The organism is Microbulbifer celer, from assembly GCF_020991125.1.
In the GTDB taxonomy this organism is placed as follows: Bacteria; Pseudomonadota; Gammaproteobacteria; order Pseudomonadales; family Cellvibrionaceae; genus Microbulbifer; species Microbulbifer celer.
Genome location: NZ_CP087715.1, coordinates 957,501 through 1,015,171, shown reverse-complemented (window position 1 = coordinate 1,015,171; position 57,671 = coordinate 957,501). Strand labels below are relative to the sequence as shown.

General features: G+C 54.9%; 50 protein-coding genes, 1 tRNA gene and 2 rRNA genes (1 of these 53 only partly in view). 9 read left to right on the top strand and 44 right to left on the bottom strand.

The window, feature by feature from the left end:
• The 14 genes from LPW13_RS04045 to LPW13_RS03980 form a co-directional block, all read right to left on the bottom strand.
• Positions 1–385, bottom strand: the 5' portion of a protein-coding gene (locus tag LPW13_RS04045; RefSeq protein ID WP_230438158.1) for a hypothetical protein. The gene continues 182 nt to the left of window position 1, outside the view; 385 of the gene's 567 nt are visible here — the first part of the coding sequence; the start codon lies at positions 383–385; its stop codon lies off the left edge, out of view.
• A gap of 127 nt (positions 386–512) precedes the next feature.
• On the bottom strand, positions 513–755 hold the full coding sequence (locus LPW13_RS04040; RefSeq protein WP_230438157.1) for a hypothetical protein: 243 nt from the start codon (positions 753–755) through the stop codon (positions 513–515).
• Between the two features lie 102 nt (positions 756–857).
• Positions 858–1,928, bottom strand: coding sequence for a hypothetical protein (locus tag LPW13_RS04035; protein ID WP_230438156.1), 1,071 nt, complete (start codon positions 1,926–1,928; stop codon positions 858–860).
• A gap of 114 nt (positions 1,929–2,042) precedes the next feature.
• The gene (locus LPW13_RS04030; protein WP_230438155.1) at positions 2,043–3,851 is read right to left on the bottom strand and encodes an AAA family ATPase; all 1,809 of its coding nucleotides are present in this window, start codon (positions 3,849–3,851) and stop codon (positions 2,043–2,045) included.
• Positions 3,852–3,966: 115 nt separating this feature from the next.
• On the bottom strand, positions 3,967–4,371 hold the full coding sequence (locus LPW13_RS04025; RefSeq protein ID WP_230438154.1) for a hypothetical protein: 405 nt from the start codon (positions 4,369–4,371) through the stop codon (positions 3,967–3,969).
• Between the two features lie 539 nt (positions 4,372–4,910).
• On the bottom strand, positions 4,911–5,270 hold the full coding sequence (locus tag LPW13_RS04020) for a hypothetical protein (RefSeq protein WP_230438153.1): 360 nt from the start codon (positions 5,268–5,270) through the stop codon (positions 4,911–4,913).
• A gap of 150 nt (positions 5,271–5,420) precedes the next feature.
• Positions 5,421–5,675: a hypothetical protein gene (locus tag LPW13_RS04015; protein WP_230438152.1), complete on the bottom strand. Its 255-nt coding sequence runs from the start codon at positions 5,673–5,675 to the stop codon at positions 5,421–5,423.
• 112 nt (positions 5,676–5,787) lie between these two features.
• Entirely contained in the window at positions 5,788–6,063 is a 276-nt protein-coding gene (locus LPW13_RS04010; protein WP_230438151.1) for an NTF2 fold immunity protein, read from the bottom strand.
• Between the two features lie 507 nt (positions 6,064–6,570).
• Positions 6,571–6,948, bottom strand: a complete 378-nt coding sequence (locus tag LPW13_RS04005; protein WP_230438147.1) for a nuclear transport factor 2 family protein — start codon at positions 6,946–6,948, stop codon at positions 6,571–6,573.
• Positions 6,949–8,199: 1,251 nt separating this feature from the next.
• The gene (locus LPW13_RS04000) at positions 8,200–8,490 is read right to left on the bottom strand and encodes a hypothetical protein (protein ID WP_230438150.1); all 291 of its coding nucleotides are present in this window, start codon (positions 8,488–8,490) and stop codon (positions 8,200–8,202) included.
• A gap of 137 nt (positions 8,491–8,627) precedes the next feature.
• On the bottom strand, positions 8,628–8,978 hold the full coding sequence (locus LPW13_RS03995) for a hypothetical protein (RefSeq protein ID WP_230438149.1): 351 nt from the start codon (positions 8,976–8,978) through the stop codon (positions 8,628–8,630).
• A 146-nt stretch (positions 8,979–9,124) separates the two neighbouring features.
• A complete protein-coding gene (locus tag LPW13_RS03990) occupies positions 9,125–9,394 on the bottom strand; it encodes a hypothetical protein (RefSeq protein ID WP_230438148.1) in 270 nt (89 codons plus the stop codon).
• Positions 9,395–9,535: 141 nt separating this feature from the next.
• On the bottom strand, positions 9,536–9,913 hold the full coding sequence (locus tag LPW13_RS03985) for a nuclear transport factor 2 family protein (protein ID WP_230438147.1): 378 nt from the start codon (positions 9,911–9,913) through the stop codon (positions 9,536–9,538).
• A 2,389-nt stretch (positions 9,914–12,302) separates the two neighbouring features.
• Positions 12,303–12,773, bottom strand: coding sequence for a hypothetical protein (locus tag LPW13_RS03980; RefSeq protein ID WP_230435278.1), 471 nt, complete (start codon positions 12,771–12,773; stop codon positions 12,303–12,305).
• 341 nt (positions 12,774–13,114) lie between these two features.
• Here LPW13_RS03980 and LPW13_RS03975 point away from each other — a divergent pair, with 341 nt between their 5' ends.
• The gene (locus LPW13_RS03975; protein WP_230438146.1) at positions 13,115–14,095 is read left to right on the top strand and encodes an integron integrase; all 981 of its coding nucleotides are present in this window, start codon (positions 13,115–13,117) and stop codon (positions 14,093–14,095) included.
• A 52-nt stretch (positions 14,096–14,147) separates the two neighbouring features.
• On the opposite strand, the gene groL is transcribed toward LPW13_RS03975, so the two are convergent.
• The 3 genes from groL to LPW13_RS03960 form a co-directional block, all read right to left on the bottom strand.
• On the bottom strand, positions 14,148–15,788 hold the full coding sequence (groL, locus tag LPW13_RS03970; protein ID WP_230438145.1) for a chaperonin GroEL: 1,641 nt from the start codon (positions 15,786–15,788) through the stop codon (positions 14,148–14,150).
• 44 nt (positions 15,789–15,832) lie between these two features.
• Positions 15,833–16,126: a co-chaperone GroES gene (locus tag LPW13_RS03965; protein ID WP_230438144.1), complete on the bottom strand. Its 294-nt coding sequence runs from the start codon at positions 16,124–16,126 to the stop codon at positions 15,833–15,835.
• A gap of 221 nt (positions 16,127–16,347) precedes the next feature.
• Positions 16,348–16,827: an FxsA family protein gene (locus LPW13_RS03960; protein ID WP_230438143.1), complete on the bottom strand. Its 480-nt coding sequence runs from the start codon at positions 16,825–16,827 to the stop codon at positions 16,348–16,350.
• 291 nt (positions 16,828–17,118) lie between these two features.
• Between LPW13_RS03960 and cfa the strand changes: the two genes are divergently transcribed.
• On the top strand, positions 17,119–18,315 hold the full coding sequence (cfa, locus tag LPW13_RS03955) for a cyclopropane fatty acyl phospholipid synthase (protein ID WP_230438142.1): 1,197 nt from the start codon (positions 17,119–17,121) through the stop codon (positions 18,313–18,315).
• A 24-nt stretch (positions 18,316–18,339) separates the two neighbouring features.
• On the opposite strand, the gene LPW13_RS03950 is transcribed toward cfa, so the two are convergent.
• Complete coding sequence (locus tag LPW13_RS03950; RefSeq protein ID WP_230438141.1) at positions 18,340–19,101, bottom strand: SDR family oxidoreductase; 762 nt, start codon at positions 19,099–19,101, stop codon at positions 18,340–18,342.
• 22 nt (positions 19,102–19,123) lie between these two features.
• Positions 19,124–20,155 carry a DUF481 domain-containing protein gene (locus tag LPW13_RS03945; protein WP_230438140.1) on the bottom strand — a complete coding sequence of 344 codons (1,032 nt, stop codon included), beginning with the start codon at positions 20,153–20,155 and terminating at the stop codon, positions 19,124–19,126.
• 37 nt (positions 20,156–20,192) lie between these two features.
• Here LPW13_RS03945 and LPW13_RS03940 point away from each other — a divergent pair, with 37 nt between their 5' ends.
• A complete protein-coding gene (locus LPW13_RS03940) occupies positions 20,193–20,534 on the top strand; it encodes an MGMT family protein (protein ID WP_230438139.1) in 342 nt (113 codons plus the stop codon).
• Positions 20,535–20,581: 47 nt separating this feature from the next.
• Here LPW13_RS03940 and LPW13_RS03935 read toward each other — a convergent pair whose 3' ends face one another.
• From LPW13_RS03935 to LPW13_RS03915, 5 genes are all read right to left on the bottom strand, one after another.
• Complete coding sequence (locus tag LPW13_RS03935) at positions 20,582–21,940, bottom strand: AmpG family muropeptide MFS transporter (protein ID WP_230438138.1); 1,359 nt, start codon at positions 21,938–21,940, stop codon at positions 20,582–20,584.
• Between the two features lie 316 nt (positions 21,941–22,256).
• Positions 22,257–23,297, bottom strand: a complete 1,041-nt coding sequence (locus LPW13_RS03930) for a threonine ammonia-lyase (RefSeq protein WP_230438137.1) — start codon at positions 23,295–23,297, stop codon at positions 22,257–22,259.
• A 45-nt stretch (positions 23,298–23,342) separates the two neighbouring features.
• Entirely contained in the window at positions 23,343–24,311 is a 969-nt protein-coding gene (locus LPW13_RS03925; protein ID WP_230438136.1) for a transcriptional regulator, read from the bottom strand.
• 42 nt (positions 24,312–24,353) lie between these two features.
• On the bottom strand, positions 24,354–24,929 hold the full coding sequence (gene ampD / locus LPW13_RS03920; RefSeq protein WP_230438135.1) for a 1,6-anhydro-N-acetylmuramyl-L-alanine amidase AmpD: 576 nt from the start codon (positions 24,927–24,929) through the stop codon (positions 24,354–24,356).
• Between the two features lie 120 nt (positions 24,930–25,049).
• Positions 25,050–27,377: a DUF1631 domain-containing protein gene (locus tag LPW13_RS03915; protein ID WP_230438134.1), complete on the bottom strand. Its 2,328-nt coding sequence runs from the start codon at positions 27,375–27,377 to the stop codon at positions 25,050–25,052.
• Between the two features lie 376 nt (positions 27,378–27,753).
• On the opposite strand from LPW13_RS03915, the gene nadC reads away from it, so the two are divergent.
• Complete coding sequence (nadC, locus tag LPW13_RS03910; RefSeq protein ID WP_230438133.1) at positions 27,754–28,620, top strand: carboxylating nicotinate-nucleotide diphosphorylase; 867 nt, start codon at positions 27,754–27,756, stop codon at positions 28,618–28,620.
• A 5-nt stretch (positions 28,621–28,625) separates the two neighbouring features.
• On the opposite strand, the gene LPW13_RS03905 is transcribed toward nadC, so the two are convergent.
• From LPW13_RS03905 to LPW13_RS03840, 14 genes are all read right to left on the bottom strand, one after another.
• Positions 28,626–29,696, bottom strand: a complete 1,071-nt coding sequence (locus LPW13_RS03905; protein ID WP_230438132.1) for a glycosyltransferase family 2 protein — start codon at positions 29,694–29,696, stop codon at positions 28,626–28,628.
• The gene (locus tag LPW13_RS03900) at positions 29,684–30,130 is read right to left on the bottom strand and encodes a GtrA family protein (RefSeq protein WP_230438131.1); all 447 of its coding nucleotides are present in this window, start codon (positions 30,128–30,130) and stop codon (positions 29,684–29,686) included. Before LPW13_RS03900 ends, LPW13_RS03905 begins: the two co-directional genes overlap by 13 nt.
• Complete coding sequence (locus tag LPW13_RS03895) at positions 30,093–31,574, bottom strand: hypothetical protein (RefSeq protein ID WP_230438130.1); 1,482 nt, start codon at positions 31,572–31,574, stop codon at positions 30,093–30,095. The genes LPW13_RS03900 and LPW13_RS03895 overlap by 38 nt, the downstream gene beginning before the upstream one ends.
• A gap of 30 nt (positions 31,575–31,604) precedes the next feature.
• Positions 31,605–33,029, bottom strand: coding sequence for an isoprenylcysteine carboxylmethyltransferase family protein (locus LPW13_RS03890; RefSeq protein WP_230438129.1), 1,425 nt, complete (start codon positions 33,027–33,029; stop codon positions 31,605–31,607).
• 212 nt (positions 33,030–33,241) lie between these two features.
• Positions 33,242–34,114 (bottom strand): sulfite exporter TauE/SafE family protein, encoded by an 873-nt coding sequence (locus LPW13_RS03885; protein WP_230438128.1) that lies wholly within the window; start codon positions 34,112–34,114, stop codon positions 33,242–33,244.
• The gene (gene ccoS, locus LPW13_RS03880) at positions 34,115–34,333 is read right to left on the bottom strand and encodes a cbb3-type cytochrome oxidase assembly protein CcoS (protein ID WP_230438127.1); all 219 of its coding nucleotides are present in this window, start codon (positions 34,331–34,333) and stop codon (positions 34,115–34,117) included.
• Between the two features lie 18 nt (positions 34,334–34,351).
• On the bottom strand, positions 34,352–36,937 hold the full coding sequence (locus LPW13_RS03875) for a heavy metal translocating P-type ATPase (RefSeq protein WP_230438126.1): 2,586 nt from the start codon (positions 36,935–36,937) through the stop codon (positions 34,352–34,354).
• Positions 36,934–37,488 carry a FixH family protein gene (locus tag LPW13_RS03870; protein WP_230438125.1) on the bottom strand — a complete coding sequence of 185 codons (555 nt, stop codon included), beginning with the start codon at positions 37,486–37,488 and terminating at the stop codon, positions 36,934–36,936. Before LPW13_RS03870 ends, LPW13_RS03875 begins: the two co-directional genes overlap by 4 nt.
• Positions 37,489–37,512: 24 nt before the next feature.
• A complete protein-coding gene (gene ccoG / locus LPW13_RS03865; protein WP_230438124.1) occupies positions 37,513–38,928 on the bottom strand; it encodes a cytochrome c oxidase accessory protein CcoG in 1,416 nt (471 codons plus the stop codon).
• A 160-nt stretch (positions 38,929–39,088) separates the two neighbouring features.
• A complete protein-coding gene (gene ccoP, locus LPW13_RS03860) occupies positions 39,089–39,997 on the bottom strand; it encodes a cytochrome-c oxidase, cbb3-type subunit III (protein WP_230438123.1) in 909 nt (302 codons plus the stop codon).
• Entirely contained in the window at positions 39,994–40,218 is a 225-nt protein-coding gene (locus tag LPW13_RS03855) for a cbb3-type cytochrome oxidase subunit 3 (protein WP_230438122.1), read from the bottom strand. The genes ccoP and LPW13_RS03855 overlap by 4 nt, the downstream gene beginning before the upstream one ends.
• A gap of 13 nt (positions 40,219–40,231) precedes the next feature.
• Positions 40,232–40,849: a cytochrome-c oxidase, cbb3-type subunit II gene (ccoO, locus tag LPW13_RS03850; protein WP_230438121.1), complete on the bottom strand. Its 618-nt coding sequence runs from the start codon at positions 40,847–40,849 to the stop codon at positions 40,232–40,234.
• A gap of 12 nt (positions 40,850–40,861) precedes the next feature.
• Positions 40,862–42,328: a cytochrome-c oxidase, cbb3-type subunit I gene (gene ccoN, locus LPW13_RS03845; RefSeq protein ID WP_230438120.1), complete on the bottom strand. Its 1,467-nt coding sequence runs from the start codon at positions 42,326–42,328 to the stop codon at positions 40,862–40,864.
• Positions 42,329–42,472: 144 nt separating this feature from the next.
• Positions 42,473–43,693 (bottom strand): argininosuccinate synthase, encoded by a 1,221-nt coding sequence (locus LPW13_RS03840; protein ID WP_230438119.1) that lies wholly within the window; start codon positions 43,691–43,693, stop codon positions 42,473–42,475.
• Positions 43,694–44,039: 346 nt separating this feature from the next.
• Here LPW13_RS03840 and pyrC point away from each other — a divergent pair, with 346 nt between their 5' ends.
• The 4 genes from pyrC (at position 44,040) to LPW13_RS03820 (ending at position 48,203) form a co-directional block, all read left to right on the top strand.
• Positions 44,040–45,086, top strand: a complete 1,047-nt coding sequence (gene pyrC / locus LPW13_RS03835) for a dihydroorotase (RefSeq protein ID WP_230438118.1) — start codon at positions 44,040–44,042, stop codon at positions 45,084–45,086.
• Positions 45,087–45,144: 58 nt separating this feature from the next.
• Positions 45,145–45,846: a ribonuclease T gene (gene rnt, locus LPW13_RS03830; protein WP_230438117.1), complete on the top strand. Its 702-nt coding sequence runs from the start codon at positions 45,145–45,147 to the stop codon at positions 45,844–45,846.
• Positions 45,847–45,942: 96 nt separating this feature from the next.
• Positions 45,943–47,853, top strand: coding sequence for an extracellular catalytic domain type 1 short-chain-length polyhydroxyalkanoate depolymerase (locus LPW13_RS03825; protein ID WP_230438116.1), 1,911 nt, complete (start codon positions 45,943–45,945; stop codon positions 47,851–47,853).
• A gap of 149 nt (positions 47,854–48,002) precedes the next feature.
• A complete protein-coding gene (locus LPW13_RS03820) occupies positions 48,003–48,203 on the top strand; it encodes a hypothetical protein (protein WP_230438115.1) in 201 nt (66 codons plus the stop codon).
• A gap of 241 nt (positions 48,204–48,444) precedes the next feature.
• On the opposite strand, the gene secF is transcribed toward LPW13_RS03820, so the two are convergent.
• The 4 genes from secF to queA all read right to left on the bottom strand — a co-directional run bounded on the left by secF (position 48,445) and on the right by queA (position 53,719).
• On the bottom strand, positions 48,445–49,446 hold the full coding sequence (gene secF, locus LPW13_RS03815; RefSeq protein ID WP_230438114.1) for a protein translocase subunit SecF: 1,002 nt from the start codon (positions 49,444–49,446) through the stop codon (positions 48,445–48,447).
• Positions 49,447–49,456: 10 nt separating this feature from the next.
• Complete coding sequence (secD, locus tag LPW13_RS03810; protein ID WP_230438113.1) at positions 49,457–51,325, bottom strand: protein translocase subunit SecD; 1,869 nt, start codon at positions 51,323–51,325, stop codon at positions 49,457–49,459.
• 173 nt (positions 51,326–51,498) lie between these two features.
• Entirely contained in the window at positions 51,499–52,614 is a 1,116-nt protein-coding gene (tgt, locus tag LPW13_RS03805; protein ID WP_452308113.1) for a tRNA guanosine(34) transglycosylase Tgt, read from the bottom strand.
• Between the two features lie 49 nt (positions 52,615–52,663).
• Positions 52,664–53,719 carry a tRNA preQ1(34) S-adenosylmethionine ribosyltransferase-isomerase QueA gene (gene queA / locus LPW13_RS03800; protein ID WP_230438111.1) on the bottom strand — a complete coding sequence of 352 codons (1,056 nt, stop codon included), beginning with the start codon at positions 53,717–53,719 and terminating at the stop codon, positions 52,664–52,666.
• A 138-nt stretch (positions 53,720–53,857) separates the two neighbouring features.
• Here queA and LPW13_RS03795 point away from each other — a divergent pair.
• A tRNA-Leu gene (locus LPW13_RS03795) sits at positions 53,858–53,944 on the top strand.
• A gap of 333 nt (positions 53,945–54,277) precedes the next feature.
• Here the strand turns inward: LPW13_RS03795 and rrf are convergent.
• Positions 54,278–54,393, bottom strand: a 5S ribosomal RNA gene (gene rrf, locus LPW13_RS03790).
• A gap of 234 nt (positions 54,394–54,627) precedes the next feature.
• Positions 54,628–57,509 (bottom strand): 23S ribosomal RNA (locus tag LPW13_RS03785).
• Between the last annotated feature and the right edge of the window lie 162 nt (positions 57,510–57,671).

The following is a 57,671-nucleotide window of genomic DNA, read 5'->3' as shown; positions in this document are numbered from 1 at the left end:
ATGTTGGGCTTCCATTATCATCGCCATAGAAAAGAGCTAAATCGTGTGTAATCTCTTTTTCTGGTGATTTAAACTGAGGTACGAATAAAAGTGCCGAAGGGCCGCCTTGTCTATCATCAGAAATATCATCAAGATACCAGCCAAACCACGGCTCAAAAAACCAAATTCCCTCATAGGACTTGCCATATAAATTTACTACGCTTGTAGTGAAAGTAGGCTGAAACTCACTTTGGCGCCTTATGAAATCACATGCACCTAGCAGATACATCATTTCGAGCTTTGAATCACACCGAGATAATACTTCCAGTGCATCCGGCCCTAGCTCAGGAATCCAATCAATTTTAAGTAGATCCCTACATATGTACTTTACATCATTAATTTTCATGGACTCTCCTTTTTGCTAACGCCCAGCGCAGGCGCAGCCAGCGCGGAGCACATTATGTGTTAATGTTTGAGCGCCAGCGAGTAACACAAAAGGTGCGTAGCGTTGGCTGTCGCTCTGCCGCTGTTTGTTAAGCATTGGGCACGCTAGAAGCTACCTGATACGCAAAATAGCCCAAAGCTACCACTAGAATCCAGAATATAACACTTACAAAAACTACCCAGAACCCGCTTGGCTCCTGCCCCTGCTTTGTGAAGGGTTTGCACAGTAGTTGGCCGGGTATCTGAAACATTACTTCAGCCGCTGTAGTGAAAATAATTTCAAAGATAAAGCGACCGAGAACTCGAAAAAAACCACCAACTATTTCTTCCATGAAAAAACCTAAATACTCAAGATGCTTAACGCCCGCATTTGCGGCTGGTTTGGAGCGCAGCGGAAAACCAGTCCGACAACATGCGTTTGTTATATGCTTTCTTCAAGACTTTGCCGCCTTTATCAATTTTCCTATTTGATCCATGCCGTCAAATGTTGATGGAAGGCTCCCATCATCATTTACTATTCCTGAAAATACGACATTCTCAAACTTATCTAAAGAGTTTGCATCCTTTTTCTTTATTTCGCTCGAATAATCTGAGTAGTTTTGAATAAATCGACAAAGCGTTTTTCTAAGATCTATCTGCAGAAGCTGTGATTTCACCGACTTATAATTAAACAAAAGAACTCGAAAGTAATATACGGAAATTGCAACCAAGGACACCGTTGGAAAAATTGAAACCAAAAGCCCGTCCTTAACAGCGGCAATATTATCTAGGTGCATGTAAACAAAGATCAGCTCTGCAACTATTGGGGATACTATCAGAACCGATAAGACCCGGAGCCAAAACAATATCCCATCTCGCTCTTCTTTCTTTTCAGTCGAAAGCTCATCGAAACCTTGATACAAACCAACAAAATTGAACGCATTTTCATATTCTGACAAGGATTCTTTAAGTGAATTAACCCTAGCTTCTCTTTTCGACAGGTCAGAGTCCCAATCATTTTTTAGCTTTTCTGCTTTAGCAGAAACCGCATTGAAATTTTTCAAGCTATCTATAGCGTCGCTATTGGCTATAGCCTTGAAAATATTAATTGGCATATCACGAATCGCATATTCGATTTTTTCTTTTGCGTTGTGTTCAAATGAATCAACGTTGTTAAAAACAAATCGTCTGGCTGCTTCAAACTCCATAGCCAAATCGTTTTTCATGGAAAGGTATAGCTCGAACAGAAAGCGAAAGCACATCGAACAAATATCATCCAACCTTTCCTTGGAGAGCTCTTTTTCTTCATCAGCCAGACGATTAACGAATTGATCGCCAATCCATTGAATGTTTATCTGACAAAGTTCATCCCATTGTTCGGGCTTATTTTCCATTGAGCTTATTACTAACCGAATCAGGCTATTCCTTTGTTTTTCAAAATCGTCCGCAGGAGCCAAGCCATCGACCTTATGTTTGAACTTAGCGAGAACCGTTTTGCTTTGATTCGTATTAAAGAGTTCTGCCATGTGGCTCCCTATTTATGATGCATGTAACGTCGCCATAACCGGCAGCCGGAGCGCAGCGTAGGCTGTCCGGCGCCGCAAGGCGCGAAGTTCATGGCCTTGTTACGCGCTGCTACGTTAGACCAAGCTGAGGAAGTCAGTAAACATTTCTGTGAATTCATATTTTTCTTGGCCATTTTCAGTGTACTTTTCAACTTCTCTAATTTGTTCTGTGGTCATTAATGTCCAGTAGTTTTCTAGGACGTTAGATTTTCGCGTGCCTTTTTCCCTTGCAATAAGATCTTTCGCATCATCGGTATCATTAAAAGAGAATGTGCTTCCTGCGGGCAACTGAAGACAATCAAGATGAATATAGTTTTCAGGTTCTCGCTTATTTGTTAAGTAGGCTTTTATCCCGTCTTGGTGTAACTCGGCTTGTTTATCAACATTCTGCTGGTGCTCGATTGTCCCTAGATCAGAATCAAGTAGCACGCAGTATGGAATGTTGAACTGGGCGGCCAGCTGTAAAGTCCTCCAATGTTTGATGTTTCCACACCCTCCAATGGGTACAATAGCAATTCTTTTATCCTCAAAAGTTTCAGGGATATGACCGCCATCTTTTAACTTTTCAGCAGTATGGTTAACGAAAGTAATGTCTCCTTTACCCTCGACTAACAGCATAGCAGTGGCATTTTTCGGAATAGGGTCTGCTAGAATCCCTAAGGTATCTGCAATTTTCTCAAAAACCTGATCTGTGCCCATCTCAACAGTCCTGTCATGGCCATCTTTTTCAATGAACCTTAAACTTTCAAGAGGAAGCAAGCCGGCCAAAGCTGGGGTATGTGTCGTCAATAATATTTGGCTATTTGGAGTGTTCGATAGCTCTATAAAGGCTTGAATTAACATCTCCTGATGATCAGGGTGCTGCGATGTTTCAGGCTCTTCAAAAGCGAATATTATTTTATTTCCATTTCTTTCTTCACGCATTCTTTCAGCTTCAGCACGAAAGAAATTGAGCAAAATAAGCCTTCTAACTCCACTACCTCTTTTGTTAACGGAGATGTTGTTTTCTGACTTAATAGAAAGTTTGAACTGTGAGTCAAATTTGGGCTCGGATTTAAACTCAGGAATTAATTGATCCGCCAATTCTGGTGACATTTCATGGAGCTTTTGTAGAGTTCTGTCGGCAGTATCTATAGCTCTACGCCTAACCTCTTGCTTTATATGCTCAATTTCGGCTGTTAAATCCGAAAGCGCTTGTTTTACCGCAATTTGCATTGGGTCGGTTACTTCTTTGTCATCGTCCTTGCTTTTCCGGTCAGACTGAAAAAGAGCAAAGAGAGGCAAGTAATTTACAATTGCATCAAAGACCTTCTTCGTATCCTCTTTATCTACAAGTAGCTCGGTATTCGTTAATTCCAGGCCGTCGAAGTTATCTCTTATAGCCTGCCGAATAGATGAATTAATGGTTCCATTATAATTTTCTTCAGGAACGCCAATCTCATTGGCTCTCGTAATTAATTGTGGTCGCTTAAGTGTCAGCAGATCATTTGCGTTAGCCACAGATGGATGATTGCAAATGATGTAGACTTTGGCAGAAGGATTTGCCGCGGTAGCGGCAAATACCTTTTTAATTTCCAATTTCCCATCACCATTCAATAAGTACTCATCTGCGAGCGTTGTCGGATGAGCGGCATCAATAATTAGCTCGTCTGGCAGCTCGGAAAAGATACAGGAAATTTCTATCTTGTTATTATCTGCATCAATATTGAGGTCGTCTTTTTCGCATTTAACTAATTTATTATTGAAAAATATTTCTAGCGCTTCAAAAACTGACGATTTCCCCGCATCATTTTTACCAATAAATGCGGTTAAGTTTGATATTGGGATAGTCCTTTCCGTTTTATAACCACGAAAGTTCTTTAGTGTAATAGATTCCAGTTTCATGGATATTCCTTATGGCGCGTAACGCCCGGCTCACCGAGCAAATTTTTGATGGCGGCTTTTGTGCGCATTTTTGCACAAAAGGTGACAGCGGAAATTTGTCCGGTGCAGCCGTTTGTTATGAGTTGTACCGGATGACCGCATGACCAAACCCACCTTTACCATCGTAACCAGCCCAAACACTTCCCCAAGGGAATGTGCCAACGTTGTACCCTATTTGGGCCAGCCACTCTTCTGTATGTTTTGCTCTTAGCTTTTCCTTTTTCTCACTGAAGTAATCCCAGCTACCACCGTATAGCTCAGGGCTTGATAGAGATACATTTATATCTCTAAGCAAACCCTCAAAAAATGAGAAGCCAAAGACTACATTAACATCATTAATCTCTATAGCAGGCAACCAGTACCAAGTGTAACCATTTCCAATGTCTCTTGGATGGACACCAGATAGTGCCGACACCTCGTCTTCTCGAAGCGCAGACGAAATTACCATTCCATTTTTCAGGTCTAATTCAAACTTCTTCATTGCTACCTTGAAGACTCATAACGCCGCGCTCAGCCGCAGCTTACTTTGGGCGCTTTGTTGCGCGAAAATAGGAGCGTAGCGACTGCGCAACAAAGTGCCCAAAGTAAGATGTCGGTTGCAGCGCCTGGTTATGGCTGACGCGCTCCGAAGTACCTACTGGCACTGAATGCGCCGAAGCTCCTTAAAAACGAGGAAAGAAATTCCAACCTTTCCCAACCTATTATTCTCTTACTGGCACTCCACGTTACTGCAGCGGATTTGCCGCGCTTCCCATGAACTTAAACGGAAGCACTAGGAACGAAACTGTATGATTTTATCATGGCAAAAAGCCAAATACTGCGTGCCAAAACAGTGCTCTAAATTACACGCTGGCACAGACAACTATTTTTACGGCCCGGCACCATAACGCCGCCAGCAGGGGCGGCCAATGCTATGCACATATTGTGCGAAACTGGGAGCGCAGCGACCCGCACAATATGTGCATAGCGTTGGACGTCCCGCGGAGGGCCGCAGGCCCGGAGCTTTACTGCCTGGCATTGTTATGGCCTCCACCAAATGGCGACCAGGAAAACAAAGGACACAACAGACACGACCTGTGCATAAAGCCTATATTTTGCAAATTTCTTTAGACTTGAATCACCCATTCTATTCCAATCAGCCTTCTTCATGAACTCAGCATATTTTGTGATCGAACCATCAGGGGATAAATCTTTAAAAACCTGAAATTTTCCAAAAATTGGATACTTGGTGAATATTGATGGAGCCCCCAACTCCTCAAACTTCGCTGAATGATGTAGTTTTAACTGCCCCAAGAAACGACTGTGCCAGTAGAGAGAAAAAACTATCCCTATCCATGCTGCGATAAACGCTACCAAATCAGTCATTTCTTTTTGTGCCATAACGCCGCCGGCAGGGGCAGCTTGCCTTGTGCGCGTTTTGCGCAAAAATGGGAGCGCAGCGACCTGCGCAAAACGTGCACAAGGTAAGCTGTCCCGCGGAGGGCCGAAGGCCCGGAGCATACTGCCCGGCTTTGTTAAGTGTGCCAACCTCTAACCTTTTCTCTTGAGGTAGGCATCTTTAACTCTCTCACGCTCTCGCTTTAACTCTGCCATTTTTTCCATCTCTGCTCGATAGTTTTGACGAGAGAATTCATTTGCTACCGACTCAGGCATTCTTTTTAACCCTTGAGTCCAACCCCGCTCAAAATCGTTGTGACGAGAATCAGAGCGGGGGTAAGGGTTTTTATAATTGCCTCGATTTCGAGCGTAGCTTTTTAAACCAAGCCTGTATGCGTCATTATCCATAATTTAATCCAGGGCTTAATCTGACACTTAACGTTGCCATCTGTGGCGGCCGGAACGCTTTTAGCACGAAGTGCGTTGTGTAGGAGGTCCGCAGCATGGCCTGGTTATTTGCTTACTTGGCAAGGGACACTCGGACTACCTTGCAAGACTGTTTCTCAATGACGGCCTCCGGTGCACCACCGCCACGTGAATATTTCCCCACTACCGCCGGGACTACAAACCAGAACTGCTTGTCTGCAGCTACCGCAAAAGGCTTGTGTTCTTTGTGCTCATTCGGAAAGTTACTCTTAATGGCTTTTATGCCAATCTCTTTCGCTAATTCTTGGTTACACTCGGCAGAAAACGATGGCGCCGAGACTAACAGAAAAAGTGCAATTGTTGTCGTCATGGCTCTTCGCAAATAACGCCGCGCTCAGCCGCAGCTTACTTTGGGCGCTTTGTTGCGCGAAAATAGGAGCGTAGCGACTGCGCAACAAAGTGCCCAAAGTAAGATGTCGGTTGCAGCGCCTGGTTATGGCTGACGCGCTCCGAGGTACCTACGGGCACCGAATGCGCCGAAGCTCCTTAAAATGAGGAAAGAACTTCCAGCTTCCCCCAACCAATTATTCTCTTACTGGCACTCCACGTTACTGCAGCGGAGTTGCCGCGGTTCCTACGGACTTAAACGAAAGCACTAGGAACGAAACTGCTTGATTTTATCATGACAAATAGCCAAATACTGCGAGCCAAAGCAGTGCTCATAATTACACGCTGGCACAGACAACCATTTTTACGGGCCGGCACCATAACGCCGCGCACAGGGGCGGCTTACTTTATGCGCGTTTTGCGCGAAAATGGGAGCGCAGCGACCAGCGCAAGACGTGCATAAAGTAAGCCGTCCCTTTGCTGCGCTTTGTTAGGCAGCGGTGCCAGAGTGCGCTGCTATAACCTGCCATTGCCCAGTATCCTTTGACCAAACGTGAGTAAATGTAAAGTTCCCGCCAGCTGGCTTACCTGAATATGTACCTTCTATATTTGCTTTAACGGATACAACAGCTGTATTTTGGCCACTTAGCAATATCTTTTGATCGCTTAATTCTATCGATGTTATCTTAAGTGAGCCACTTTCATGCGCCTCTAGATCCATACTTTTATTCAAGCGTTGGCCGAAGTGATTAGTGAAAATTAGGTTTTCAGCCAAATATTTATTGAGGCTATTTACATCTGAAGAAAGCATTGCTTCGCGAAGATTTTCCTCTTCCTTCATTACTTCCGCTTCTAGAATTTCGCTCATAAAATCATTCCTTGATTCTGCCTAACGCCCAGCGCAGGCGCAGCCAGCGCGGAGCGCATTTTGTGTTAATGTTTGAGCGCCAGCGAGTAACACAAAAGGTGCGTAGCGTTGGCTGTCGCTCTGCCGCTGCTTGTTATATGGCCTGGCACTTAGCCATTTTTTGGCTTCCTAAAAAGCGCAAACAAAAGCACAAGCATTAAGCCGATACCTGCACTGCCGAAAAACCCACCCCAATAGTCTGAACTCAATCCAAGCGCGAAACTTTCGCTACCAGCCTGAAGGCAACTGTGGTAAGCATGCCTATAATTGCGACTGATACTGCGATACTGGACTTCTTCATGATCTCTATTTCCTCTTCCTCTGAGTGTTGACTGACATATAACGATTAGCTAAGCGGCGCGCGTAAGCGCGTCCGGTGGAGGGCCGACAGGCCCGGAACGTACTTGAGCGACTTGTTAGCTGTGGAAGGTGTATTCGCCGCAAACGCACCTCGGCCGATGAGCGAAGCCGGCCCCGGCTCTCGACTGGCGGCAAGCCGAACGCAGCTGCGGCGTTTCCGGGCAGAAGCGGCAGTCGCATAGCCCGCCGGACTACCGACGAAAAAGTGGCAACGCCGAGCCAGGCTATCACCTCCGCGCTTGGAAGCCGCCGTGGCGCCCGTGGCACGGCGGTAGCTACCGACTGCACCACTCTGGCCGTTCTCCGGTACCGTTCTAAGCACACTCATTCCAACAGCTAACGTCTGAGCTAAGCGGCGCGGCTTTAGCCGCGTCCGGTGGAGGCCCGAAGGGCCGGAACGTACTTGAGCGATTTGTTAGCTGTGGAAGGGGCATTCTCCGCAAGAGCGCCCTCGCGGCTGAGCGAAGCCCGCCCCGGTGCTCGACTGGCAGAAAGCCGGACGCCGCTGCGGCCTTTCCGCGCAAAAGCGGCGACGGCATACCCCTCCGGTCTGCACGCCAGGAAGCGGCAGCGCCGAGTTCGGCTACTACCTCCGCGCTTTAAAACTGCCGCGGCGCCCGTGGCACCGCTGGAGCTACCAACTGCCCTGCTTGGGCCGTTCTCCGGTGCAGATCCAAAAACCCTCATTCCAACAGCTAACGCCCGCAACAGGGGCGCCCAATGCTATGCACGTTTTGTGCGAAACTGGGAGCGCAGCGACCCGCACAAAATGTGCATAGCGTTGGGCGTCCCGCGGAGGCCCGAAGGGCCGGAGCATCCTGCTTGCGTTTGTTATGTGTACCCGCTCTGAAGCTATATGTGACCACGGTAACTCAGGAATGCCAAGGCTATGCCGACAAAAAGTATTGCGATTGGAACAATGGTCAAAACCCAGAAATCAGAGTTTACACCGGCTTTGCGCGCCTCACGGCCATCTTTGATTGAGAGTAAAACTACTACGAGCATAAGCGATCCGATAAACCCATGACTGAAAGAATTCTCAGTGATGCCTATTAATAGAAAAATTGGCCCAAGCGCCGCACCAATCCAAGCGAACACAACACCTTTTGCCCCAATGTAACTCGAATAGATATCCTTTTTCATGGCTTACTACACATAACGTTGAGTTCAGGGGCGGACAATGCTATGTAACTTTTGTGCGAAAATGGGAGCGTAGCGACCCGCACAAAAGGTGCATAGCGTTGGCCGTCCCCTGGAACGAATTGTTAAGTGCGTGGCCATCAGTCTCCGTAAAAAACCAGTGCTGTGCGGTCTTTAATTGCCAGATTTGCGGCCGCATCTAAATTTTCCAGAGTTTCAATGATCAACGACTTATCCAAACTTTCTAATCCCTTATAGATTGTTTCATATCTGATCTTGCTTTTATTGGTAAGGCTCAGTGTCTCCATCAACGATGCAATAACATTTCGCAGCCTCATACAGTCATCCAGTTCATACGTTGTATCACTATATTCATCAAAAATAGGGACTCCAACGTTGACAACAGGCAATAAATACTCCTGAACCTCAAAGCTCGGGAAGAACCAATTTTCCCTTTTTTCTTTTGAATTTTTAATATTCCAGTTGATCATGTATTGACACTTAACGCCCGCAACAGGGGCGACCAATGCTGTGCACGTTTTGTGCGAAACTGGGAGCGCAGCGACCCGCACAAAAGGTGCATAGCGTTGGGCGTCCCGCGGAGGCCCGAAGGGCCGTAGCATCCTGCTTGCGTTTGTTATGCATTGATGCCCACCAAACTATAAACCAAGCCCGCTACAACAGAAATTAGCACTAATTGTGCTAGCACCAAAAATGCAGAAAAATGCACCTTTGATATGCCACGCTGAACCACCGCCGATGAGTATGCCACTTGACTGAGTTTGTCGTAGGCGAGAAGTAGTGGGACTAGAAGTAGCAAGTACCATACAGCTCCCGTGGCGATCTGGCCGATAATCAGTGCGACAAAAATGTAATACGGTATTCCTAAAAACCACAATAATTTCATTCTATTCCCACCGACCTACGATACCGATGCATAACGCCGCGCACAGGGGCGGCTTACTTTATGCGCGTTTTGCGCGAAAATGGGAGCGCAGCGACCAGCGCAAGACGTGCATAAAGTAAGCCGTCCCTTTGCTGCGCTTTGTTAGGCAGCGGTGCCAGAGTGCGCTGCTATAACCTGCCATTGCCCAGTATCCTTTGACCAAACGTGAGTAAATGTAAAGTTCCCGCCAGCTGGCTTACCTGAATATGTACCTTCTATATTTGCTTTAACGGATACAACAGCTGTATTTTGGCCACTTAGCAATATCTTTTGATCGCTTAATTCTATCGATGTTATCTTAAGTGAGCCACTTTCATGCGCCTCTAGATCCATACTTTTATTCAAGCGTTGGCCGAAGTGATTAGTGAAAATTAGGTTTTCAGCCAAATATTTATTGAGGCTATTTACATCTGAAGAAAGCATTGCTTCGCGAAGATTTTCCTCTTCCTTCATTACTTCCGCTTCTAGAATTTCGCTCATAAAATCATTCCTTGATTCTGCCTAACGCCCAGCGCAGGCGCAGCCAGCGCGGAGCGCATTTTGTGTTAATGTTTGAGCGCCAGCGAGTAACACAAAAGGTGCGTAGCGTTGGCTGTCGCTCTGCCGCTGCTTGTTATATGGCCTGGCACTTAGCCATTTTTTGGCTTCCTAAAAAGCGCAAACAAAAGCACAAGCATTAAGCCGATACCTGCACTGCCGAAAAACCCACCCCAATAGTCTGAACTCAATCCAAGCGCGAAACTTTCGCTACCAGCCTGAAGGCAACTGTGGTAAGCATGCCTATAATTGCGACTGATACTGCGATACTGGACTTCTTCATGATCTCTATTTCCTCTTCCTCTGAGTGTTGACTGACATATAACGCCGCGCTCAGCCGCAGCTTACTTTGGGCGCTTTATTGCGCGAAAATAGGAGCGTAGCGACTGCGTAATAAAGTGCCCAAAGTAAGATGTCGGTTGCAGCGCCTGGTTATGGCTGACGCGCTCCGAAGTACCTACGGGCACTGAATGCGCCGAAGCTCCTTAAAAACGAGGGAAGAAATTCCAACCTTCCCGAACCTATTATTCTCTTACTGGCACTCCACGTTACTGCGGCGGAGTTGCCGCGGTTCCCATGAACTGAAACGGAAGCACTAGGAACGAAACTGCTTGATTTTATCATGGCAAATTGCCAAATACTGCGTGCCAAAATAGTGCTAAAAATTACACGCTGGCACAGACCACTAATTTTACGACCCGGCACCATAACGCCGCGCTCAGCCGCAGCTTACTTTGGGCGCTTTTTTGCGCGAAAATAGGAGCGTAGCGACCGCGCAACAAAGTGCCCAAATTAAGATGTCGGTTGCAGCGCCTGGTTATGGCTGACGCACTCCGAAGTACCTACGGGCACCGAATGCGCCGAAGCTCCTTAAAAACGAGGAAATAACTTCCAGCTTTCCCCAACCAATTATTCTCTTATTGGCACTCCACGTTACTGCAGCGGAGTTGCCGCTATCCCAATGAACTTAAACGAAAGCACTAGGAAAGAAACTGCTTAATTTTACCATGGCAAAAAGCCAAATGCTGCGCGCCAAATTAGTGCTCTAAATTACACGCTGGCACAGACAACCATTTTTACGGCCCGGCACCATAACGCCGCGCTCAGCCGCAGCTTACTTTGGGCGCTTTGTTGCGCGAAAATAGGAGCGTAGCGACTGCGCAACAAAGTGCCCAAAGTAAGATGTCGGTTGCAGCGCCTGGTTATGGCTGACGCGCTCCGAGGTACCTACGGGCACCGAATGCGCCGAAGCTCCTTAAAATGAGGAAAGAACTTCCAGCTTCCCCCAACCAATTATTCTCTTACTGGCACTCCACGTTACTGCAGCGGAGTTGCCGCGGTTCCTACGGACTTAAACGAAAGCACTAGGAACGAAACTGCTTGATTTTATCATGACAAATAGCCAAATACTGCGAGCCAAAGCAGTGCTCATAATTACACGCTGGCACAGACAACCATTTTTACGGGCCGGCACCATAACGCCCAGCGCAGGCGCAGCCAGCGCGGAGCGCATTTTGTGTTAATGTTTGAGCGCCAGCGAGTAACACAAAAGGTGCGTAGCGTTGGCTGTCGCTCTGCCGCTGCTTGTTATATGGCCTGGCACTTAGCCATTTTTTGGCTTCCTAAAAAGCGCAAACAAAAGCACAAGCATTAAGCCGATACCTGCACTGCCGAAAAACCCACCCCAATAGTCTGAACTCAATCCAAGCGCGAAACTTTCGCTACCAGCCTGAAGGCAACTGTGGTAAGCATGCCTATAATTGCGACTGATACTGCGATACTGGACTTCTTCATGATCTCTATTTCCTCTTCCTCTGAGTGTTGACTGACATATAACGCCGCCAGCAGGGGCGGCCTACTTTGCGCGCTTTGTTGCGCGATAATGGGAGCGCAGCGACTCGCGCAACAAAGTGCGCAAAGTAGGACGTCCCGCGGAGGGCCGAAGGCCCGGAGCATCCTGCCTGGCTTTGTTAAAGCTCATGGGCCCGATACACCACGATTTTCTGTACGGAGTTTCGTACTTCCACAACATAATGTTGCCAACAGCCTCTGCAAACTGAAGCATTCTCAATAGACGAGCCACGCTGCCCTTTTTCAGTCACCGCTACAACGGGATACCCACAATCACCACAAGCGAAAGCCAGACTCTCTCCGAATGGATCGGCTTTTAACTCTGATCCGTTTCCGGAAATGACTATATAATCAGTTATTTCTGCCATAAATATGAATCACAGTGCTTGTGAGCTTTAACGTTGCCATCTGCGGCGGCTGGAGCGTTTTTAGCGCGAAGCGCGTTGCGTAAGCCGTCCGTCAGCATGGCCTGGTTATGTTTTTAGTAGCACTGAGCGTAGTCACCCTCTATGCCACCTAACCTTGCTAGTTGATCTAGCACAGCTTTACCCGTACTAAGTAGCTCAGTAGTTCTGATAGGATCATCCCACCCTTCGGCACCATGCTTGCCACCATGAAATAAGTTATTTCTTATTGTTTTAACCAAGCGAACAGTTTTGCATAAATCTGATGAGCAATCAGATAATCCAACGCTCTTCCATTCTATGGTTGAATTGGCGGAAACTCTTTGCCGCTTAGGATTCAAATCCAATAGTTTCTGAGTCTCAGCGCTGTGTTCAAACTTCCCCTTGAATCTTTTAACAAATTGGTCCCACCCTGGTTCTGCATTGGCACCAATATCTTCGCTTTTTAAGATCTTGTTCTCCTTTAAAGAAAACTCGAATCTTGAGAACCAATAGAAAAATTCAAAGGCTAACAGCTTGAGATCATCATTAATGCTTTCTTTGCGCACTTGCCCTCCAGAAAATATAACATTTATATCGTAGCCCCAAAGGCTACTATTTCGCCGTTTCTATCTCGGCATCATAATTCTTCCAGAATGCGTGGAAAGGCCCGAAGCGTCAAGAGGGTAGCGCTACCGTAGCTGGTACAGAAAAGACTAAGCACTCGACACGACCACTATCCCAAAAACTTGGAACTCAGTAACCCTTTGTTTTATATACATTTTTATGTGCCGGTAAGAGATAACCAGAAATAACGGTCGCCAAGACCGAAATACGGGTTGAAATCTGGTCAGATTTTGACAAAATACTGTATATCCATACAGGTAAACTACATGCAAAGGATTGCATCTTGGACGATATACCAATACCTCTGCCGCACCGCCCCCAGCGCTTCATGGATCGACTGCGCGCTTTTATGCGATCTCGTCATCTGGCGTACAAAACAGAGAAAACTTATTGTTTCTGGATCAAAGACTTTATCCGGTTCCATCAAATGCGGAAACCGCAGGAGCTGAACAAGCGAGATGTCGATGAGTGGCTGAGCCATTTGGCAAACCGTCGTTCGGTTTCAATTAACACTCAAAAAACAGCGCTCAATGCTGTTGTTTTCTTATACAAACAATTTCTAGAGATTGATCTCGGCGAGTTGAGGTTTGAGAAAACAAGCAAGGGCCGGCGGCTTCCTGTGGTATTCACGCACCAAGAGGCAATGGCGGTGCTGGAGCAGATGCACGGCTACCACAAGCTCGCAGCTTCTTTGATGTACGGCTCGGGCTTGCGTGTAATGGAGGCAGTCAGGCTGCGGGTACAGGACATCGACTTTGCTCAACAGTGCCTGTTTGTTCGCGAAAGCAAAGGAGAGAAGACCCGCCGGACTTTACTTCCTACCTCACTTCTGGCTCCACTCAAGGCCCAGGTTGACCTGGTATTGGCACTGCATCAGCGAGATTTGGAGGAAGGCTTTGGCGCAGTGTATCTGCCCTTTGCATTGAGCAAAAAATACCCCAAAGCCGCCACCAGCCCAAACTGGCAGTATGTATTTCCCGCTCCCGAGCGCTCTAAGGACCCCAGGAGTGATGCGATAAGACGCCATCATGTAGGCGAACAGCAGGTTCGCAGGGCAGTTGCTAACGCTTTGGCTACAACAGGTATTAGGAAGAAGGCCAGTTGTCACACATTTCGGCACTCATTTGCGACAAATCTTTTGGCGAAGGGGACGGATATTCGTAATATCCAGGAGCTACTTGGGCATACTGACGTAAACACGACAATGATTTACACCCATGTGATTGGCATTCATGAACGAGGTGTAGTCAGCCCACTGGATTAAACCAAAAAACCCCGCCGAAGCGGGGTTTTTTTGGTTTGGCTGGAAGGCCGGCTTACATCATGCCGCCCATACCACCCATTCCGCCCATGCCACCCATGTCAGGTGCAGCCGGCTTTTCTTCCGGGATGTCTGCAACCATGGCTTCGGTGGTGATCATGAGGCCAGCAATGGAGGCGGCTGCCTGCAGTGCTGAACGAGTTACCTTGGCCGGGTCCAGAATACCCATTTCCAGCATATCGCCGTACTCACCGGTACCGGCGTTGTAGCCGAAGTTACCTTCGCCCTGCTTCACTTTGTCTACAACAACAGAGGCTTCGTCGCCAGCGTTGGTAACGATCTGACGCAGCGGCATTTCCATAGCACGCAGTGCTGCGGCAATACCGTGGTTCTGGTCTTCGTTGTCGCCGGTTACGGAGATCGCCTGAGTAGCGCGGACCAGTGCGGTACCACCGCCAGGTACTACACCCTCTTCTACTGCAGCGCGGGTAGCGTGCAGGGCGTCTTCTACGCGAGCTTTCTTCTCTTTCATTTCGACTTCGGTAGCAGCGCCAACCTTGATCACTGCAACACCGCCAGCCAGCTTGGCTACGCGCTCTTGCAGTTTTTCTTTGTCGTAGTCGGAAGAGGATTCTTCGATCTGGGCACGGATCTGTTTAACACGGGCTTCGATGTCAGCAGCGTCGCCGGAGCCATCTACGATCACGGTGTTTTCCTTGGACAGGGTGACGCGCTTGGCGGTACCCAGGTGCTCAAGGGTAGTGGCTTCCAGTTCCAGGCCAACTTCTTCAGAGATTACGGTACCGCCAGTCAGGATTGCGATGTCCTGCAGCATGGCTTTACGACGATCGCCGAAGCCCGGTGCTTTAACCGCAGCTACTTTCACGATGCCGCGCATGCTGTTGACAACCAGAGTGGCCAGCGCTTCGCCTTCAACATCTTCAGCGATGATCAGCAGCGGCTTGGAGGCTTTGGCTACTTGCTCCAGCAGCGGCAGCAGGTCGCGGATGTTGGAGATTTTCTTGTCAACCAGCAGGATGAACGGGCTGTCCAGCTCGGCGGTCATGTTTTCCTGGTTGGTTACGAAGTACGGAGACAGGTAGCCGCGATCAAACTGCATGCCTTCAACGACATCCAGTTCGTTCTGCAGGGACTGACCTTCCTCAACGGTGATTACGCCTTCTTTACCTACTTTCTCCATCGCTTCAGCGATGATGGTGCCGACGCTTTCGTCACTGTTGGCGGAGATGGTACCAACCTGGGCGATGGACTTGTTGTCCGCGCACGGAGTAGCCAGGGTAGCGATGTGAGCAACCGCCGCGGTCACTGCTTTGTCGATACCGCGCTTCAGGTCCATCGGGTTGAAGCCGGCGGCTACTGACTTGAGGCCTTCGGTTACGATTGCCTGGGCGAGAACGGTGGCAGTGGTAGTACCGTCACCAGCGGTGTCAGAAGCTTTGGAAGCAACTTCTTTCACCATCTGTGCACCCATGTTTTCGAACTTGTCGCTCAGCTCGATTTCCTTCGCTACGGAAACACCGTCTTTAGTAACGGTGGGTGCGCCGAAGGACTTATCCAGTACCACGTTGCGGCCTTTCGGGCCCAGAGTGGTTTTTACAGCGTCGGCCAGGATGTTTACGCCGCTCAGCATTTTCTGACGAGCGTCGTCACCGAATTTTACGTCTTTTGCTGCCATGATCTTGTTTCCTCAATTCTGTGTGCAGATGTGGTCCGGGGCAATCAGCCTTCCAGAACGCCGTAGATGTCGCCTTCGCTCATGATGATCAGCTCTTCGCCGTCCACCTTGAGAGTGTTGCTGTCGGCGTAACGGCCGAACACCACGGTGTCACCCACGTTTACAGACAGTGCGCGCAGGTCACCGTTGTCCAGCAACTTACCTTCGCCTACGGCAACCACTTCGCCCTGATTCGGCTTTTCTTTCGCTGCACCCGGCAGCACGATGCCACCGGCTGATTTCTCTTCTTCTTCCTTACGGCGTACTACGACGCGGTCGTGCAAAGGACGAATTTTCATGGATTTGCTCTCCATTGAGTTATTTGGGGTTGCAATAACAAGTGGCTGCGACCGGTTCCGGCCGCGGCGCCGAAGCCCCTCTGCATTGATATGCAGCGGGGCAAAAACTTGAGGTGCAGCCTATCTGAGGGCGTTCAGAGGGATTTCAACAGGGGCAGGAGAAAAAACGGGAAAAAAATGCCTGGGGAAGCGCAACGAGGAGTCGACCGGTCAAAAACCATTCAATCTCGGTGATCAGAGTCATCCTTTTTATCTTTATCTTCTCGCTGATAGTCACCCTCAATGATGTTGCCTGAGCGATCCCGGGCCGGCCCGGCAGACGGACCTCGTCCCGGCTTGCCGGGGGTCAGGATCACAACGTGACTAAGCAGTTTCCCCAATACCAGCTGCCGCAGTCCGGGAATCAGACACACGAAGCCGATGGCGTCGGTTATAAATCCCGGCGTCAGGAGCAGAGCGCCCCCAACGGCGAGGAAGATCCCCTCGGCCATCTCGCGGGCCGGCATCTCCCCCGCCTGCATTTTCTGCTGTGCGCGTGTCACCGTAGACAGGCTCTGGCGGCGCAATAGTGCCAGGCCAACCACTGCGGTCAGTAGTACCAGGCCGATGGTGGGCAGTGCGCCGATTTCCTGGCCAACACTGATCAGAACCCACATCTCCAGGATCGGTAAGGCGATAAATAGAATAAGTAAGGGACGCATGCTGGTGTGCTCCACTGTGGCGCGCGATAACACTATCGCTGGACGGTTGCGGCGCCAGGATCGTCTTGCCGGCGAAATCCGACATTTCCGATATGCTTAGTATTTGCGAATATTAAGTTGCCCTCCTGATGCGGTTCGGGAGGCGGCAGATTCGCAGTGTAGCCATTGATCAATGTGACGCGCAAATTTGCTTTGTCAGACCTGTCTGGCCGTCACTTTGTTCCACTAAAGTTCTCAGTAAGCCCAACAGTTCCCTCTGGGCAGTTGAAAGCGGCAATCAGGACGGCAGATATGGATAGCGACACCTCCGCACAGGACCCTAACAGCAGCAATCTTCAACGTAATAGCCACAGCGGCCGTTCGAGCGCTGCCCCGGTAATACAGCAGTCTTCACATCTGGCCGGCGAGCTGTTGGAGAGAGCGGGTATCCGCATCAACGGGGACAATCCCTGGGATCTACAACTGCACCGGCCACAGGCCCTGGACGAGATCATTGCCCGCCACAATCTCGGGCTGGGTGAAACCTATATGCGCGGCGATTGGTCCTGCGAGGCTCTGGACGAGTTTTTCTACCGCATTCTGCGTGCTCAGCTTCAACACCAGATCAAGCCTTTCCGGAATCTTTGGCGAATTACCCGCAGCTATTTACTTAACTTGCAAAGCGAACGGCGAGCCTTCCAGGTTGGGGAACACCACTATGATCTGGGCAATGACTTTTATCAGTCCATGCTAGACAGCCGCATGACGTACAGCTGCGGATACTGGAAGGATGCCAAAGATCTGGAGCAGGCTCAGACGGCAAAACTGGATTTGATCTGTCGCAAGCTGGGCCTGCAGCCGGGAATGCGTCTACTGGATATCGGCTGCGGCTGGGGTAGCCTGGTAAGCTATGCCGCGGAGCATTATGGTGTGGAGTGCACCGGGGTAACGGTTTCGCGGGAGCAGAAGCAATTTATCGACACCCACTACGCAAGCCTGCCCATCACCGTGCACCTTCAGGATTATCGCGCGCTGGACGCCAAGTATGATCGCATTGCCAGTGTCGGCATGTTCGAGCACGTGGGCAGGAAAAATCACCGCGCGTTTATGGAGGTCTCGAAGCGCTGCCTGAAACCGGACGGTTTACTTCTGCTACATACCATTGGCAAGAATCAGCGCAACACTACCTGCGATCCCTGGATCGAAAAATACATATTCCCCAATGGCGACCTGCCTTTCAATGGGCAGATCTGTGATGCCGCGGAGGAGCTCCTGATTGCCGAAGACCTGCACAATTTCGGCAGTGACTACGACAAAACCCTGATGGCATGGCACGACAATTTTGAGCGCAGCTGGGAGAAATTTTCAGGAAAATTCGACACCACCTTCTATCGCATGTGGCGCTACTATCTGCTGTCGTGCGCGGGCGCCTTTCGCGCCCGGCACATTCAATTGTGGCAGTGGATCTTTTCAGACCGGCTGGAAGGGGGCGTTCGGCGGGTTTGCTAAACACCACCTGCCATCAGGCAGCGACTACATGCGTGCGCCGCCGTCGACTTCAATAACACGACCGGTCACATAATCGTTGTCGATCAGGTAGGCCAGTGTACTGGCGATCTCATCCGGCTCACCAATGCGGCGCAGCGGTACCTGCTTGACCAGGTTTTCGAGAATCTCGGGGCGCATCTGCGCCACCATATCGGTGCCGATAAACCCCGGTGCAATTGCTGCGACCCGGATACCGTAACGTGCCAGTTCCCGCGCCCAGGTAACAGTCATGGTGGCGACGCCAGCCTTGGTGGCGGAGTAATTGGTCTGCCCCATATTTCCCGCCCGGGACACACTGGAAATATTGACGATCACGCCTCCATTTCCAGACTCGGCCATCGCCGCCGCAGCAGCGCGCGTACACAGGAAAACACCGGTGAGGTTCACGTCGATGACCGACTGCCACTGTGCCAGTGACATACGATCGGCGACTTTACCGTCTTTCACTTTCAGCAGCATGCCATCGCGCATGATGCCGGCGTTATTCACCAGCACATCCAGGCGCCCAAAATCGCTTACTACATCGGCAAAGCCCCGGTCTACTGCAGACTCATCGGCAACATTGACCAGGTAATGGCGGGCTTCGGCACCCAGCGCGCGGCAGGCCGCCACGCTTTCCTCAAGCCCTGCTTCGTTGACATCCAGCAGCGCCAGTTGCGCACCACGTTCAGCAAGGTAAACCGCCATCGCGCGGCCGAGCCCCTGCCCTGCGCCAGTAATGGCAATAACACTTTCGGCAATTTGCATGTTGTTCTCCGGTGACTGGTGATTACCAGGAGTAGCCGACACCTACGGTCAGTTTGGTGTCTTCTTTTTCACTTCCCAGGGACGGGGTGTTGTCGTACTGCCAGGCGTACTTCACTTCCATCAAAATGCCTTTGACCAGCGGTGTACGCACCCCCACCTCGGCATTACTCTGGTAGTCATCGCCTGCGTCCAGGGACTGCAGTAACTCCTGGTTGTAATAAACTTCCGGACCCAGATTGAATTTGTAGCGGAAATCCCAGGCAGCACGGCCAGCAGCGTAGCGCTTGTTCTGGTTTTCACTCAATGCGGGGTCAATAAAATCTTCACTCAGGCTACTCACACCGCCCTGCATGGAGAACGCCGATTTGTCTGTATCAAAGAACAGGTAACCAAGACCGAGACCGAGCGTGGTACTGAGGTCCAGGTTGCGGGCTTCTTCGTGCAACAGGGCACTGTTACCCGCCGCGAACCACTTCTCTGCGAATATCCAGCGCAAGTCATAACTCAGTCGGTACTTCTCCAGCCCCTCAACCTCGACGTTGTTCTGGTTCTGGTACTGGGTTGCCAGCAGGTGATGGAAGTCGCCATTGCGCACATCGAAGTTGGCGTTTACATCCCAGTCTTCACGATCGCGGTTGCCGTGCTCGAACACACCGGAAGCACTCACATTACCGTGGAAGATGATCGGGTCACCGACAAAATTGATGTAGGGCTCGGCGCGATCAATGGCAGGGAAGTCCATCACCCAGCCATCCCCTTCATCGCAGTAGAGCTCCCATTGCTCCCGGTAGTGACCTGCCAATGCGCAGGGCTCTTCGCGGCCGGCAATTTTCAGATCTTTATCCGTTTCCAGAGACAGGATTTTGCCCTTTTCGACGGTAATCTCACCGAAGGTCTCAGAGTTCCAGACTACGTGATCCTTTTCAACCACCACCAAGTCGCCGTAGATCCTGTCGCCGTTGCTCAGGCTAAGCACGCCAGCCGCTGCCGGGATGGCGACAAAGGCGAGAAAAAGCGGGATGATGAGGGCGACGCGACGTACAGCAGAAAGCACAATACAACCTTCAGATAGCTTGGAGTTATTAGCAGAAATGCGCGATAAAGGCGGGAAAACCTCTGTAAGCCACAATGATGCCACAAGTCGTATCTACCTTACACTGGCGCAAGTCCCCTTTGGCCATGTAGTCACATACGGCGGGCTGGCTGAGCTCGCCGGGCTTCCCCGCGCCGCCCGCCTGGTGGGCAATACCCTGCGGAACCTGCCCGCGGATACCAGGCTGCCCTGGCACCGGGTCATCAATGCGTCCGGCAGGATTTCACTGCCGGAACCGAGGGCTCAGGTACAGCGAAAGCGTCTGGAAAAGGAAGGAATCACGCTGCTAAATGGCCGGGTGGACTTGCACCGATATCGCTGGCCGCAAGAAAGCGACTGATAGATACTTTAAAGTCACACCAAGAGCACAGGCCTGCCCGCGCTGGCCTAATTCGGTGCGGCGGCCTCCGCCAAAGCCTCTTCACGCAACCTTCTACGCCAGAGGTAGATGGACAGGAGTACTGCGGGAATTCCAATCATTGCCGCATAGGTAAAGAACTGGGCATACCCTTGAGCATCCACAATCACGCCAGAGAAACCACTCAAGAATTTACCCGGCAGTGTCATCAATGAGCTGAAAAGCGCGTACTGGGTGGCGGTATATGCCTGATTCGCGAGACTGGAGAGATAGGCAATAAACACCGCATTGGAGAGACCAGCGCTCACATTGTCGGCACTGATGACGACTGCGAGCCAGGCCTTGTCGGGTCCCAGGTTGGCGAGGTGGGCAAACAGCAGGTTGGTGGCTGCCACCATCACCGCACCGAGGATCAGCGGCCGCATGATGCCGTAGCGCACGACAAGCAGACCGCCGAGAAACGAGCCGAAGATGGTAAAGAAAAAGCCGAACACTTTGGTGATCTGGGCAATATCCGTCTTGCTAAATCCCAGATCGAGATAGAACGGATTGGCCATCACCCCCATGGCAATATCACTGAGACGGTAGATTCCGATAAACAGCAGCAACACTAGAGCAAAGCGACCGTTGCGCTGGAAAAACTCGATAAACGGGCAGGCCACCGCTTTGACAAACCACTCCCAGATCCGGCTGTGCTGGCCATCACCCAACATCCGATCCACCCAATCGTGCTGGAAGTCATCCGCCAGGTCCTGCACTTTCTGGTGGTCCGGTTCCGTCACCAGCAGCGTGGTGAGGACGCCCACGCCCATCAATGCCGCCATGCTGGCATAGGAAATAGACCAGCTGCCCAATTCGGCAATGTACAGGGCTCCGGCCCCCGCAACCAACAGCGCAATCCGGTAGCCAAATACATAGTTTGCAGCCATTGCCCCCTGTAACTCGCGCTCCACCGATTCAATCCGGAAAGCGTCAATCACGACATCCTGAGAGGCGGAACAAAATGCGACCCACACCGAAATCACTGCCACTTTCCACAATGCCAGCTGCGGGTTGATCATCGAGAGCCCCAGCAACCCCACGGCCACCCCGATCTGCGCCGCCAGCATCCAGCTGCGTCGTTTCCCCATCACGCGGGTAAGAAACGGAATCTTGAGGTAGTCGATAACCGGCGCCCAGAGCACCTTGATCGAAAAGGTAATGCCCACCCAGGCAAAGAAGCCAATAGCAGTACGGCTGACACCGTAGTCCCGCAACCAGGCAGTAAGTGTTGAAAACACCAGTAATAGCGGCAGGCCGGCAGAGAAACCGAGAAAGAACATCGCCAGCACTTTGGGCTTCAGATAGATCCGCAGTGCCTCGCCCCAGGACATGGATTTTTGCTGCATGGGCTGGCTTACATCCTTTTGCTTATGAGATTGGTGATGACAACGAGTGCGCGAAACGATCCGACTGCGCCATGCTCAGCGCCCGAACGCCCTTCCAGTTCCGCTTCTGCCAGCTTGATAAGCTGTGCTCGCGGCTTCCGATCCCCTCGAAAAAAAGGTATCCGAGCGTAGCTGAAACTGGCCCGCATGGCCGGAGTGCAACCAGATCAAACCTGTTATCAGCAACAGAGCTGCCAACAGTTTAGCAGCCACTCCGGCCCTATTTCCGGGGCCAGCCTGATTATTGAACCCGTTGATACGGACACCCGCACTGGCGCTATTTCTCCTCGTCGCACCGGGGACCACCCGCACCGTCGAGCAGGGAAACCATGCTCTCCAGATCCATATTGCCACCAGTGAGCACAACAGCAACCCGCTTGCCGCGAAAACGCGCCCGATGCGCCATCACTGCGGCCAGTGACACCGCGGCAGATGGTTCCACCAGCTGTTTGGTTCGTGTCCACAGCCAGCGCAATGCGATCGCAATATCTTCTTCCGTCACGGTGACAACATCGTTGACCGTACGCCGGACCAGTTCGAAATTGCGCAATCCCAGGGTAGTACGAAGACCATCGGCAATGGTATCCGGCGCCTGCTCCGTCACCCGGACGCCGCTGCGAAATGAGCGCTGGGCATCGTCGGCGCCGGCAGGCTCAGCGCCAATCACCTTGATTTCCGGCGCCAGCGCGGCCACCGCAACCCCAACACCAGCCAGCAGGCCACCGCCGCCCACGGGCGCCACCAGCAGGTCCGGGGTAAATCCCAGTGAGCGGCACTGATCAATGATCTCGAGCGCCACAGTGCCCTGCCCCGCGATAATTCTCGAGTCGTCAAAGGGGGGAACGACATGGGCACCGGTTTCTTCCACCACTGTCGCCAGGGTGCTCTCTCTGTCTGCGAATGTCGGCGGGCACAGCACGATTTCCGCACCGTAGGCCGCTACTGCAGTGCGCTTGGCGACAGGGGCATTTTCCGGCATCACCACGGTGCATTTGAGCCCCGCGTCGGCGGCGGCCCATGCCAGTGCCGCTCCATGATTGCCCGAACTGTGGGTGGCTACCCGCACCGTGCCCGGCGGTACCATCTGCACCGCATTGGCAGCACCTCGGGCCTTGAAGGCACCGACCTTCTGCAGGTGCTCAGACTTGAAGAACACTTCGGCGTCACACCGCGCATTGATCTGCGCGCTGCTGAATAAGGGGGTCCGATGGACTTTACCCGCCAGGCGCTGCGCCGCACCGAGTACGTCGGCGACCTCCGGCAGATCGGGGGCTTCCCCCGAATCGGGATTAGCGTCGGGAGATGTCTTGTTCTTCATTCCGTAGTCATCCGGCAAGCCAGCAAATCAGTTTAGCGTCCAAACTCAACTGCCAAAAATCGTGTACAGCGCCAGCGCAGTGATCCACATCAATAACGCCCGCGACAACAGCGCCTGCAGCGCCTCCAGTTCCGCACCACAGGTGCGCTGGCTGTCACTGACCGTCGCACCGGCGCTGCACTCACTGGCATCGATTCCCCCGAGGGCGCCCTCCAGGTAGTATTCGAGCACATCGCCAGTGGCGGATTCACCGCAGGTAAGATGGCGACGCCACGCCCGGTAACAACCGGCAAAGTTACCAACGATCGCCAGAGAGAAACCCAGCACCCGCACTGGCAACCATTCCAACAACCACAGCCAGCGCGCAGCCAACGGCAGGCTCCCGGCCAGAGTACGGTATGGCGTAGCAGTTGAAGAGCTGACTGAACCACCGGCGCTATCAACGCCTTCCACTTTGACCGAAGTCTCTCTGCCTTTCTCGGCACCGGCGAGGTACAGGCGACTCAACCGGTACAGAACAGCACCCGGTGCGCCCAGCAACAGGAACCAGAAAAGCACCGCAAACATGCGCTCGAATGCCCGATACGCAACAGCGCGAAATACCTGACGATGCAGGCCGGCATCGCTGCCGACATCCAGCGCTTCCATATCTGGCAACATCTGCTGCGCGTGGATGCAGGCCGCCTCCAGGTCCCCCTGATACCAGGCGCGCAAATATTTGGCGAGGGTGTCATTAAAGTTACCACGCCCCAGGCTGTACAAAAGCAGCGGCACACTGACCATCAATACGCCCAAACCACCGAGCACAGACTCGGCCAGCGCCAGCAATAGCGCCGAGGCAAGTACCGGCAACAGAATCGTGATGCCGAATTCCAGCCCTACACGCCCGTTAAGCGAGGCTCGCCCCTGTACCCAGTCGCGCCAGTAGAAAAACCAGCCATCCCGCTGCAGCGGACCGCCAGAGCCCCAAACCTGAACCAGCCCGAGGGCCAGCAGTACGATAATCAGCGCCATAGCGCCATCCCCCGAATGAATGATGAGAGTTTCAGACCCGAATCAGCGCGGCGATACCTCGCCCGTCTGCTGGTCCAGTTTGGAAAAAAAGTGCTGCCAGTCAAACCCGGGCCCCGGGTCCAGCTTGCGGCCGGGGGCGATATCGGAGTGACCGGTGATACGGGATTGATCTATCGCCGGATACGCCTGCATGATGGCGGCGGCAACTTCCGCCAGAGATTGATACTGCGCCTCGGTATAGGTATCGGTTTCCAGCCCCTCCAGTTCGATACCGATCGAGAAATCGTTGCAGTTTTCCCGCCCGCAGAACTCGGACTGCCCCGCGTGCCAGGCGCGGCCGTGAAAAGGTACGTACTGGGTAACCCGGCCGTTGCGGTCAATGAGGAGGTGAGCGGACACCTGAAGAGTGCCGATCTCAGAAAAGTAGGGGTGCGCGTCGATATCGAGATGGCCGAGAAAGAACTCGTCGATGTAGGAGCCGCCGTATTGGCCCGGTGGCAGGCTGATACTGTGCACTACCAGCAAATCCACATCCGCACCGTCTGGACGACTGTTGCAATGCGGGCTGGGTACTCGGCGTACACCGGATAACCAGCCGGATTCGATCTGGTATTTCACAAATAGCGCTCCAATATAAAGGCCCAAAGACGCTATTTTATGGAAGGGATCATGTATCCGCCAGTAGGCGATCAAATTCCGGGCAGGTCACACTGTGATCGCGACTTTCAGGTCATCCGCTTACTTCATCTCACCACGAGATTTACGCACGGTACCAATCACTGATTGCAGCGCGCGCTCGAACAGCATGCCGTCGTCTAACGGCATCAACTCTGCCTGACGCAGCGCGTGGGCCAGCTCCAGGCGGGTAAATTCCGCCACTTTCGCCCCGTTGCGATTGACGAAAATAAACTGGTCAATATCCTTGATCACCGCCGCGAGGCGGCAGCGGAACTGCTCATCCTCACCGCGCTTCAACTCGAACCAGCTTCCCTGAGCCAGTCGGAACGTCTGCTGCCAGTGGGAGTCGGTTTCTGGCAGTGCCTCTGAGGAATCCTCGGTAATCCGGACCTCTGCCACCGCCTGTTCCAACTCTTCCATCTGAGGCAACTCAACTGTCGTTTCCTGCGCCTCAACCTCTACTTCAGCCCCTTCGAGTTGGGGCTGCTCGTGAATGGTTTGTTCACTTTCGGATTGCTCGGTTCTGGATTGCTCGACCTCGGCTTCCAGTTCACGGCGGGTTTCTTCGCGAACGGCATCCCGCGCTTCGCGATTGCGCTCATCGATAACCTGCTGCGCCAGCGCAAACCGTTCACGGTAAACGTCTTTCAAGCCGGTAAACATACGGCGCGCATCAAAACTGTTCAGGGAAACCGCTTCAACACCGGCGCGCAGACGCTCCTGCAGGGCTGGCAGCAGCCCCAGTAACTGCTGGCGGCTATCGGGCATTGGCGCGTGGACACTCCAGACGAGATCCCGCGCCGTACGGACATCCCGGCTCCAGGCCTCACTCTCGGTACCTTCTTTGATACAGGTCAGGAACAGCATGTTGCTCCAGACTTTTTCCAGCCACTCCGACACCACCGGCGGTAGATCCCGCTCTGCGGACAGCGCATCCATAACCGCGGCAACCCGCGCGCGTGCGGCCTGGGTTTTTGCCCGTCCATCCGCCTCGTCGATGATACGCTTCTCAAGCTTCTGGGCACGCTTGCGCTCGCGCTCGATAAACCCTCGAAAAGATTCCAGCAGGGTCGAGAAGACATGAATATCCTGATCAAACTCGGCCAGAACCTGCGCCACTACTTCACTGACCTTTTTAAACAGCGGATCGGACTCGTAGCTGTCTTTTGCCTGCCAGCCGGTACAGGCATCGGCCAGCTCATTCAGCAGCTTACGGGCCGGGTGCCCTCCTTTGCTGAAGAAAGACTTGTCGGCAATGGCCACTTTTAACAACGGCAACTGCATACGGCCCAGCTGCGTTTTGATCGGCTCTGCCAGATTGCGGTCCTCGAGAATGAACGAGAACAACATCTCCACCAGCTTGATGATATCGCTATCTACTTTAGCCAGAGAGGCGGACTGACGGGCCTCCACCAGCCGCTGTTGCAACAGCGAATTGACGTTCAGCAGTTGCGTACCGTCATCAACGTATTCCTGCGGTGCCAGCGATTGCAGCTCCCCGAGGTGTGAAAGCAGATCCTGCGCCGGCATCGGCGCCATTCCCGCCGTCAGCGGGACCAGGCCGTGCCCATAACCGCTTGCGCTGCCCTGAGGGACGTTTCCACTCGGCTGCATCGGGGCATCGCCAGCCGGCGTACTTCCGGAGATACCGGACTGGGGCCGCGGCGGCGCCTGGCGCTGCTGGCGCGCTGCGCGACGCTGCTGTTTGAGAGAGGGCAGTACCCCCTTCTCGATAAAGAATTCATTGCACTGGTCGTAGAATGGCCCGAGATTCAGCATGACCTGCTGCTCAAACTTTTTCAGCAGAGTCAGGCGTGCGCGGATATGCAGATCCAGGGGGCGCGCTGCTTCTATAAACGCATCACAGATCGCATCGGGGCCCAGGGGGTTGTTCTTGTCGTAGACCTTGACGGAGAGGAGTGTGTTCAGACGCAGCGCAATTTCGGTGAGAGGCTCGGAAAAATCCCGGCGCGCATTAGCGACCATGGTATCCACCGCCACCAACTGTTCCAGTTCGTCATTGTGGACCAGAGACAGGTTATCCGCAGAGTACGGATCTTCGGTGTCATCGGAGGCGCGTTCTTTCAGCTTGAAGGCATCCTCAAGGGCCAGACCAAATCGCTCCACCACATTGCGGCGCTCGACCCGCAGCAGGCGCAGGGCCTGAAACAGGCCATCCTGCTCGTCCTGGCCGTGTGCCTTTTCCGCCATCGCGAACAGGGAATCATCCACCTTGGCGAACACCTGTTTAGCCTGCTCCGTCAGCAGGGATCGGGCCTTGTCCCGCAGTGAAACAACGACCTCCGGCAGGTTGAACGCAGATTCAGAAGTTCCCCGGGATTCGCGCTGAAGTCCGGAAAGGGATACCACATTATTGGAGTCTTTCATTGTGATTCCGACGTCGGCAACCGCCGACCTTGGCAGCAATTACCTGGTAATGCACACCGCAGCAGGTTCTGGGAAACCTGTCGCGAACCAGTCTTGTTTAGTTTTCGCACTCCTGAGTGGACGCGATATGACAACAATTCCTCAGCAACCGCTGATATTGAGGCACATTGATCCACGCGACCTTCGATTCTACGGACTACCGAGCCACTCAGACAACAGTCATAAATGAATTTGCGACCCAATTCACAGCGAAATGTCTGCACTACTTGCCGCAGCCGCCACACCGTACAATATTCACCCTCTCCAGGGCCGCCTCACCTGCCCCGGTACAGTCCCCATCTGTTAATATTGCTCCCCCGATCACAGAGGCCCAGCGATGACTCCCGAATCTGTCAACATTCCTCACCTGCTCAACGATATTCAAGTGAACGTGCGCCATGCGCTGGCCGAGGATGTCGGTGACGGTGATATTACCGCCCAGCTGATTCCCGCTGATCGCAGTGCTCGCGCACGGGTAATCACACGAGAAGACTGTGTTTTCTGCGGACGGGCCTGGGTTGAGGAAATTTTTCAACAGCTGGACCCAACGGTGCGGATCCACTGGCGAGTGGAAGACGGTGATACAGTCTCAGCTGACAGTGTCCTGTTTGAACTGGAAGGACCTGCCCGCAGCATTCTGACCGGTGAGCGCTGTGCACTGAACTTTGTACAGACACTTTCTGGTACTGCGACAACCGCTGCGGAGTATGCGGCACTGGCAAAGGTGGAAGGCAAGGCGGATACAGTAAAGATTCTCGATACCCGCAAAACCATCCCGGGGCTTCGCTCTGCACAGAAATACGCCGTCCTGTGCGGTGGCTGCCACAATCACCGCATCGGCCTCTACGACGCCTTTTTGATCAAGGAAAATCACATTGCCGCTGCCGGCGGCATCGGTAACGCTATCGCCCAGGCGCGGCAGATCAAGCCGGGGGCGCTGGTGGAAGTGGAAGTGGAAAACCTGCAGGAGCTGGGCCAGGCCCTGGATGGCGGCGCCGAGGTGATCATGCTGGATGAGTTCAGTGATGAAGAGACCCGGAAGGCGCTGGAGATGGCCCAGGGGCGGGCCAAAATCGAAATTTCCGGGAGTGTCGATGCCAGCAGGCTAAAGCAATTGTCGGCGCTATCCGTGGATTACATTTCCTCCGGCAGCCTGACCAAACACCTGAAAGCCATCGATCTGTCCCTGCGTCTGGTGGAGTAACCGGGTCAGCTTTCTACGGTCGGCACGGCAACCTGGCCGGATTGAACCACCAACGGCTCCGTTTCTCCAGGCGGAGCCTCTGTACCTTCCCGAGGAAAACGCCCTATCACTTCCCGCAAGTGGTAGCGGGGCCGCCGCTTCACCTCTTCATAAATCTTGCCCAGATACTCGCCAATCACCCCCAGGCACAGCAGCTGTACACTGCCGATAAACAGCACCGGCACCATGATGGATGCCCAACCGGGCACGGCATCGCCCGAGAAGACTTTTACACACAACACCCACACAATCAGTGCCAGTGACAGACACCCCGCCAACACCCCCATCAGAGTGATGGCCCGTAATGGCGCAATGGAAAATGCGGTCACGCCCTTCCATGCCAGAGACAGCATACGCCGCAGTGGGTATTTACTCTCCCCCGCCTGGCGCGGGCGACGGGCGTATTCCACTACCGACGAACGGAACCCCAGTTCGCGCACCATGCCGCGCAAAAACAGGTTGGTCTCCGGGTACTGCAACAGCGTATCCACTGCGCGCCGGGACATCAGGCGGAAGTCTGCGTGATTGAAAACCAGATCCACCCCCAGCCTCTGCATCACCCGGTAATAGCCTTCAGCGGTCAGGCGCTTGAAAAAAGTGTCACTATCCCGCTGCTTGCGCACCCCGAACACCACCTCGTTGCCTTCCAGGTAGGCGTCGATCATGGGCGCGATATTCTCCGGACCGTCCTGCAAGTCCGCATCGATACTGACCACCGCATCCTCAACCGTCTGCGCCAACCCCGCGCAGAGCGCATTCTGATGCCCGCGATTGCGTGACAGTGCGACCGCCACGACCCGGGAATCCGTCGCCGCCAACTGCTCGAGCATCTGCCACGTGGCGTCCTGGCTGCCGTCATCGACAAAGTAGACCTTTGAACTGGCGAGGACCCTGCCAGACGCCTGCAATTGCTCCAGCGTCGACATCAGTTCGGCATAGGTTTCCAGCAATACCGCTTCTTCGTTATAACAGGGGACAACCACCGCCAGAGACGGCGCTTGGACAACGGAGTGCGCACAACGGGTTACTGTTTCCATGGCTCGGCCCTATAGATCCAGAATTGATGCAGTAAAAAATTGAACATCAGCGTCACCGCGGTGGCACAGACCTGTGCCAGCAGGTAATGCAAAACCGGTAATAGCAGCGAAAAACACAGGGTATTGAGCGCGAGCCCGGCGCCGGCCACCAGCAGGAAACGGGGCAAGGCCTGTTGATGGCGAATCCCGACGCTGGCCGCGGAAAATGTCAGGTAATAATTGAGGCTGTAATTAACCCCCGATGCTACGCAAAAGGCTGCAATCGAAGCCGGTATCTCGTTAAGAAGCTGCCACTCAATCGCCGCCGCCAATAACACGTACTGCACCGCGGTAGCAGCTCCCCCCACGAGAAGAAAGCGCGCGGCACGACGGGCGAGTGAGACCAGTTTGCTGCCCTCAGCTGACACCCTCAACCTCCACAGGCCGATCGACATGATCAGTCTCATGCACTGCAGTGGTCGCCACCCGCGCGCGTTCGACTTCTTCAGACTCTTCAGGCTGAGCCAGTGGTGTGTCGACGTGCCGACGACGCACCGCCACCAACAACACGATCTGCGCCAACAACAGTCCCTCGAACGGTTTGCGATAGCGACCTTCATTGACCGCAATGGGCAACAATCCCTGCACCAGAATCCAGATCAGCAACAGGCTCGGGAGCATGCGGTCACCGTGCAGACGCCGCCAGTAAAATGCGGTCAACAGCAACGTCATCACTGTCAGCGGTGCCCACAGCCAGCGACTGTGGTGCTGAATTTTTTCCAGGGTGCGTTCGCGATTGTTGTCCGGCCACGAGGAACCGAAAAAGAGGTAAATCAGGTTTTCCCCGCTAAGCGTCAGGTAACGGGAAAACGTCAGCGGGTAGCGATCCAATGCCCTACCCCAATCCTTCGCGCCGTTGGCGATATCTATCCGGGCATGCACGCGCCCTTCCCGGGAGGTAGTCCAGTCCGATAGTGGTGCCAGGGGCTTTTCACCGGTGGAAGGGGAACCAAACCAGTAATTCCACTGTGCGCCGTCCTCGCGAACATAGTTGACGTGAATCTCCCGCTTGCCGGACTTCAGGTACAGCGCCACCAGATGCCCGATACCGTGGGGAGAAACCATATTCATCACCGCATAACTGCGATAGGCCAGGGGAGCGAGGATCAGCCCCAGCAGCAGGAAACTGAAAACCGCTTTCTGAGTTTTCTGCGGCTGACCAAGCCACAGCCAGGTGGCGACCACCGCAGCCAGCGGAATGGCGATTCCCCGGGTCAACCCCGCCAGCGCCCACAGCCCTGCCATCAGCACAAAGCTCGCCACGGTCTGCTTGCGCTTACAGCGCCAGCTAGCCCAGAGCGCAGCCCCCAACAACGGCAACAACAGGGTTTCCTGCATGAAGTAACCGTATATCGTTATCCAGGACGGCAGCAGAGAGATGGCTGCCCATACAGCTGTGGCCTGCAGTCGACCCGGCAGCAGTTCGCGGGCAAAGCGGTACCAGATCCAGGGCGTAAGGCAGGCCAGCAGGGCGGTGTACAGGGCGACCAGCAGGGGCTCCCCCAGCGTGAGCTTGCCCAGTATGCCGATATAGATCTGGTACATCACCGGATCGGTCATTGCCATCGGGTCGCGACGCAGGCTTTCAGTCCCCTGCTCCCAGTGGCGCTGGGCATCACTCCAGATATGTTCTACCGGGTTAAAGGTAAAGACGTGCTCGATCCGCAACCAGAGCCCGGCCAGAATCATTAGGTACAGTACTGCGTAAATCGCAATGCGTCGGTCCAGACGGGCAAGCCGCTGATGAAAGCGCGCGAAAAATACGCTGAACGCCGCACTCATTCCGGATCGGGTGTCGGCGCTGGTGAAAGTGCGAGAAGAAGAAAAGGAATGCAACATGTCACTGACGCCTCACTGCCCGCGACCAAATCAAAGCGTCGCGGGACGCTGCGGTGCCGCAGCTGGGTCGGGACTCGCAGCGGTCGACGGCTTGTCGGCCCCCTCCCCGGCATCACCGGTATTGAACAGGCGTCCGGGCCGGAAGCGCAGCACCGGCAACCAGCGCCCCACAAAGGCAAACAGGCCCCGCTCGCCGATGTAGTTGGCGTAGGCCACATAGTCCGGATCCCAGGACAGATGCCGCTCCTCGGTGCGCGCGCGCATGAAGTAAATAAAATTCACCACCAACAACAGCAGGGACTGCCTGAGTGCGTCGCCGCCACTGGACGTCACCATGAATGGCATTGAGATCATCCACCAGGACAGGTTTTTGGAAATGTACGCAGGGTGCTTGGTGAACCGGTAGGGGCCATTGGTGAGAATGCCGCGGTGGGTCAGGTTGGAAAAACGGATGCCGAACGGAATACTCGCCCATACATAGATAGCAATCAGCAGCAGGATGATGGAACCCCAGACGCCGTACATCCACGGCGTATTCCAGAACCAATAGCCCCAGGACTGCCCCTGGTCATATTTGAGATAAGTACCGGAAAACAGGCTCCAGAATGGTTGATAGCCAATCAGTGCCACGCCCCAACCGAGGAAACTCGGCTCGACACTGCGAATATGAGAATCAAACAGCCGCAGGGTGCAGACGTACCCCACAGTGACAAACAGCAGGTCAATATAGAACAGGAAATTGAAGGTAAAATCGAACACGGCCTTGAAGCTGCCGGCCAGCCGCGCCAGGTCAAAGCCCAGCAGCGTATTCAGGTTGTTACCCAGATAGACGAACATCAGCGGCAGGAAGAACAGTTTGACCAGCCACCCCAGATACAGCTGCCCAATGGCCCGCCCGGAGCCCCTTTGCGGGCTCCCCAGCAACAGGCTGCCCAGCTGCCAGTAACTGTCTTTGGGTTTGTGCATGGCGCCGTCGAGCAGATAAAAATACGGTACCGCCAGCAATAACCACCAGGGCAGCACATCACGCACCACAGAAAAATAGTTGTTGTAGAAACTGCCGTGGTACTCCGGCAGCAACCAATAGAAAAACGCGACCGACCCCACCACCAGGTAAAACCCGAGCAACTTGACTCCGGTGCGGCGCACACTGTGGGCGCGGCGACGGAAATCCAGGCCGGCACTGGGATTGCGGTAGGGCTTGAGGAACAGCCACTCCAGTATGATGATCGGTAGTGCCAGGGCAACGGATACCACAATCAAAGCCTGGGTGCGCACTTCCAGAGACTGACCGAATTCCCGTAGCCACCATACCGCAGCCAGGGAACACAACAGTGCAAAGCAGTTGATCCAGATACTGGTGGGTGCCTGAGGGCACGAAACGGCAGGCGCGGTAGCCGGGTTCCGACGAGCGGAGCCAGCTTTGCTGCCCTGTTTTTTATTTATTTTTCTCATAATCCATACAGCGGGCAATGGGCTGATATTTCTGTAGAACTTTTTACATAACTACTTTTAAAAGCACTATGTTGCTGGCTTTGATTCTGGGCTGACAATCACACGCCTAATTCGACGTCTAGGCGAGGAAAGCGGCCTGACCAGATTGAGCAACCTCCCGAGTGTACCGGGTTGTGTACCCGCTAGCCAACCGCGCCACCAGGTTTGTGAAATCAGTGGCGATGATGGCCGCTATGCGCTTCTTGCTCTGGCGCTTCCTGCTGCGTCTCCGCGGGCACATGTTCATGGGTGTACCTGCTATCGCCAGGTTCGGTTAGCGGTGCACTATGCATATGACGCCCGTGAGCACCGGAATGACTCCCCTCCAATGCACTACTTCCTTCAGGCATCGGGGAATGTGCGTCGCCGTGGGCATGTCCACCGTGATGCAGCGCACCCCAGAGTGTCCAGAGCCCGAACAGCAGTATCAACAAGGCCATTGACAGGCGCACACCAGGCTTCTGCACCAGCGTGCGTAACTGTACCGCCGCCGCCCCGCTGGCGACCACCGCCGGCACAGTGCCGAGGCCGAAGGCTGCCATCGCCAGCGCCGCTTCCGGGCCATTGCCCTGGGCAAGCGCAAAGGTCAGCGCGCTATACACCAGCCCGCAGGGCAACCATCCCCACAATGCGCCGAGCGCCAGCGCCTGAGAGGTGGAGCGCACCGGTAACAGGGAGCGCGAAAGCGGCTGCAGGTAGCGCCACAGGTAGCTGCCGCCCTTTTCCAGCCACACCAGCCCGCGCCACCAGTTGGCCAGGTACAGGGCCATGGCGATCAGCATCAAACCGGCCACAATCCGCAACGGCGCCAGGGTGGTGGCCAGATCCCGGGAGAGATACGCGCCCAGCAATCCCACCAGCAGTCCCATCAGGGCGTAGCTCGCAACCCGCCCGGCGGAATAACCCAACAGTTTGCCCCACGCAGGCTTCTGGCCCGGTACCGCCAGTCCCAATGCGCCGGAAATACCGCCGCACATGCCAATACAGTGACTGCTGCCCAAAAAACCGATCACCAGTGCCGCAGCCAGGTAGCTCCAGTGCTCCATTTACGGTTTATCTCCCGGCTCGCCCTGCTCTGCACGGGTAGCGCTGGACTTCTGTTCCTCGCGGGGTCGTTCGGCAGGTTCATCATCGTCAAACAGGATACGCCGGCCCTCGGTCTCAAGATCGTCGTACTGACCGCTGTTTACCGCCCAGAAGAACAGCTTTACCGCGCACACGATGAAAAAGATTACGATGGGAACCAGCAGGAAAAGACTGTCCACAAAACACCTCAGATTTGATTACGCGGATGCCCGCTGCGCTTGTTCCCCGGCGCGGGTGATGCTCGCTGCTGGCTTGTCCTGCCAACGGGACAGGCGCAGCGCGTTGGCCACCACAATCAGCGAGCTGAGTGACATGCCCAAGGCTGCGGCCCACGGCGGCACCAGCCCCATAAAGGCCAGCGGCAGCGCCAACAGGTTGTAGAGGATGGCCCAGACCAGATTCTGGCGAATAATTGTGCGACACTTTTGCGCGAGCGCAAAGGCCCGCGGCAGTGCCCGCAGGTCGCCCTGCAGCAGAATCGCATCCGCGCGGGATTGGGCCAGATCCGCCGCACTCATCATCGCTACCGACACGTCGGCACCGGACAGCACCGGCACATCGTTGATGCCATCGCCCACCATCAGAATCCGCTCTCCGGATGACTGCGCCGCCTGCAAGCGGGCGAGCTTGTGTTCCGGCGTGGCCCCGGCGATATATTGTGTCAACCCGACTTCAGTGGCCAGACGTGCCACTTCCGAGGACGCATCGCCACTCAACAGCTCTGCCGACAGGCCTTCGCGCTGCAGGCTGGTGACGGCTGACGCGGCAGAGTCCCGCACCGCATCACCCAGCCCCAACCAGGCCACCGGACCGTCCACATCCGCAAGCATTAGCCATTGTGCATTTTCCGAGGGCATTTGCACCGCGTCAGATTGTCGCGTTTCTCTTTCGGGGGACTGCGCTCCGGCGAGCTCAAGCGCAAACTCGACGCGCCCCAGGCGGTAACAGCGAGCATCAATCCATCCCTCTACCCCCTTCCCGGTCACCGAGCGCAATTTCACTGCGTTCAGGTTACCGCTCCAGGGGCGGAAGGCGCGCGCCAGCGGGTGGTTGTTGCGGGCTTCAAGCGCGGCGGAAACATCTCTTGCCCTGGTAGCGTCCCATCCATCGCGCAACAGGTGCACATGCACCAGCCGCGGTTCACCCTCGGTCAGGGTGCCGGTTTTATCAAATATCACCCGAGTTAATCGGGGCAGCGCTTCCAGCACATGGCCTTTCGCCACCAGCAGCCCCAGCTGCTGCATGCGCAGTGTGGCCGCCGCCAGCGCTGCGGGCGTGGCCAGGGAGAGCGCACAGGGGCAGGTTACCACCAGCACCGAAAGCGCGATCCAGAATGCTTCAGACGGGTCCCGCTGCCACCAGAAGGCGAACGCCGCACAGGCAATCACCAGTACCGCGGCGACAAAGCGCCCGGCGATCCGGTCTGCCAGGGCAACCTGATCGGGCTTTTCCAGTTGCGCGGATTCCACCAGTCGCTCGATCGCCGACAGGCGGGTGCCCTCCCCGGCGGCAATCACTTTGATCACCAGCGAGGAATCGCTGTTCACACTGCCGGCAAATACGTGGCTGCCCACCCGCTTCTGCTGCAGGGCGGATTCACCGCTCAACAGGGATTCATCCACCCCGCTTTCGCCATCGATCACCTCACCATCTGCAGGTACGGTATCGCCAGGGCGCAGCAGTACATGATCGCCGGGTTTGAGTGCGGCCACGGGCACCGATTGCACCCGATCAGCGGTGCCATTTTCTGCCTGCCCCGAACCCAGTGGCGTGTCTGGATCCAGCCGCATTGCCGCCAGAGGCAGTAGTTGCGCCAGACCGCCACTGGCCAGCCCCGCCCGGTGGCGCGCACGCATTTCCACCGAGCGCCCCAGCAGCAGAAAGAAAGTGAACATGGAAACGGACTCGAAATAGACCTCACCGGTACCGAATACCGTGGCGTAGACGCTGGCGCTGTAGGCCAGGCCAATGGCCAGGGAAACCGGCACATCCATGGTCAGGTGACGGGTGCGCAGGCCGCGCCAGCCGGCGGCAAAGAATGGTTGTGCGGCGTAGCAGACTACCGGGGTGGCTACGATCAGGGATACCCAGCGGAAGAACTGTTCGAACTGGTGCTCAATACCATCGCTGGCACCAAAGTAGAGGGCGATGGCAAACATCATCACCTGCATGGTGCCGAGACCGGCCACCCCCAGACGGCGCATGGAGGCACGCCGCTCCTGCTGGATCAATTGTTCACTGTTGGCGGCGGTTGCGGGTGCGGGTCGATAGCCGATCTCCGCCAGGCCCGCGAACAGCTGGCTCACTCTGACAGAATCCGCCGCGAACAGAATCTGGGCGCGCTGGGTACTGGCGTTAACGGAGATCTTTTCTACCCCGGGAATTTGGCCCAGGTGCTTTTCGATCAGCCACACACATGCAGCACAGGTAATCCCGCCTACCAGCAGGCTCGCAATACGGTGTCGCGATGGCTCTACATTGCGCACAAACGCACTTTGCACCTCGGGCAGGTCGTAGGCTGACCAGCGATCGTCGATGGCGCCTTCATCGGGACGCTCATTACTGCGTTCGCGGAAGCGATAGAAGTTATCCAGGCCACCAGCCACGATAGCCCCTGCCACTGCCTCACAGCCGGGACAGCACATGGGGCGATCGGCACCCTGGATACGAACGGAATAGCGGCTGCCCGGTGCAACTGGCAGTCCGCAGTGATAGCAGTCTTCGGAGGGGGGCTCGGCGCCCCGGGTAGTGCCCGTGGGGATTGCCCCCGATAGCTCACTCATTGGACAGCGGGATTCAGCGGCGCTCCGTTGCCGAGGTTGAAGTTGATTTCCCCTTTCAGCCGCCATTCGGCTTTTTCGTGCTGTTTCGGGTCCAGTTCTGGAGAAAGCTGCAGGTACCAGCGGTTTTGCAGCGTCTCGTTCAGCTGTCCACGATAGCGTCCCGGCGCGAGCAGATCCACCACGACATGGGTGTCCAGATCGGCCTCAACCGGGTGGCTCAAAGTCAGCAACAACTGCTCGGGGTAAATGAGATCCCCCTTGAGATTGACGGAGATGCTCTTTTCAACCGGGTCATACTGGACCATACCCGCCATACCCAGCTCCGCCGCGCGCTGATCCTGGTGTGCCATAAAGTGGTACAGGCGGCTGTCTTTGTAATAGGTGTCACTGACCGTATCGTCGGCATAACGCACCGCGATGGACACCATGATCGTTGACATGATCACCACCATGATCAGGGGTGCCATGAGAATCCAAAACCAGATCTCCCGATACCAGGGACGCGGTTGCTCGTTGTTATCCCGGTTCTGATTCACCTGCGCGCTTACCATGTTCTGTTAACCATCTGATACTGCTTATTTGGGGCCGATAAATACGGTGCGGTGCCGGTCTTCCAGCTCCGGGGCATCCTTGGCACGGATGACGATATCAATATCGTGCTTGGCTTCTTTCAGTTGCTCCCGGGGTACGCTGACACGAATAGGGATGGAATAAATTTCTCCGGGTGCAAACCGCACCCCACGCTGCATCCGCAGGGAGTAATCGTACCCTTCCTTGCCCTCGATCTGCACTTCAAACTCGTGGGGTCTCTGATCCATATTGGTGATCTTGACCCGGTATACGTTCTGCACCATGCCCCGAGACAGGCGATACATCTGGGTACCGCGGTCCCGCAACACCTCCGCCTGCACCGGAGAACGATCCACCACCTGGAACGCCAGCAGGCCTATCATCAACAGCAGGACGGCCGCATAACCGAACAGGCGCGGTCGCGCAAACTGGGTCTTTCCGGTTTCCAGCTCGTCTTCGGAGGTAAAGCGGATCAGCCCCCGCGGATATTCCATCTTGTCCATCACGCTGTTGCAGGCATCCACGCACAGGCCGCAGTTGATGCATTCGTACTGCATGCCATCACGGATATCGATATCCACCGGGCAGACCTGCACACACCAGTAACAGTCGATACAGTCGCCCATTCCCTCGGCCTTGTAATCGGTACCCTTTTTTCGGGGGCCTCGGGCCTCGCCACGGCGGGTGTCATAGTACACCGCGAGGGTATCCTTGTCGTACATCACCGACTGGAAGCGGGCGTAGGGGCACATGTACTTACATACCTGCTCCCGCATAAAACCCGCATTCATATAAGTGGCGAAAGTAAATAAGCCAACCCAGAACACCCCTTGCGGGTGCGCGCTGAAGGTGGCGAGATCCACCACGAGATCGCGAATACCGTAGAAATAGCCGACAAAGGCCAGCGCGGTCGCCAGGGAGATCAACAGCCAGATGGTATGAGTACCGCCCTTGCGCAGTAGCTTCTCAACGCTCCAAGGCGCCTGGTCCAGCTTCATGCGCTTGGCGCGATCCCCTTCACACACCCGCTCCGCCCAGATGAACATCAGCGTCCACACGGTCTGCGGACAGGTGAAGCCACACCAGACGCGCCCAAGCCAGGTAGTGATCGCGAAAAGTGCAAACGCGGCGATGATCAGCAGCCAGGCCAGCAGGAAGCCATCCTGGGGCCCAAAGGTGGTCCAGAGGATATGGAATTTCCGCGCCGGCAGATCAAAATGGACCGCCTGATGGCCATCGATATTGAGCCAGGGGATAAAGAAAAAGGCTAACAGCAAAGGCAGGCCGGTATATTTCCGGATGCGGGTGTAGATGCCACGGATATGGCGAATGTAGACCTTGTCTTCGGACTCATAGAGCATGCGGTAACGAACTTCACCGTCGCCATCCTGCTCTTCCCGGGTTGGAATTCTATCGCTCACAAAACCTCACTCACCCGCACTTGAGAACGGGATGGTAACTGCAGTAACTTGCAATGAGGCTTGTTATTCTTCCCTGCGGTGCCCTTCCCGGCAATCAGGGCAGCGACACAAGGTCGCCGCCCCTCCTTTGTATTGCGCTATCAAACTTACCCAGAAGCCTTTACTGCTGCACTTCTTCCTGGCGCGACAGGCTGTAGACATAGGCTGCCACCAGACGGATCTTGTCTTCACGCAGTTTGTCTTTCTGCGACGGCATCTCGTTGCTGCGCCCACCGCGAATGGTGTGCTGAATCTCTTCGCGGCTGCTGCCGTAGAGCCAGATATTGTCGGTCAGGTTGGGAGCGCCCAGAGACTGGTTGCCTTTGCCGTCCACGCCGTGACAGGCCATGCACACGGTACCGAACACCTCTTTGCCTTCCGCGGCCATGGCGGCGTCGTGTTCCAGCCCATTGAGGCTCAGCACATACTCCGTCGCGTTCTTGACGCCCTCTTCGCCGATTACCGGCCCTTGAGGAGGCATCAACCCCTTGCGCCCCTCATGCAGGGTCTCAAGGATTTTTTCCGGGGTACCGCCATACAACCAGTCGTTGTCGGTCAGGTTCGGGAAGCCGTAGTTGCCACCGCCGTCCGCACCGTGACAAACAGAACAGTTGTTGGCAAAGATACGTGCGCCCATTTTCAGCGCTTCGCGACTCTCCGCGATCTTCTCAATCGGCTGGTCAACATACTGGCCAAAGGTATCCTTGAATTCCGCCTGAGCCTTGGCCTGATCCGCTTTCAAGGCACCTACTGAGGTCCAGCCGGCGATGCCTTTGAAGTTACCCATACCCGGGTAGATAACCAGGTAAGCCGCCGAGAAAACCAGAGTCAGAATGAAGAGCAGAAACCACCATTTGGGCAGTGGGTTGTCATACTCTTCGATGCCGTCATAGACGTGGCCAGTGGTCCGGTTCTCCGGGTCTTCCTGGTCGTCCACTGCCACCTTGCGGTTGGCAAACAACACCCAGGTCACCAGCGCGAGATTGGTAAGGGTGAGCACAATTACCCAGATACTCCAACCTGTACTCATTTGTCTTGCCCCTGTTCCTGTTTGGCTCCGTCTTCATCGCCGGAGCGGGATTCGCTCTTTTGAGCGTCCTCTTTTGTTGATTCCTGTTCGTCAGCAAATGGCAATTTGGCGTCCTCTTCAAAGCGCTTTTTACGCTTGGGCGAGAAGGCCCACCAGCAGATTGCCAGAAACGCAACGGCGCCAAGCACCACACCGATTTGCCGCAATACGTTGATATCCACGTTAAGTCCGCCCTTAGCGTTTCTGCTGCACCAGAGTGCCCAGCTGCTGCAGGTAGGCCACCAACGCATCAATTTCCGTTACGCGACCGCCAATAAAAGGTTTGCTGGCATTGGCGATATCTTCATCGGTGTAAGGCACACCGGTTACTCGCAATGCACGCATCTTGTCCGCGGTATGCTCACCGGTCACCACGTTGTCAAACAGCCACGGGTATGACGGCATGATGGATTCCGGCACCACGTTGCGCGGGTTGTACATATGCGCACGATGCCACTCATCAGAGTAACGGCCACCGACACGGGCCAGATCCGGGCCGGTACGCTTTGACCCCCACAGGAACGGGTGGTCATACACATACTCCTGCGCCATGGAGTAATGGCCGTAACGCTCCACCTCCGCACGCAACGGGCGAATCATCTGCGTATGGCACACGTGACAGCCTTCGCGGATATAGATATCACGCCCTTCAAGCTCTACCGGGCCCAGCGGCTCAAGACCGGCAATTGGCTCGTTGTTGTTGGTGGTAAAAAACTGTGGAACGATTTCTACCAGGCCACCGAAGCTGATCGCTACCACGATCAGCACAATCATCAGGCCGATGTTTTTTTCTACGATGTCATGATTCTTCACGATTCGTTCCCCTTATGCCGACTTCGCTACAGGCAGATTTTCATCGTGACGCACTTCGTCTTCCTCGGGCTCATCTGTGATGGTGCGGAATACGTTGTACGCCATCAGGAACATGCCGGTCAGGAAGAAGGCACCACCCAGCCAGCGCACGATGTAACCCGGATGGCTGGCAATCACGCTTTCAACAAAGCTGTAAGTCAGGGTGCCGTCGGCGTTGAAGGCACGCCACATCAGGCCCTGGGTAATACCGTTGACCCACATAGCTGCGATGTACAGCACAGTGCCCACGGTGGCGAGCCAGAAATGTGCGTTAATCAATTTCACGCTGTACATTTCCTTGCGATGCCACAGTACCGGCACCAGGTGATACAGGGCACCGATGGAAATCATTGCCACCCAGCCGAGAGCACCGGAGTGCACGTGGCCAATCGTCCAGTCTGTGTTGTGGGACAGAGCGTTCACGGTCTTGATGGACATCATCGGGCCTTCGAAGGTGGACATACCGTAGAAGGACAGAGATACCACCAGGAAGCGCAGGGTCGGGTCGGTGCGCAGTTTGTGCCAGGCACCGGACAGGGTCATGATGCCGTTGATCATGCCACCCCAGGAGGGCGCCAGCAGGATCACGGACATCACCATCGCCAGGCTCTGGGTCCAGTCCGGCAGCGCGGAGTAATGCAGATGGTGACCACCGGCCCAGACGTAAATGGAGATCAACGCCCAGAAGTGCACGATGGACAGCTGGTAGGAATATACCGGCCGGCCAGCCTGCTTGGGCACGAAGTAATACATGATGCCGAGGAAGGCCGCGGTGAGGAAGAAGCCCACAGCATTGTGCCCGTACCACCACTGGATCATCGCGTCCTTGGTGCCGGAATACATGGAATAGGCTTTCCATGAGTCCGCACTGATCGGCACCGCCAGGTTATTGACGATATGCAGCACCGCAATCGTGATGATGTAAGCACCGAAGAACCAGTTGGCCACGTAAATGTGGGAGGTGCGACGCTTGGCAATGGTGCCAAAGAACACCAGCGCATAGGCAATCCAGATCAGTGCGATCAGGATGTCCAGAGGCCACTCCAGCTCGGCATATTCTTTTGTGGAGGTAATCCCCTGGGGCAGGGTTATGATCGCGCCGAGAATGACCACCTGCCATCCCCAGAAGGTGAACGGGATCATCCAACCGCCCCACAGCCGTGTCTGGCAGGTGCGCTGGACCACGTAATAGGAGGTTGCAAACAGTACGCTGCCACCAAACGCAAAGATCACACCATTGGTGTGCAGCGGTCTGAGACGTCCGAAATGCGTGAAAGGTTGCCAGATATCATTCAGTGCGGGCCATGCCAGCTGCGCGGCGATCAATACGCCGACACCCATGCCAACAATACCCCAGACCACCGACATGATGGTGAACTGGCGCACGATGTTGTAGTCATAGTCCGGCAACTTGCCGGTCTCTGCCACCGTAGTCGTCATTGTGTTACTTCCGTTGCTTTTTGAGATTCGTTTCCGTCAGACACGCAAGACCCCGCCCTTAAAATAGCGGCTATCCCCTTCACCGTAGACGGGACCGGTCGCGAGGCGACGATTTAAACGCATCAATCGTCGCTCGTGACTGATTTAGATCAAGTCGCGGCCTTTACCTGCCGCAATGCGCAGGCGCAAGGCGTTCAATTTGATGAAACCCTCGGCGTCTTTCTGATCATAAGCGCCAGCGTCATCTTCAAAGGTTGCAATGCGCTCATCGAACAGACTGTCTTCAGAGCGGCGCCCTACTGCAGTCACGCTGCCTTTGTATAGTTTCAGACGCACTTCCCCGTTTACCACGGACTGGGACTGGTCAATGGCCGCCTGCAGCATCTCGCGCTCGGGAGACCACCAGTAACCGTTGTAAATCAGCTTCGCGTAGCGCGGCATCAGCTCGTCTTTCAGATGCGCCACTTCGCGGTCCAGCGTGATGGATTCGATCGCGCGGTGGGCCTTGAGCAGAATGGTGCCACCCGGGGTTTCGTAACAGCCGCGGGACTTCATGCCCACATAGCGATTCTCGACGATATCGAGACGGCCGATGCCATTGGCACCGCCCAGCTTGTTCAGTTTTTCCAGCAGTGCGGCGGGGCTCATTTCCTCACCATCGATGGCGACCGGGTCGCCGCCTTTGTACTGCAGGGTGATATAGGTCGGCTGATCCGGTGCCGCTTCGGGGCTGACACTCCAGCGCCACATCTCTTCTTCGGCTTCCGCCCAGGGTTCTTCCAGCACACCGCCCTCGTAGGAAATGTGCAGCAGGTTGGCATCCATGGAGTACGGGGACTTTTTCTTCTTGCCGGAGAAGTCCACGGGAATTTTGTGCTGCTCGCAGTATTCCATCAGTTTTTCGCGGGAGTTGAGATCCCACTCGCGCCAGGGGGCAATCACCTGGATGCCCGGCTTCAGAGCGTAGGCGCCCAATTCAAAGCGTACCTGATCGTTACCTTTACCCGTGGCGCCATGGGAAATGGCATCAGCACCGGTTTCATTGGCGATCTCGATCAGGCGCTTGGCAATCAATGGACGGGCGATGGAGGTGCCCAGCAGGTACTCGCCTTCATAGATGGTGTTGGCGCGAAACATCGGGAATACATAGTCGCGCACGAACTCTTCGCGCAGATCGTCGATGTAGATTTCCTTCACGCCCAGCGCTTCTGCTTTGGCGCGGGCGGGCTCAACTTCTTCTCCCTGACCGATATCCGCGGTAAAGGTAACCACCTCACAGTCGTAGGTATCCTGCAGCCAGCGAACGATTACAGAAGTATCCAGTCCACCGGAATACGCCAATACCACCTTATCGATTTTGCTCATTACAATCCTCTGTGAATAGCGGGAAGCCAGGACCCTGCGGCAACACGCCAGCTCCTTGCAGAGCAAGCGGTATTGGCAAGATGTTCGGTCTGGGGGGATTATTCTTGGAGGTTTACCCAGCGAGTGGGCATACCCCACCCGATTTCGGGGCGCGATTGTAGCGTCTCGAAACGCCTACGACTAGCACCGAAAAATGCAGCCATCTGATCAAACGGCATTATCTCAACACCATTTGATCACTTTACACTCAAACTGCTGACCATTGAGGCAGGCACTGCATGTTTCGCATTTTTTTGGCGCTTCGGGTAGCATCGGCGCCGCGATCAATCCGGTAGGAGACAAGACGGTGGAAACCGAGCAGAAAATTACCCTGCGTGCCCCTGATGACTGGCACATTCATCTACGCGATGGGGACGCCCTGCCCCGCACCGTCGGCGATGCGGCACGTCAGTTCCGTCGCGCCATCATCATGCCCAACCTGGTACCACCGGTCACCAACGCCCAGGGTGCGCAGGCCTACAAAGCGCGCATCCAGGACAGTATTCCCGAGGGTACGCAGTTCGAGCCGCTGATGGTCATCTACCTGACCGATAACACGACCCCTGAAATCGTGCGCGAGGCGCATGCAGCGGGCGTGGTCGCCGCGAAGCTCTATCCGGCCGGTGCCACCACCAACTCTGACTCAGGCGTCACTGATATCAAGAATATCTATCCGGCCCTGGCAGAAATGCAGGAGTGCGGCATGAAACTGCTGCTGCACGGAGAGGTGACTACCAGCGATATCGATATCTTCGACCGCGAGCGGATTTTCATCGAGACCATTCTCGGCCGCGTTGTGGATGATTTCCCCACTCTCAAGGTGGTGCTGGAACATATCACCACCGCCCAAGCGGCCGAGTTTGTTGCCAGCGCCCGTGAGGGCGTCGCAGCCACCATTACCGCCCACCACCTGCTCTACAACCGCAACCACATGCTGGTGGGGGGCATCCGCCCACACTACTACTGCCTGCCAATCCTCAAGCGTGGCGACCACCAGAGCGCACTGATCGATGCGGCGACCAGCGGCAATCCCAGGTTTTTCCTCGGCACCGATTCCGCCCCCCACATCCAGGGTAAAAAGGAATCAGCCTGTGGCTGCGCGGGCTGTTATACCGCCTACACCGCCCTTGAACTGTATGCGGAAGTATTCGAGCGCGCGGGCAAGCTGGATCGACTGCAGAGCTTTGCCAGTGAATTTGGCCCTGACTTCTACGGCCTGCCCCGCAACACCGGTACCGTAACACTGGTAAAATCTCCATGGACAGTGCCCGCGGGTTTACCCATGGGCGAGGAAGCACTGATCCCGCTGGCCGCCGGTGAAACACTGAACTGGCGTCTGCAAGCGGCCGAGTGATCGAGCGCCCGGCAACTTACAAAAAGACCCATCGACCAACAGCAATTCAGGAAACTCCGTGACTCCAGCAGAAGAACCCAACGGCCCCAAGAGTGCTCTGGCGCAACGTTTTCGCGGCTTCCTGCCGGTGGTGCTGGATCTGGAAAGTGGCGGTTTCAATGCGCGCACTGACGCCCTGCTGGAAGTGTCCGCCGTGATCCTCAATATGAACGACGATGGGGACCTGTACCCGGAGTCGGTCCACAGCTTCCATATCGAGCCATTCGACGGCGCGAACATCGAGCAGTCGGCACTGGACTTTATCGGTATCGACCTGGAATCCCCCGACCGCGATGCACTGCCGGAAGAGATTGCGCTACCGGAAATGTTCCGTGCCATTCGCAAGGCCATCAAACACCACAGCTGCACCCGTGCGGTGATGGTGGCGCACAACGCGCACTTTGATCTGGGCTTTATCAATGCGGCGGTCGAGCGCTGCGGTATCAAGCGCAACCCTTTCCACCCGTTTTCCTGCTTTGATACCGCCACCCTCTCCGGGCTGGCCTACGGACAGACGGTACTGGCCAAGGCCTGTCAGGTTGCGGGTATCCCCTTCGATAACAGCAGCGCCCACGCCGCAGACTACGATGCATCCAAAACTGCAGAACTGTTCTGCGGCATCGTCAACCGCTGGAAGGCTCTCGGCGGCTGGCCACCCCTGCCACCAGAAGCCGACAATCCTGAATCAACAGTGGACTCCGAATCCCCCAAGAGTGAATAAGCGCAGCCTTCTGCGCTCTCCAACCTTGGTCGCATATTCACCGTGAGCTGCCCTGGCTAGTCTGGGGTGCTTCCAATAAAAATAACGGTGAAAGCGATGACAAACAGAAAACAACACATCCTCCAGAGCGCAGGCCTGGGACTCTCCTTGATATGCAGTGCCAATGTTGCAGACGCAGGCAGCTGGCAGCAGAACGTGTCCATCGGCGGCTTCAACAAAGTGCATGTCTACACACCTGACACGGCTTCCCCCATCGGCGATGGCAAATCTCTACTGATAGTACTCCATGGCTGCACCCAGTCCATCGACGCCTACCTGAGCGCCAACCTGGAGCAGGCCGCTGAAAAATTCGGCATGGTGGTGGCAGTGCCGGACGCCATGAATAAAGCCGGTTTCAGCTGCTGGTCCTACTGGCAGGGCACCAAATCGCGCACCTCTGGTGACTACAAGAACCTGATCAACCTGGCCAATGCCATGAGCGGAGATGCCGCCCGCGACATCGATCCCGACCAGGTCTATATCGCGGGATTGTCCTCCGGTGCTTCATTTGCCAACACCACCGCCTGTATCGCGCCAGATGTGTTTGCTGGTATGGGGATCAGTGCGGGCCCCAGCATCGGCACCAGCTCCAGCGGCGCCATCGGCAGCTGCGAAACCGCCAATGTCACCAGTCGCTGCAACAGCTACGCAGGCAGTTACGCCAGCCATTTTGATACCCAGATCTCTTCCATTGCCCACGGTACGAGCGATACGACGGTAGACGACTGTTACAACACGCAGAATGCCGAGGGCATGGCCGGGGTCTACGGCGTCAACCAATTGCCGGGCAGCAACACATACAGCGATGGCAGCCGCACCGCCAGTGAAACCCTGTGGGAAGACGGCCGTGTGTCCATGCTCTGGCTCAATGGCGTCGACCACTCCTGGTCCGGCGGACAGGGTGCCAACGGCAGCTATATCAGTGGTGCCGGCATCAATTACGCCAGTTATCTCGGCCAGTATTTCAGCGAAAACAATCGGCGTGTTGATCGCAATCAGGGGCCGGTGCTGAGCGATATCTCTCTTTCCACCAGTGGCAATCAGATTCTGGTAAGCGGCACCGCCACAGACCAGGAAGGCTCGGTACAAGTTGTAGAAGCCACATTTGACGGCGACACCAGCAGTTCGGTGAGCGGAGGCACCGACGCCACTGATTTTTTTTCCCTGACCAGCCCGGCACTGGCCGATGATCTCTATCTGGTGACGGTCGCCGCCACCGACAATGCAGGTGCAAGCGGAGAACCTTTCTCACAGACAGTCCGTGTGGGGCCGGAACCACCCGCCAGTGCACCGGTACTGAGCGAAGTCACCGCTAACGTCGCCGCGCAGTGCGTTACCATTTCCGGCTCTGTAGTGGATGAAAACCAGAACCTGGATACCGTCGAAGTGGCCTTCAACAATAGCACTGTGACGGCCTCTGTTGCGGGCACCAGCTTTTCCGCAGAACAGTGCAACCTGCCCGGAGGCAACGGCAGCGCCACCGTAACCGCGACGGACCTGACAGATCTCTCGAGTAGCACAACCGTTGGCTTCGAGGTGGATGCCGGTGTAACCGCAACGCTGGACACCCATATCGCCGATGGACGCCTGGATTACACCAATTACGCCAACTGCTATCTGGAATACAGCACTGCTGCGTTCCGTCTCGACGAGCTTCCAGCAGGCGGCGGTCAGTGCCAGTGGCAGGATGACGACAGGTCCTGCACAGGTCCGACGGTGGCGTGTTCTGGCAGCAGCGGTGGAAGCAGTAGTGGTGGCAGCAGCGGTGGTGGCGAGGGCGATTGCACCGAGCAATCTGCTTATAACTACTACCACAAGACCGCCGGACGGGCGTACAGCACCGGTAACCCGATGGCTCCGGACTATTTCGCACAAGGGACCGATGAGCCAATGCAGGGGTCTACCTGGGGCCTCAACACCCTGAGCAGTGCTGACGGACAGAACTGGTCGGTCGGAAGCTGCCCCTGAAAATATCCGCCCCCGGGGCTGACAGCGGTGTGAACACCGGTTCTATGGCAGCCCCACTAGGCCAAAAGTACACGTCGAAACAGCAGCGGGTGATTTTTTATACAAAACAGGATATGATACGCCTTCCCTATAGAAACCTGGATAATATTGTGGCTAAGAAAGCTTCCGGCGCATCGAAGCGCGGCAAGGACTCGAACACCCCTCTGGAATCCCGCGAATCCATTGAATCGCAGGTTCAGGCCTTCCTTTCAGGCGGTGGTGAGATCCAGCAGATCCCCAAAGGTGTCAGTGGGCAGACCAATACCTCAGGTCCCAAACATATCACTCTCGGTAAAAAACCCCGCAGCTGATACGCCCCACCTCGTCAGCACCAACTGTATTTCCCCCAAGGCGCAAGCTGTATTGATAGCTCCTTGAGAAGCTCCCAACTTTCCGACCCTGAATCTCGGTGGTTTACCTACGCCTGTATTTCGCGCACGCCCCTCGACATTACCAGTACCAAAGCCGCACCTTGTAGATTGCAAAAATCAGATAGCAAAAAGGGCGGAAAGATCCGCCCTTTTCACGTTCTGTATCAACCGACTCTACACCTCAGGGCATATCATCCAGTTCTGCACCTTCCTTGACCGGCGGCATCAGATCTTCTTTGGAGATGTGCATGGCCATCAGGATATTGGCCGCAACATACACAGAAGAGAATGTACCGATTATCACACCCACGATAAGAGCGAGTGAGAAGTTGTGAATCAGCTCACCACCAAAAAACTGCAGGGCCCACAATACCAGTAAGGTGGTAAAAGAGGTCATAAAGGTACGGCTCAAGGTCTGGCTCATGGAGATATTGATGATCTCCGCCGGCTCAGCCTGACGCACCTTGCGGAAATTCTCCCGCACCCGGTCAAACACTACGATGGTGTCGTTGATTGAGTAGCCGATGACCGCCAGCACCGCAGCCAGAACGGTAAGATCGAAATCCAGTCGCAAAATGGCAAAAAAGCCCAGTACGATAATCACATCGTGAATCAAGGCTACTACAGCGCCCACGGCAAACTTGTACTGGAAGCGCAATGCCACGTAGGCCATCACCACGATCAGGGCAAACAGCATTCCCAGGCCGCCATCATCGCGTAACTCTTCGCCGATCTGCGGGCCAACCATTTCCACCCGACGCAGGTCGATACGGCCATCCGTATGCTGGCGCAAGGCCGCCACCACGTTATCGCCAATGGATTGGGTCGCTTCCGCATCCCGGGCATTCTGCTGCGTCTGCTCCGCGGCAACATCCGGCGGCAATTTGATCAGCAGCTCGCTGTCAGATCCAAACCGCACCACGGCCGCGCCGGCAAAGCCGGCGTCTTCCAGCTGGGAACGTACGTCCTCAATTCGGGGGGCGTTTTCGTAACCCACTTCAATCTGGGTACCGCCGGTAAAGTCGAGTCCCAGCTTCAGACCATTCATGGTAAGGGCAATAATAGACGCGATCACCAGCGCCGCAGATACCGCCGCTGCCACCTTGCGCCAGCGCATGAAATCATACACACGCTTACCCATGTATTCGGTGATCTTGCCGTTTTCTTCTTTGGTATTAGTCATCACCGTCCCCTTAAATCCACAGTTTCTCGACACGGCGACCGCCGTAGAACAAATTGATCAGTGCCCGCGTACCCATGATCGCACTGAACATGGAAGTAAGGATGCCGATCGACAGGGTCACGGCAAAGCCCTGCACCGGGCCGGAACCGATCGCGTACAGAATGACAGCAACAATCAGGGTGGTGAGGTTGGCGTCCACAATCGCACTGTAGGCGTTATCAAAACCGGCATTGATCGCGGACTGCGGCGGCATCCCATTGCGCAACTCCTCCCGTATTCGCGAGAAGATCAGCACGTTGGCATCCACCGCCATACCGATGGTTAGTACCATACCCGCAATACCTGGCAGAGTCAGCGTGGCACCGAGAATCGACATCACCGCCACCAGCAGTACCAGGTTGACTGCCAGGGCGATGTTCGCGGCAAGGCCGAATACGCGGTAGAAGATCAGCATACACAGCACCACTGCCAGCAAACCGATCTGCACCGAGGTCACACCGACCTTGATGTTGTCTGCTCCCAGAGACGGGCCGATCACCCGCTCTTCCACAAAATACATCGGTGCCGCCAGCGCGCCGGCCCGCAGTAGCAGCGCGAGCTCCTGGGCCTCGGCCGGGCTGTCCAGGCCGGTGGTGCGGAACTGCCTGCCCAGCGGACTCTGTACCGTGGCCAGGCTGATAATTTTCTTGTCATCTGTACGGCGCTGTACAGTAATCTCATTACCCTCTTCATCGACCGTTGTTTCCGGGATGAAACGGCTCTCGATAAACAGGGTCCCCATGCGGCGCCCCACGTTCTTCCAGGTCGCACGGTGCATCATTTCGCCACCGCGAGAATCGAGGGTGATATTCACCTGCGGGAAACCGCTCTCGTCATAACCGACGCGGGCATCGGTCACCCGATCGCCCTTGATGATGATGTCGCGCTCGAGCCAGGCACCACCGTAAGCAGCGCGCTCGCGTTCGTTGCGATATTCGAAATACTCTTTATTGGTCACCAGCGCATCCGGCTTGGCTTCCATGCGGTATTCCAGGTTTGCGGTTTTACCGATGATGCGCTTCGCTTCCGCGGTGTCCTGCACACCGGGCAGTTCAACCACGATACGGTTGCGCCCCTGACGCTGGACAATGGGCTCGGCAACACCCAGCTCATTTACACGGTTGCGCAGCGTGGTGAGGTTCTGGGTAACGGCGTAGTCTTCGAGTTGCTTGATTTCCTGCTCTTGCAGCGTCGCGCGCACCTCAAGATTATTGCCACTGCCCGCTTCGCGCAGTTGCAGGGTCGGGAATTCCTTGCGCAATGTGCGCATTGCCAGGCTCTGAAGCTCCCCGGTGCGGAAACGGGCAACAATCTCCCGGTCATCGACCAGATCCACACTGCGATAGCGGGCTTTTGCCGCGCGCAGCTTGGATTTCACGTCAGAGACGTAGCCTTCCATATTGGTCTTTACGATGGTGTTGGTATCCACCTCCATCAGAAAGTGCACACCGCCGGCCAGGTCAAGGCCAAGCTTCATCGGGCTCGCGCCCATGTTCATCAGCCATTCCGGCGTGGTCGGCGCCAGGTTGAGCGCCACGACGTAGTCACCGTGGCCCAGCGCTTCCTGAATCGCACGCTTCGCCGGCAGCTGCTCTTCGATAGACTTCAGTCGCAGCAGAACGGATTTATCCTGAACTTCGCCGCCAAAATGGGCGATATCCGCATCATCCAGCGCCTTTTCCGCTTGGTTCAATACGTTCTGATCAATCTTGAGCGCACTGGACTGACCTGAGATCTGCACAGCGGGATCGGGCGGATAGAGGTTGGGCGCCGCGTAGAGCAGCCCCAGACCGGCGATAATCAGGATCAGGAGATATTTCCAGATGGGATAGCGATTCATGCTGTTCTCATTGTTGGACTGGCACCATTCCTGGTGCTCGTTTATAGCGATAACCGCAGATATGCGGGCTTGGGCCGCCGATTGCAAGACCGTAGGCCGGTTCGGGGACAGCCCCTGAGTGGGGGCTGATTATACGGGGATGGGCAGTGGGCACAAATGCGTGCCACTGACGCCTATCTCAACTCGGGTACTTCCCGCCCCAACCCGGCGTAGAACTCGGCAACCACCGCTTCCAGGCGGCCTTCGGCAATCCCGTCCCGCAGGCGCTGCATCACCCGCTGGTAGTGTCGCAGGTTGTGGATGGTGTTCAGCTGCGAGCCCAGAATTTCGCCGCATTTGTCCAGGTGATGCAGGTAGCTTCGGGAAAAGTGCCGACAGGTATAGCAGTCGCAATCCTCCTCCAGCGGCCGTGTATCGTGACGGTGGCTGGCATTACGGATCTTGACCACCCCGGCGAAGGTGAACAGATGGCCATTGCGCGCGTTGCGGGTAGGCATCACGCAATCAAACATGTCCACGCCACGGCGCACCCCCTCCACCAGATCCTCCGGTTTACCCACACCCATCAGGTAACGGGGCTTGTCTGCGGGCATCTGGTAGGCCAGGTGGTCGAGCACCTTGATCATCTCGTCCTTGGGCTCCCCCACTGACAATCCCCCGATGGCGTAACCGTCAAAGCCGATATCCGTCAGCCCGGCGAGGGAAACATCCCGCAGCTCCGGGTACATCCCACCCTGGACGATGCCAAACAGTGCGGCGGGATTGTCACCGTGGGCATCCTTGGAGCGTTTGGCCCAGCGCAGGGAAAGCTCCATGGACTTGCGGGCCTCATCCGGGGTTGCGGGATAAGGCGTGCATTCGTCAAATATCATCACCACATCCGAGCCCAGGTCCTTCTGGACCGCCATGGACTCCTCGGGCCCCATAAATACCGGGCTGCCATCCACCGGCGATTTGAAAGACACACCGTCCTCGGTGATCTTGCGCATTTTACCCAGGCTGAACACCTGAAAACCGCCGGAGTCCGTCAGAATCGGGCCCTGCCACTGCATAAAGTCGTGCAGATCGCCGTGGGCTTTGATCACTTCGGTTCCCGGGCGCAACATCAGGTGAAACGTATTGCCGAGGATGATGTGGGCATCGATATCTTCCACATCCCGCGGCAACATCCCCTTGACGGTGCCATAGGTTCCCACCGGCATGAATGCGGGGGTCTCCACGGCACCCCGCGGGAAACGCAGACGCCCGCGGCGCGCCTTACCATCGGTGGTATCCACTTCAAATGTCATGAAACACTGTCGGCTCAAGACGGCTCTCCTCTTTGGTTACAAACTGGGCTCAGAGCGAGCCGACTTCGGATGGATCCACATTGTCTTTGCGCTCAATCAGCATCGCGTCACCATAGCTGAAGAAGCGATAGCGCTCTGCTACCGCAGCCTCATAGGCCTTCATGGTATTGCGATAGCCCGCAAAGGCACTGACCAGCATCAACAGGGTAGATTCCGGCAGGTGAAAATTGGTGATCAGACGGTCGACGACCCGGAACTGGTAGCCGGGAAAAATAAAGATATCCGTTTCACCGGTGGTGGGCTTCAGAGCACCGTCAGCCGCTGCACTTTCCAAAGCGCGCACACTGGTAGTGCCCACCGCGATCACTTTGCCGCCGCGTGCGCGGCAGGCGGCAACGGCCTGACACACGCTTTCGGGGACATGCAGCACTTCACTGTGCATTTTGTGGGTATGCACGTCATCCACGCGCACCGGCTGGAAGGTGCCCGCTCCCACATGTAGCGTGACAAACGCCGTTTCGATGCCCTTGGCACGCAGGGTCTCGAGCATCTCATCATCAAAGTGAAGCCCGGCAGTGGGGGCGGCCACTGCACCGGCATTGCGGTTGTATACCGTCTGGTAGCGCTCTTTATCCGTTTCGTCATCGGGGCGATCAATATACGGCGGCAAGGGCATATGCCCCAGGCGCTCAAGAACGGAAAATACCCCTTCCTCAGGAAAACCCAGTTCAAACAGTGCATCGTGACGCGCCAGCATCTCGAGCTGCGTGTCATCTTCCAGCAGAATCCCGGTGCCCGGCTTGGGCGACTTGCTGGAACGTACGTGCGCCAGCACGCTCCGGTCATCCAGTACCCGCTCCACCAGTATTTCCAGTTTACCCCCACTCTCCTTGCGCCCGAACAGGCGCGCTGGAATCACCCGGGTGTCATTGAACACCAATAGGTCGCCGGGAGAGAGCAATGAGGGCAGATCCACAAACTGGCGATGGGACAACCCACCGTCACTACCATTCAGGCACAACAAGCGGCTTCCGCGACGCTCTTTGGCTGGCGAGCGGGCGATCAGTTCATCGGGTAAGTCGAAATAAAAATCCTGGCGGCGCATGAGTAGATTCTATACAGCTATTGGTCGGCGCGAAGAGTAACGGAAACCGGCCACAGCGCCAAATCTGGTTGACCCGGACCCGCCCATGACTATAATCGTCCCCTCAATTGAGGTTGGCAAACGTGCCAGCTCCTCTCTGCCAGAGTGGTGAAATTGGTAGACACAGGGGATTCAAAATCCCCCGCCTTAACGGGTGTGCCGGTTCGAGTCCGGCCTCTGGTACCAAACAGTAAAGCCCTGGTCGCGCGAGCGACCAGGGCTTTTTTGTGGGTATTATTTGCAGCAGTGGTTTGTAAGCGCAAGATTACCCGACATCCCAGTGCACGAATCTAAGGTGGCTTTTTTCAAACAAGAAAAAGGCCCAGCCGCGTTAGCGACTGGGCCTTTGAATTAAAGCCTGACAAACGGCAACGTCGTTTGGACTGCCGCGGGCAGCCCGAAGGGTGAGGGCCGCAGGCCCGAGTCACCATGACCTTTTCACGCAGCGAAAAATAGGTCATCGGCAGGCGTAAAAGAAAAAAGGCCGTACAGTTTCCTGTACGGCCTTTCGGGATAGAAGCCTGACGATGACCTACTCTCACATGGCGAATCACCACACTACCATCGGCGATACTGCGTTTCACTTCTGAGTTCGGCAAGGGATCAGGTGGTTCCACAGTTCTATGGTCGTCAGGCAAACTGGCTTGGGTTGGCTTGGTCTTATGGGCTGCTCTTGATATCAAGGGCCCTGCGCTGCCGTGTTACCGCCGTTTGCACGATCTTTCGATCAACGGTAACCCCAAATAATTCGGTAAAACAATCTGTAGTAATACACCGCAAGAACTCTGTATGTCTCTCGTTGCTTGCGCCTTAACGCTCACAATCCAATCCAGCCTTGCTAGATAATCGTCAGTAACCATCTCTGTTGTATGGTCAAGCCGCACGGGCAATTAGTACTGGTTAGCTCAACGCCTCACAACGCTTCCACACCCAGCCTATCAACCTGGTAGTCTTCCAGGGCCCTTTAGGGAACTCGAGGTTCCAGGGAGATCTCATCTTGAAGGAGGCTTCCCGCTTAGATGCTTTCAGCGGTTATCCCGTCCGAACATAGCTACCGGGCAATGCCACTGGCGTGACAACCCGAACACCAGAGGTTCGTTCACTCCGGTCCTCTCGTACTAGGAGCAACTCTTCTCAAATCTCCAACGCCCACGGCAGATAGGGACCGAACTGTCTCACGACGTTCTAAACCCAGCTCGCGTACCACTTTAAATGGCGAACAGCCATACCCTTGGGACCGGCTTCAGCCCCAGGATGTGATGAGCCGACATCGAGGTGCCAAACACCGCCGTCGATGTGAACTCTTGGGCGGTATCAGCCTGTTATCCCCGGAGTACCTTTTATCCGTTGAGCGACGACCCTTCCATTCAGAATCGCCGGATCACTATGACCTACTTTCGTACCTGCTCGTCATGTCTGACTCGCAGTCAAGCGCACTTATACCATTATGCTCATTGCATGATTTCCGACCATGCTGAGTGCACCTTCGTACTCCTCCGTTACTCTTTGGGAGGAGACCGCCCCAGTCAAACTACCCACCATACACTGTCCCCGATCCCGATAAGGGAACTGGGTTAGAACCTCAAACATACCAGGGTGGTATTTCAAGGATGGCTCCACTGCAACTGGCGTCACAGCTTCAAAGCCTCCCACCTATCCTACACAAGTAGGCTCAAAGTTCAGTGCAAAGCTGTAGTAAAGGTTCACGGGGTCTTTCCGTCTAGCCGCGGGTACACTGCATCTTAACAGCGATTTCAATTTCACTGAGTCTCTGGTGGAGACAGCGTGGCCATCGTTACGCCATTCGTGCAGGTCGGAACTTACCCGACAAGGAATTTCGCTACCTTAGGACCGTTATAGTTACGGCCGCCGTTTACCGGGGCTTCGATCAAGAGCTTCGCCTAAGCTAACCCCATCAATTAACCTTCCGGCACCGGGCAGGCGTCATACCGTATACGTCCACTTACGTGTTTGCACAGTACTATGTTTTTAATAAACAGTCGCAGCCACCTGGTCACTTCGACCGGTCTCAGCTTAGGGAGCAAGTCCCATCACCAAAACCGGCGTACCTTCTCCCGAAGTTACGGTACCATTTTGCCTAGTTCCTTCACCAGAGTTCTCTCAAGCGCCTTGGTATTCTCTACCTGACCACCTGTGTCGGTTTAGAGTACGGTTCGCAATTGCCTGAAGCTTAGAAGTTTTTCCTGGAAGCATGGCATCAACCACTTCACCTACAAAGTAGGCTTCGTCATCAGCTCTCGGCCTTAGGGACCCGGATTTGCCTAAGTCCCCAGCCTACTACCTTAAACACGGACAACCAATCGCCGTGCTGGCCTAGCCTTCTCCGTCACTCCATCGCAGCAATTGCAAGTACAGGAATGTTAACCTGTTTCCCATCGACTACGGCCTTCGCCCTCGCCTTAGGGGCCGACTAACCCTGTCCCGATTAGCGTTGGACAGGAACCCTTGGTCTTCCGGCGGGGAGGTTTTTCACCCCCCTTATCGTTACTCATGTCAGCATTCGCACTTGTGATACCTCCAGCAAACTTCACAGTTCACCTTCAGCGGCTTACACAACGCTCCTCTACCATGCAACAAAGTTGCATCCGCAGCTTCGGTTATCAGTTTGAGCCCCGGTATATCTTCCGCGCGGGCCGACTCGACTAGTGAGCTATTACGCTTTCTTTAAAAGATGGCTGCTTCTAAGCCAACTTCCTAGCTGTCTGGGCCTTCCCACATCGTTTCCCACTTAACTGATATTTGGGACCTTAGCTGGCGGTCTGGGTTGTTTCCCTTTCCACGACGGACGTTAGCACCCGCCGTGTGTCTCCCGCGATTGCACTCCACGGTATTCGGAGTTTGCATGGGGTTGGTAAGTCGGGATGACCCCCTAGCCCAAACAGTGCTCTACCCCCGTGGGTGAGACGCGAGGCGCTACCTAAATAGCTTTCGAGGAGAACCAGCTATCTCCCGGCTTGATTAGCCTTTCACTCCGATCCACAGGTCATCTCCTAATTTTTCAACATTAGTGAGTTCGGTCCTCCAATTGATGTTACTCAATCTTCAACCTGCCCATGGATAGATCGCCGGGTTTCGGGTCTATTGCCTGCAACTGAACGCCCTATTAAGACTCGATTTCTCTACGGCTCCCCTATGCGGTTAACCTTGCTACAGACAATAAGTCGCTGACCCATTATACAAAAGGTACGCAGTCACCCCGAAGGGCTCCTACTGCTTGTACGTATACGGTTTCAGGTTCTATTTCACTCCCCTCTCCGGGGTTCTTTTCGCCTTTCCCTCACGGTACTGGTTCACTATCGGTCAGCTGGGAGTATTTAGCCTTGGAGGATGGTCCCCCCATGTTCAGTCAAGATAACACGTGTCCCGACCTACTCGATTTCACTCTAAATGCCTTTTCGTGTACGGGGCTATCACCCTGTATCGCGGAACTTTCCAGATCCTTCCACTAAGACAAAAAGAGCTTAAGGGCTAATCCCCTTTCGCTCGCCGCTACTCAGGGAATCTCGGTTGATTTCTTTTCCTCCGGGTACTTAGATGTTTCAGTTCCCCGGGTTCGCCTCACATAGCTATGTATTCACTATGTGATACCTTAAAAAAGGTGGGTTTCCCCATTCGGAAATCCCTGGATCAAAGTCTGTGTGCCGACTCCCCAGGGCTTATCGCAGGCTCCTACGTCCTTCATCGCCTCCAGCTGCCAAGGCATCCACCGTATACGCTTAGTCGCTTGACCATACAACACAAACGACTACTAACGACTTATTACATCCAATCTCGATAAAATCACCGGATCGGACGCCGGATTGTGTGCTTGAGAGACACACATTTCTATTGATGTTGAGTATTGTTAGTACTCAACCTCGCCTTGCAGTGTATTACTACAAATTGTTTTACC

What these genes read in the sequence shown, in the direction of transcription:
- LPW13_RS03875 (WP_230438126.1), bottom strand. Translation starts at nt 36,937, where the DNA reads ATGAGTGAGCTATCGGGGGCAATCCCCACGGGCACTACCCGGGGCGCC.
- LPW13_RS04020 (WP_230438153.1), bottom strand. Translation starts at nt 5,270, where the DNA reads ATGGCACAAAAAGAAATGACTGATTTGGTAGCGTTTATCGCAGCATGG.
- ccoN (WP_230438120.1), bottom strand. Translation starts at nt 42,328, where the DNA reads ATGACGACTACGGTGGCAGAGACCGGCAAGTTGCCGGACTATGACTAC.
- LPW13_RS03960 (WP_230438143.1), bottom strand. Translation starts at nt 16,827, where the DNA reads ATGCGTCCCTTACTTATTCTATTTATCGCCTTACCGATCCTGGAGATG.
- secF (WP_230438114.1), bottom strand. Translation starts at nt 49,446, where the DNA reads ATGACTAATACCAAAGAAGAAAACGGCAAGATCACCGAATACATGGGT.
- LPW13_RS03940 (WP_230438139.1), top strand. Translation starts at nt 20,193, where the DNA reads ATGCGCGATAAAGGCGGGAAAACCTCTGTAAGCCACAATGATGCCACA.
- LPW13_RS03840 (WP_230438119.1), bottom strand. Translation starts at nt 43,693, where the DNA reads ATGAGCAAAATCGATAAGGTGGTATTGGCGTATTCCGGTGGACTGGAT.
- nadC (WP_230438133.1), top strand. Translation starts at nt 27,754, where the DNA reads ATGACTCCCGAATCTGTCAACATTCCTCACCTGCTCAACGATATTCAA.
- LPW13_RS03885 (WP_230438128.1), bottom strand. Translation starts at nt 34,114, where the DNA reads ATGGAGCACTGGAGCTACCTGGCTGCGGCACTGGTGATCGGTTTTTTG.
- tgt (WP_452308113.1), bottom strand. Translation starts at nt 52,614, where the DNA reads ATGACATTTGAAGTGGATACCACCGATGGTAAGGCGCGCCGCGGGCGT.
- LPW13_RS04040 (WP_230438157.1), bottom strand. Translation starts at nt 755, where the DNA reads ATGGAAGAAATAGTTGGTGGTTTTTTTCGAGTTCTCGGTCGCTTTATC.
- LPW13_RS04035 (WP_230438156.1), bottom strand. Translation starts at nt 1,928, where the DNA reads ATGGCAGAACTCTTTAATACGAATCAAAGCAAAACGGTTCTCGCTAAG.
- LPW13_RS03965 (WP_230438144.1), bottom strand. Translation starts at nt 16,126, where the DNA reads ATGAAAATTCGTCCTTTGCACGACCGCGTCGTAGTACGCCGTAAGGAA.
- LPW13_RS03895 (WP_230438130.1), bottom strand. Translation starts at nt 31,574, where the DNA reads ATGTTGCATTCCTTTTCTTCTTCTCGCACTTTCACCAGCGCCGACACC.
- queA (WP_230438111.1), bottom strand. Translation starts at nt 53,719, where the DNA reads ATGCGCCGCCAGGATTTTTATTTCGACTTACCCGATGAACTGATCGCC.
- cfa (WP_230438142.1), top strand. Translation starts at nt 17,119, where the DNA reads ATGGATAGCGACACCTCCGCACAGGACCCTAACAGCAGCAATCTTCAA.
- LPW13_RS03915 (WP_230438134.1), bottom strand. Translation starts at nt 27,377, where the DNA reads ATGAAAGACTCCAATAATGTGGTATCCCTTTCCGGACTTCAGCGCGAA.
- LPW13_RS03995 (WP_230438149.1), bottom strand. Translation starts at nt 8,978, where the DNA reads ATGATCAACTGGAATATTAAAAATTCAAAAGAAAAAAGGGAAAATTGG.
- groL (WP_230438145.1), bottom strand. Translation starts at nt 15,788, where the DNA reads ATGGCAGCAAAAGACGTAAAATTCGGTGACGACGCTCGTCAGAAAATG.
- LPW13_RS04010 (WP_230438151.1), bottom strand. Translation starts at nt 6,063, where the DNA reads ATGACGACAACAATTGCACTTTTTCTGTTAGTCTCGGCGCCATCGTTT.
- LPW13_RS04030 (WP_230438155.1), bottom strand. Translation starts at nt 3,851, where the DNA reads ATGAAACTGGAATCTATTACACTAAAGAACTTTCGTGGTTATAAAACG.
- LPW13_RS04025 (WP_230438154.1), bottom strand. Translation starts at nt 4,371, where the DNA reads ATGAAGAAGTTTGAATTAGACCTGAAAAATGGAATGGTAATTTCGTCT.
- LPW13_RS03900 (WP_230438131.1), bottom strand. Translation starts at nt 30,130, where the DNA reads ATGTCGATCGGCCTGTGGAGGTTGAGGGTGTCAGCTGAGGGCAGCAAA.
- LPW13_RS03930 (WP_230438137.1), bottom strand. Translation starts at nt 23,297, where the DNA reads ATGAAGAACAAGACATCTCCCGACGCTAATCCCGATTCGGGGGAAGCC.
- LPW13_RS04000 (WP_230438150.1), bottom strand. Translation starts at nt 8,490, where the DNA reads ATGAAAAAGGATATCTATTCGAGTTACATTGGGGCAAAAGGTGTTGTG.
- LPW13_RS03935 (WP_230438138.1), bottom strand. Translation starts at nt 21,940, where the DNA reads ATGCAGCAAAAATCCATGTCCTGGGGCGAGGCACTGCGGATCTATCTG.
- LPW13_RS04015 (WP_230438152.1), bottom strand. Translation starts at nt 5,675, where the DNA reads ATGGATAATGACGCATACAGGCTTGGTTTAAAAAGCTACGCTCGAAAT.
- ccoP (WP_230438123.1), bottom strand. Translation starts at nt 39,997, where the DNA reads ATGAGTACAGGTTGGAGTATCTGGGTAATTGTGCTCACCCTTACCAAT.
- LPW13_RS03890 (WP_230438129.1), bottom strand. Translation starts at nt 33,029, where the DNA reads ATGAGAAAAATAAATAAAAAACAGGGCAGCAAAGCTGGCTCCGCTCGT.
- LPW13_RS03905 (WP_230438132.1), bottom strand. Translation starts at nt 29,696, where the DNA reads ATGGAAACAGTAACCCGTTGTGCGCACTCCGTTGTCCAAGCGCCGTCT.
- LPW13_RS04005 (WP_230438147.1), bottom strand. Translation starts at nt 6,948, where the DNA reads ATGAGCGAAATTCTAGAAGCGGAAGTAATGAAGGAAGAGGAAAATCTT.
- LPW13_RS03870 (WP_230438125.1), bottom strand. Translation starts at nt 37,488, where the DNA reads ATGGTAAGCGCGCAGGTGAATCAGAACCGGGATAACAACGAGCAACCG.
- LPW13_RS03990 (WP_230438148.1), bottom strand. Translation starts at nt 9,394, where the DNA reads ATGAAATTATTGTGGTTTTTAGGAATACCGTATTACATTTTTGTCGCA.
- secD (WP_230438113.1), bottom strand. Translation starts at nt 51,325, where the DNA reads ATGAATCGCTATCCCATCTGGAAATATCTCCTGATCCTGATTATCGCC.
- LPW13_RS03825 (WP_230438116.1), top strand. Translation starts at nt 45,943, where the DNA reads ATGACAAACAGAAAACAACACATCCTCCAGAGCGCAGGCCTGGGACTC.
- LPW13_RS03985 (WP_230438147.1), bottom strand. Translation starts at nt 9,913, where the DNA reads ATGAGCGAAATTCTAGAAGCGGAAGTAATGAAGGAAGAGGAAAATCTT.
- LPW13_RS03925 (WP_230438136.1), bottom strand. Translation starts at nt 24,311, where the DNA reads ATGGCGCTGATTATCGTACTGCTGGCCCTCGGGCTGGTTCAGGTTTGG.
- LPW13_RS03950 (WP_230438141.1), bottom strand. Translation starts at nt 19,101, where the DNA reads ATGCAAATTGCCGAAAGTGTTATTGCCATTACTGGCGCAGGGCAGGGG.